This window comes from Cedecea sp. P7760 (genome assembly GCF_013386425.1).
Taxonomy (GTDB): Bacteria; Pseudomonadota; Gammaproteobacteria; order Enterobacterales; family Enterobacteriaceae; genus Cedecea; species Cedecea selenatireducens.
Window position 1 is genome coordinate 1 of record NZ_JACARU010000061.1, and the last position, 55,756, is coordinate 55,756.

General features: G+C 55.7%; 58 protein-coding genes and 4 tRNA genes (1 of these 62 cut by a window edge). 24 read left to right on the plus strand and 38 right to left on the minus strand.

Translation table 11 applies throughout. The features are described 5' to 3' along the window. Window positions 1-204: 204 nt before the first annotated feature. From nadR to serB, 3 genes are read right to left on the minus strand one after another with little or no spacing between them, the layout of a single operon-like run. The gene (gene nadR / locus HX778_RS19485) at window positions 205-1,437 is read right to left on the minus strand and encodes a multifunctional transcriptional regulator/nicotinamide-nucleotide adenylyltransferase/ribosylnicotinamide kinase NadR (RefSeq protein WP_038475755.1); all 1,233 of its coding nucleotides are present in this window, start codon (window positions 1,435-1,437) and stop codon (window positions 205-207) included. 46 nt (window positions 1,438-1,483) lie between these two features. Then, window positions 1,484-2,866 (minus strand): DNA repair protein RadA, encoded by a 1,383-nt coding sequence (radA, locus tag HX778_RS19490; RefSeq protein WP_176982815.1) that lies wholly within the window; start codon window positions 2,864-2,866, stop codon window positions 1,484-1,486. 14 nt (window positions 2,867-2,880) lie between these two features. Next, window positions 2,881-3,858 (minus strand): phosphoserine phosphatase, encoded by a 978-nt coding sequence (gene serB / locus HX778_RS19495; protein WP_038475761.1) that lies wholly within the window; start codon window positions 3,856-3,858, stop codon window positions 2,881-2,883. A 149-nt stretch (window positions 3,859-4,007) separates the two neighbouring features. Here serB and HX778_RS19500 point away from each other — a divergent pair, with 149 nt between their 5' ends. Together HX778_RS19500 and lplA are read left to right on the plus strand one after the other, a co-directional pair. Continuing rightward, window positions 4,008-4,643, plus strand: a complete 636-nt coding sequence (locus HX778_RS19500) for a YtjB family periplasmic protein (RefSeq protein ID WP_038475764.1) — start codon at window positions 4,008-4,010, stop codon at window positions 4,641-4,643. 74 nt (window positions 4,644-4,717) lie between these two features. Beyond that, window positions 4,718-5,734 (plus strand): lipoate--protein ligase LplA, encoded by a 1,017-nt coding sequence (lplA, locus tag HX778_RS19505; RefSeq protein ID WP_038475768.1) that lies wholly within the window; start codon window positions 4,718-4,720, stop codon window positions 5,732-5,734. On the opposite strand, the gene yjjJ is transcribed toward lplA, so the two are convergent. The 14 genes from yjjJ to HX778_RS19575 all read right to left on the minus strand — a co-directional run bounded on the left by yjjJ (window position 5,731) and on the right by HX778_RS19575 (window position 19,752). Then, window positions 5,731-7,059, minus strand: a complete 1,329-nt coding sequence (gene yjjJ, locus HX778_RS19510) for a type II toxin-antitoxin system HipA family toxin YjjJ (protein ID WP_176982816.1) — start codon at window positions 7,057-7,059, stop codon at window positions 5,731-5,733. The genes lplA and yjjJ overlap by 4 nt on opposite strands. Before the next feature lie 150 nt (window positions 7,060-7,209). Next, window positions 7,210-7,929 carry a purine-nucleoside phosphorylase gene (deoD, locus tag HX778_RS19515; protein WP_008460099.1) on the minus strand — a complete coding sequence of 240 codons (720 nt, stop codon included), beginning with the start codon at window positions 7,927-7,929 and terminating at the stop codon, window positions 7,210-7,212. Window positions 7,930-7,988: 59 nt separating this feature from the next. Beyond that, window positions 7,989-9,212, minus strand: coding sequence for a phosphopentomutase (deoB, locus tag HX778_RS19520; protein ID WP_176982817.1), 1,224 nt, complete (start codon window positions 9,210-9,212; stop codon window positions 7,989-7,991). Between the two features lie 52 nt (window positions 9,213-9,264). Beyond that, window positions 9,265-10,587 (minus strand): thymidine phosphorylase, encoded by a 1,323-nt coding sequence (gene deoA / locus HX778_RS19525; RefSeq protein WP_038475781.1) that lies wholly within the window; start codon window positions 10,585-10,587, stop codon window positions 9,265-9,267. Between the two features lie 182 nt (window positions 10,588-10,769). Further along, window positions 10,770-11,549 (minus strand): deoxyribose-phosphate aldolase, encoded by a 780-nt coding sequence (deoC, locus tag HX778_RS19530; protein ID WP_176982818.1) that lies wholly within the window; start codon window positions 11,547-11,549, stop codon window positions 10,770-10,772. A gap of 345 nt (window positions 11,550-11,894) precedes the next feature. Beyond that, window positions 11,895-13,172: a NupC/NupG family nucleoside CNT transporter gene (locus HX778_RS19535; protein WP_038475786.1), complete on the minus strand. Its 1,278-nt coding sequence runs from the start codon at window positions 13,170-13,172 to the stop codon at window positions 11,895-11,897. A gap of 170 nt (window positions 13,173-13,342) precedes the next feature. Next, a complete protein-coding gene (locus HX778_RS19540; RefSeq protein WP_176982819.1) occupies window positions 13,343-14,119 on the minus strand; it encodes a TatD family hydrolase in 777 nt (258 codons plus the stop codon). Further along, the gene (locus HX778_RS19545; protein ID WP_176982820.1) at window positions 14,116-15,189 is read right to left on the minus strand and encodes a patatin family protein; all 1,074 of its coding nucleotides are present in this window, start codon (window positions 15,187-15,189) and stop codon (window positions 14,116-14,118) included. Before HX778_RS19545 ends, HX778_RS19540 begins: the two co-directional genes overlap by 4 nt. A 123-nt stretch (window positions 15,190-15,312) precedes the next feature. Then, window positions 15,313-15,474: a DUF1328 domain-containing protein gene (locus tag HX778_RS19550; protein ID WP_032299797.1), complete on the minus strand. Its 162-nt coding sequence runs from the start codon at window positions 15,472-15,474 to the stop codon at window positions 15,313-15,315. Window positions 15,475-15,607: 133 nt separating this feature from the next. After that, window positions 15,608-16,219, minus strand: coding sequence for a molecular chaperone OsmY (gene osmY, locus HX778_RS19555; protein ID WP_176982821.1), 612 nt, complete (start codon window positions 16,217-16,219; stop codon window positions 15,608-15,610). Between the two features lie 315 nt (window positions 16,220-16,534). Further along, a complete protein-coding gene (gene prfC / locus HX778_RS19560; protein WP_038475798.1) occupies window positions 16,535-18,124 on the minus strand; it encodes a peptide chain release factor 3 in 1,590 nt (529 codons plus the stop codon). Between the two features lie 100 nt (window positions 18,125-18,224). Further along, window positions 18,225-18,902 carry a pyrimidine 5'-nucleotidase gene (gene yjjG / locus HX778_RS19565; protein WP_038475801.1) on the minus strand — a complete coding sequence of 226 codons (678 nt, stop codon included), beginning with the start codon at window positions 18,900-18,902 and terminating at the stop codon, window positions 18,225-18,227. An 18-nt stretch (window positions 18,903-18,920) separates the two neighbouring features. After that, entirely contained in the window at window positions 18,921-19,364 is a 444-nt protein-coding gene (gene rimI, locus HX778_RS19570) for a ribosomal protein S18-alanine N-acetyltransferase (protein ID WP_038475804.1), read from the minus strand. After that, window positions 19,333-19,752, minus strand: a complete 420-nt coding sequence (locus HX778_RS19575) for a DNA polymerase III subunit psi (RefSeq protein ID WP_176982822.1) — start codon at window positions 19,750-19,752, stop codon at window positions 19,333-19,335. The genes rimI and HX778_RS19575 overlap by 32 nt, the downstream gene beginning before the upstream one ends. A gap of 107 nt (window positions 19,753-19,859) precedes the next feature. Here HX778_RS19575 and rsmC point away from each other — a divergent pair, with 107 nt between their 5' ends. The 4 genes from rsmC to HX778_RS19595 all read left to right on the plus strand — a co-directional run bounded on the left by rsmC (window position 19,860) and on the right by HX778_RS19595 (window position 21,352). Then, entirely contained in the window at window positions 19,860-20,891 is a 1,032-nt protein-coding gene (gene rsmC, locus HX778_RS19580; RefSeq protein WP_038475810.1) for a 16S rRNA (guanine(1207)-N(2))-methyltransferase RsmC, read from the plus strand. 122 nt (window positions 20,892-21,013) lie between these two features. Next, window positions 21,014-21,100 (plus strand) — tRNA-Leu (locus HX778_RS19585). Between the two features lie 31 nt (window positions 21,101-21,131). Next, a tRNA-Leu gene (locus tag HX778_RS19590) sits at window positions 21,132-21,218 on the plus strand. Window positions 21,219-21,265: 47 nt separating this feature from the next. After that, window positions 21,266-21,352 (plus strand) — tRNA-Leu (locus HX778_RS19595). Between the two features lie 38 nt (window positions 21,353-21,390). Here HX778_RS19595 and HX778_RS19600 read toward each other — a convergent pair. Then, on the minus strand, window positions 21,391-21,630 hold the full coding sequence (locus HX778_RS19600; RefSeq protein ID WP_038475813.1) for a DUF1435 domain-containing protein: 240 nt from the start codon (window positions 21,628-21,630) through the stop codon (window positions 21,391-21,393). Window positions 21,631-21,898: 268 nt separating this feature from the next. On the opposite strand from HX778_RS19600, the gene HX778_RS19605 reads away from it, so the two are divergent. From HX778_RS19605 to fhuF, 3 genes are all read left to right on the plus strand, one after another. Continuing rightward, window positions 21,899-22,963, plus strand: a complete 1,065-nt coding sequence (locus tag HX778_RS19605) for a GGDEF domain-containing protein (RefSeq protein ID WP_038475816.1) — start codon at window positions 21,899-21,901, stop codon at window positions 22,961-22,963. A gap of 108 nt (window positions 22,964-23,071) precedes the next feature. Continuing rightward, complete coding sequence (locus tag HX778_RS19610; RefSeq protein ID WP_176982823.1) at window positions 23,072-23,437, plus strand: hypothetical protein; 366 nt, start codon at window positions 23,072-23,074, stop codon at window positions 23,435-23,437. Between the two features lie 132 nt (window positions 23,438-23,569). Beyond that, window positions 23,570-24,361, plus strand: coding sequence for a siderophore-iron reductase FhuF (gene fhuF, locus HX778_RS19615; RefSeq protein ID WP_176982824.1), 792 nt, complete (start codon window positions 23,570-23,572; stop codon window positions 24,359-24,361). Window positions 24,362-24,405: 44 nt separating this feature from the next. Here fhuF and HX778_RS19620 read toward each other — a convergent pair whose 3' ends face one another. Next, window positions 24,406-25,752: a PTS sugar transporter subunit IIC gene (locus HX778_RS19620; RefSeq protein WP_038475824.1), complete on the minus strand. Its 1,347-nt coding sequence runs from the start codon at window positions 25,750-25,752 to the stop codon at window positions 24,406-24,408. A 13-nt stretch (window positions 25,753-25,765) separates the two neighbouring features. Further along, on the minus strand, window positions 25,766-26,071 hold the full coding sequence (locus HX778_RS19625; RefSeq protein WP_038475827.1) for a PTS sugar transporter subunit IIB: 306 nt from the start codon (window positions 26,069-26,071) through the stop codon (window positions 25,766-25,768). 210 nt (window positions 26,072-26,281) lie between these two features. Here HX778_RS19625 and HX778_RS19630 point away from each other — a divergent pair, with 210 nt between their 5' ends. From HX778_RS19630 to HX778_RS19655, 6 genes are all read left to right on the plus strand, one after another. Further along, window positions 26,282-26,740 carry a YbaK/EbsC family protein gene (locus HX778_RS19630; protein ID WP_176982825.1) on the plus strand — a complete coding sequence of 153 codons (459 nt, stop codon included), beginning with the start codon at window positions 26,282-26,284 and terminating at the stop codon, window positions 26,738-26,740. A 109-nt stretch (window positions 26,741-26,849) separates the two neighbouring features. Then, window positions 26,850-27,626: a threonine/serine exporter ThrE family protein gene (locus tag HX778_RS19635; RefSeq protein WP_038475833.1), complete on the plus strand. Its 777-nt coding sequence runs from the start codon at window positions 26,850-26,852 to the stop codon at window positions 27,624-27,626. Beyond that, entirely contained in the window at window positions 27,617-28,090 is a 474-nt protein-coding gene (locus HX778_RS19640) for a threonine/serine exporter (RefSeq protein ID WP_038475836.1), read from the plus strand. Before HX778_RS19635 ends, HX778_RS19640 begins: the two co-directional genes overlap by 10 nt. 72 nt (window positions 28,091-28,162) lie before the next feature. After that, a complete protein-coding gene (locus HX778_RS19645) occupies window positions 28,163-28,609 on the plus strand; it encodes a MarR family winged helix-turn-helix transcriptional regulator (protein WP_176982826.1) in 447 nt (148 codons plus the stop codon). 95 nt (window positions 28,610-28,704) lie between these two features. Next, the gene (locus tag HX778_RS19650; RefSeq protein ID WP_176982827.1) at window positions 28,705-29,133 is read left to right on the plus strand and encodes an organic hydroperoxide resistance protein; all 429 of its coding nucleotides are present in this window, start codon (window positions 28,705-28,707) and stop codon (window positions 29,131-29,133) included. Window positions 29,134-29,283: 150 nt separating this feature from the next. Beyond that, on the plus strand, window positions 29,284-29,793 hold the full coding sequence (locus tag HX778_RS19655) for a DUF2501 domain-containing protein (RefSeq protein WP_038475845.1): 510 nt from the start codon (window positions 29,284-29,286) through the stop codon (window positions 29,791-29,793). Between the two features lie 40 nt (window positions 29,794-29,833). Here HX778_RS19655 and HX778_RS19660 read toward each other — a convergent pair whose 3' ends face one another. Both HX778_RS19660 and HX778_RS19665 read right to left on the minus strand, forming a co-directional pair. Continuing rightward, entirely contained in the window at window positions 29,834-30,574 is a 741-nt protein-coding gene (locus HX778_RS19660) for a CDP-diacylglycerol diphosphatase (RefSeq protein ID WP_176982828.1), read from the minus strand. 20 nt (window positions 30,575-30,594) lie between these two features. Next, entirely contained in the window at window positions 30,595-31,521 is a 927-nt protein-coding gene (locus tag HX778_RS19665) for a LysR family transcriptional regulator (RefSeq protein WP_038475852.1), read from the minus strand. Between the two features lie 135 nt (window positions 31,522-31,656). Here HX778_RS19665 and HX778_RS19670 point away from each other — a divergent pair, with 135 nt between their 5' ends. Together HX778_RS19670 and HX778_RS19675 are read left to right on the plus strand one after the other, a co-directional pair. After that, window positions 31,657-33,444 (plus strand): adenine deaminase, encoded by a 1,788-nt coding sequence (locus HX778_RS19670; protein ID WP_038475855.1) that lies wholly within the window; start codon window positions 31,657-31,659, stop codon window positions 33,442-33,444. Between the two features lie 16 nt (window positions 33,445-33,460). Continuing rightward, on the plus strand, window positions 33,461-34,804 hold the full coding sequence (locus HX778_RS19675; protein WP_176982829.1) for an NCS2 family permease: 1,344 nt from the start codon (window positions 33,461-33,463) through the stop codon (window positions 34,802-34,804). Between the two features lie 48 nt (window positions 34,805-34,852). Here the strand turns inward: HX778_RS19675 and hldE are convergent, their stop codons facing one another. From hldE to HX778_RS19690, 3 genes are read right to left on the minus strand one after another with little or no spacing between them, the layout of a single operon-like run. Next, entirely contained in the window at window positions 34,853-36,280 is a 1,428-nt protein-coding gene (hldE, locus tag HX778_RS19680) for a bifunctional D-glycero-beta-D-manno-heptose-7-phosphate kinase/D-glycero-beta-D-manno-heptose 1-phosphate adenylyltransferase HldE (protein WP_038475862.1), read from the minus strand. Between the two features lie 49 nt (window positions 36,281-36,329). After that, window positions 36,330-39,188 (minus strand): bifunctional [glutamate--ammonia ligase]-adenylyl-L-tyrosine phosphorylase/[glutamate--ammonia-ligase] adenylyltransferase, encoded by a 2,859-nt coding sequence (gene glnE / locus HX778_RS19685; RefSeq protein ID WP_176982830.1) that lies wholly within the window; start codon window positions 39,186-39,188, stop codon window positions 36,330-36,332. 23 nt (window positions 39,189-39,211) lie between these two features. Further along, a complete protein-coding gene (locus HX778_RS19690; RefSeq protein WP_176982841.1) occupies window positions 39,212-40,510 on the minus strand; it encodes an inorganic triphosphatase in 1,299 nt (432 codons plus the stop codon). 235 nt (window positions 40,511-40,745) lie between these two features. On the opposite strand from HX778_RS19690, the gene HX778_RS19695 reads away from it, so the two are divergent. Next, window positions 40,746-41,366: a TIGR04211 family SH3 domain-containing protein gene (locus HX778_RS19695; RefSeq protein ID WP_176982831.1), complete on the plus strand. Its 621-nt coding sequence runs from the start codon at window positions 40,746-40,748 to the stop codon at window positions 41,364-41,366. A gap of 81 nt (window positions 41,367-41,447) precedes the next feature. Further along, window positions 41,448-42,689 (plus strand): multifunctional CCA addition/repair protein, encoded by a 1,242-nt coding sequence (locus tag HX778_RS19700; protein WP_038475871.1) that lies wholly within the window; start codon window positions 41,448-41,450, stop codon window positions 42,687-42,689. A 12-nt stretch (window positions 42,690-42,701) separates the two neighbouring features. On the opposite strand, the gene bacA is transcribed toward HX778_RS19700, so the two are convergent. Continuing rightward, window positions 42,702-43,523, minus strand: coding sequence for an undecaprenyl-diphosphate phosphatase (bacA, locus tag HX778_RS19705; RefSeq protein ID WP_038475874.1), 822 nt, complete (start codon window positions 43,521-43,523; stop codon window positions 42,702-42,704). 116 nt (window positions 43,524-43,639) lie between these two features. Beyond that, window positions 43,640-44,008: a bifunctional dihydroneopterin aldolase/7,8-dihydroneopterin epimerase gene (gene folB, locus HX778_RS19710; RefSeq protein ID WP_038475877.1), complete on the minus strand. Its 369-nt coding sequence runs from the start codon at window positions 44,006-44,008 to the stop codon at window positions 43,640-43,642. 107 nt (window positions 44,009-44,115) lie between these two features. Between folB and plsY the strand changes: the two genes are divergently transcribed. Next, entirely contained in the window at window positions 44,116-44,736 is a 621-nt protein-coding gene (gene plsY / locus HX778_RS19715; RefSeq protein WP_038475880.1) for a glycerol-3-phosphate 1-O-acyltransferase PlsY, read from the plus strand. A 121-nt stretch (window positions 44,737-44,857) separates the two neighbouring features. Here the strand turns inward: plsY and trpC are convergent, their stop codons facing one another. Both trpC and tsaD read right to left on the minus strand, forming a co-directional pair. Further along, window positions 44,858-45,652, minus strand: a complete 795-nt coding sequence (trpC, locus tag HX778_RS19720) for an indole-3-glycerol phosphate synthase TrpC (RefSeq protein WP_176982832.1) — start codon at window positions 45,650-45,652, stop codon at window positions 44,858-44,860. 158 nt (window positions 45,653-45,810) lie between these two features. After that, complete coding sequence (gene tsaD, locus HX778_RS19725; RefSeq protein ID WP_038475886.1) at window positions 45,811-46,824, minus strand: tRNA (adenosine(37)-N6)-threonylcarbamoyltransferase complex transferase subunit TsaD; 1,014 nt, start codon at window positions 46,822-46,824, stop codon at window positions 45,811-45,813. Window positions 46,825-47,073: 249 nt separating this feature from the next. On the opposite strand from tsaD, the gene rpsU reads away from it, so the two are divergent. From rpsU to rpoD, 3 genes are all read left to right on the plus strand, one after another. Next, window positions 47,074-47,289 (plus strand): 30S ribosomal protein S21, encoded by a 216-nt coding sequence (gene rpsU / locus HX778_RS19730; protein WP_001144069.1) that lies wholly within the window; start codon window positions 47,074-47,076, stop codon window positions 47,287-47,289. A 153-nt stretch (window positions 47,290-47,442) separates the two neighbouring features. Continuing rightward, entirely contained in the window at window positions 47,443-49,188 is a 1,746-nt protein-coding gene (gene dnaG / locus HX778_RS19735) for a DNA primase (RefSeq protein WP_176982833.1), read from the plus strand. A 150-nt stretch (window positions 49,189-49,338) separates the two neighbouring features. Next, window positions 49,339-51,183, plus strand: coding sequence for an RNA polymerase sigma factor RpoD (gene rpoD, locus HX778_RS19740; protein ID WP_038475889.1), 1,845 nt, complete (start codon window positions 49,339-49,341; stop codon window positions 51,181-51,183). 241 nt (window positions 51,184-51,424) lie between these two features. On the opposite strand, the gene mug is transcribed toward rpoD, so the two are convergent. After that, window positions 51,425-51,931: a G/U mismatch-specific DNA glycosylase gene (gene mug / locus HX778_RS19745; protein WP_038475892.1), complete on the minus strand. Its 507-nt coding sequence runs from the start codon at window positions 51,929-51,931 to the stop codon at window positions 51,425-51,427. 126 nt (window positions 51,932-52,057) lie between these two features. On the opposite strand from mug, the gene HX778_RS19750 reads away from it, so the two are divergent. After that, window positions 52,058-52,133, plus strand: a tRNA-Ile gene (locus HX778_RS19750). Between the two features lie 102 nt (window positions 52,134-52,235). Here HX778_RS19750 and HX778_RS19755 read toward each other — a convergent pair. The 8 genes from HX778_RS19755 to HX778_RS19790 form a co-directional block, all read right to left on the minus strand. Then, window positions 52,236-53,069, minus strand: coding sequence for a DUF4942 domain-containing protein (locus HX778_RS19755; RefSeq protein WP_176982834.1), 834 nt, complete (start codon window positions 53,067-53,069; stop codon window positions 52,236-52,238). Between the two features lie 115 nt (window positions 53,070-53,184). Then, window positions 53,185-53,526, minus strand: a complete 342-nt coding sequence (locus tag HX778_RS19760) for a TA system toxin CbtA family protein (RefSeq protein WP_145538402.1) — start codon at window positions 53,524-53,526, stop codon at window positions 53,185-53,187. A 20-nt stretch (window positions 53,527-53,546) separates the two neighbouring features. Next, window positions 53,547-53,864: a type IV toxin-antitoxin system YeeU family antitoxin gene (locus HX778_RS19765; RefSeq protein ID WP_176982835.1), complete on the minus strand. Its 318-nt coding sequence runs from the start codon at window positions 53,862-53,864 to the stop codon at window positions 53,547-53,549. 18 nt (window positions 53,865-53,882) lie between these two features. Then, a complete protein-coding gene (locus HX778_RS19770) occupies window positions 53,883-54,104 on the minus strand; it encodes a DUF987 domain-containing protein (protein ID WP_079939379.1) in 222 nt (73 codons plus the stop codon). An 8-nt stretch (window positions 54,105-54,112) separates the two neighbouring features. Beyond that, entirely contained in the window at window positions 54,113-54,589 is a 477-nt protein-coding gene (gene radC / locus HX778_RS19775; protein WP_176982836.1) for a DNA repair protein RadC, read from the minus strand. Between the two features lie 15 nt (window positions 54,590-54,604). Beyond that, complete coding sequence (locus HX778_RS19780) at window positions 54,605-55,063, minus strand: antirestriction protein (protein WP_176982837.1); 459 nt, start codon at window positions 55,061-55,063, stop codon at window positions 54,605-54,607. Between the two features lie 96 nt (window positions 55,064-55,159). Continuing rightward, a complete protein-coding gene (locus HX778_RS19785) occupies window positions 55,160-55,399 on the minus strand; it encodes a DUF905 domain-containing protein (RefSeq protein ID WP_032751322.1) in 240 nt (79 codons plus the stop codon). A gap of 77 nt (window positions 55,400-55,476) precedes the next feature. Then, window positions 55,477-55,756, minus strand: partial view of a hypothetical protein gene (locus HX778_RS19790; protein ID WP_128451208.1) — the 3' portion only. The gene runs 194 nt beyond the window's last position; only the last 280 of its 474 coding nucleotides appear in the window; its start codon lies off the right edge, out of view; the stop codon is at window positions 55,477-55,479.

Here is a 55,756-nt window from a genome sequence, read left to right on the forward strand (position 1 = left end):
CAGGACTGGGAGATAAAACGGAGGTCTGCCGCTTTAGCGGTCGATTTATTTGGCCGGGAGTCCGGGGTCTCGGGGGAATGACGGTGATTCTCCCGAGACGTTCACCGGTTCGGTGGCTACATATAAAATAGGACTAGAAGTGAACGGAATATTCGTCGAACCTACATAACCACAGGGATTCGAGACCGATCGACAACCCATTCTTTATCGCTGCTCGCCCATCATCTCTTTCACCAGATCCACGCAGCGCAGGAAGCGTGAGTCATAGTCAGACTCCTCAACGTGAATAAAGTCGATGTTGTTCTCTTGGAGCATATCCACCAGCAGGTTCTGGAACGATTTTCTGTCTACGTCGCTGCCGAGGCTGCGTAAACCGTCCGCCACCCACGGCGTATTGTTTTCCAGCAGGATAACCAGATCGAAGCGGTATTCGTCGATCAGCGCCTGCACAAACGGGTGCTCGCGCCCCTCATACTTCTTGCAGAAGGCCTGAGTAGTCACAAAATCGGTGTCGATAAACGCCACTTTATTGGCGTATTTCACCGCAAAATCGACGTACTGCGCGTGGCCGATGGCAATTTTGTCATAGTCGGAATACTGCAGGGCCATTTCGTCCCCACCAAGGTGAGAGAAGACGTAGTCGCGGCCGTATTCCCAGGCGCTGGTGGTGTTGAAGATATTGGCGAGTTTATTCACCATCCATGACTTACCGCTCGACTCGCCGCCCAGTATCGCCACGGTGCGCACAAAGAACGGTTTTACCTCGGTAGGAATGTATTCCCAGTAGCGGAACGGGTTTTCGCGGATTTGCGTTCCGCTAATGTTCATAAAAGTGCGCTTGGGATCGACAACCACCGTTTCGATGCCGAGATGCTCGGTAAACTTTGCCGCATCCCCTTCTTCCGAGGTATAGATTCGATCAGGGGAAATCCCCTTGCTGTCCATAAACGCCTTGATACCTCGGCTCCAGACGTCCCATCCGTGTGGATAAGGCTCCATCCCCTCCTCGTTAAAGGAGTGAATGCGAATATTCTTCTGGTATTTAAACGTTTGCAGCAGCCAGCGCAGACGATCGCCGGTGGTTGGCTGCTGGGACATCGCGCTATCGTCAAACAGGGCGCGGTCGCGGGGCTCATCGTAGCCCATGATGATATGCAGCTCGTCCACCTGGCTACAGGCGCGCTGGATTAAGTAGATATGCCCGGTATGCAGGGGATAAAACTTGCCGAACACCACGCCGACTTTCTTTTCGCGGCGCGGGAATTCCAGCCCCAGGAAGCGGTGCAGCGCTTCCAGTTTCTGCGCGCTGGGGCTTTTGATTTTCGCGTTCAGTAACTGGCTCAGGTAGCCTTTAGTCATGCCGCTGGCATCCGCCACCTGCTGCAAGGTACACCCCTGCTGACGAATAGCCGTTTTAATATAGTCGAATGACGACACGCGCTGCCTCCTGCCGGAGCGGGAACGATTCCCGCAAGTTACTCAATTATAAGTCGTCGAATACAGAAAGCGCATCAGCAAGTTTTTTCACGCCGAAGACCTGCATCCCTTCAGGAATTTTTTTCGGTACGTTGGCCTGCGGCACAATCGCACGCTTGAAGCCGTGTTTTGCCGCTTCGGAAATGCGTTCCTGGCCGCTGGGTACCGGGCGGATTTCGCCGGCCAGCCCGACTTCGCCAAACACCACTAAATCCTGCGGCAAGGCTCTGTCCCGTAAGCTGGAAACCATCGCCAGCAGCAGCGCCAGATCGGCGCTGGTTTCGGTAACTTTCACGCCACCGACCACGTTCACGAACACGTCCTGGTCGGCCATTTGCAGGCCACCGTGACGGTGCAGCACGGCCAGCAAAATCGCCAGACGGTTTTGCTCCAGGCCCACGGCCACGCGGCGAGGGTTGGACATCATCGACTGATCCACCAGCGCCTGAATCTCTACCAGCAGCGGGCGAGTTCCTTCCCAGACCACCATCACCGAGCTGCCCGGCGTCACTTCATCGCCGCGGCTCAGGAAGATGGCTGACGGGTTGCTCACTTCACGCAGCCCCTGCTCGGTCATCGCGAACACGCCCAATTCATTCACCGCGCCAAAGCGGTTTTTATGACTACGCAGAGTACGGAAGCGAGAATCGGCATCGCCGTCGAGCATTACCGAGCAGTCGATACAGTGCTCGAGAACCTTTGGCCCCGCCAGGGAGCCATCTTTGGTCACGTGCCCGACCATCACGATAGCCACACCTTTCGTCTTCGCAAAGCGCGTCAGGTAGGCTGCGGTTTCACGCACCTGGGCCACGCTGCCCGGCGAAGACTGCACGTCCGCCATATGCATCACCTGGATCGAGTCGATCACCATCAGCTTCGGCTGTTCTTCATCGGCGATCGCACAGATCTGTTCGATGCTGGTTTCCGACAACATATTGAGGTTTTGCGTCGGCAGACCCAGGCGGTGCGCACGCATCGCCACCTGCTGGAGTGACTCCTCGCCGGTGACGTACAGGGTTTTCATTTGCTCGCTCAGCTTGCAAAGCGTCTGCAGCAGCAACGTCGATTTCCCCGCACCCGGGTTGCCGCCGATTAAGATAGCGCTTCCCGGCACCACGCCGCCGCCCAGCACGCGGTCAAACTCTTTAAAACCGGTGGAAAAACGCGGCAGCTCTTCAAGGCTGATATCTGAAAGCTTTTGAACACGGTTGACGCCCGCGCTCCCGGCGTAGCCGGAAAGACGCTCGTTGCGGGCAACCTGAGGAGAAGCGGCGATGCGCACTTCGGTAATGGTATTCCACGCGTGACAGGCGCTGCACTGCCCCTGCCAGCGCGGGTAATCCGCACCACACTCGTTACAAACAAATGCGCGTTTTGGAGCTTTCGCCACCTTTATACCTCTTGTTAGCGTTCTTCCTGAATCAGGCTGCCGGAAAGGATGCAGAACACGCCCATCAGATCCGCGTGGCGGATGCTGACTTCGCTCTTCTCATTCACCTTCGGCTTAGCGTGATAGGCAATGCCCAGGCCTGCGGCATGGATCATCGGTAAGTCATTGGCCCCGTCGCCAACCGCTACGGTCTGCGCGGCGGGAATTTCATATTTTTCGGCCAGCCGCTTCAGGGTTACCGCTTTAAATTTAGCGTCCACAATCTGCCCCAGCACTTCGCCGGTCAGCTTGCCGTCGCAAATTTCAAGTTCGTTGGCAACCACCGTCGTCAGGTTCAGCGTATCGCGCAGGTATTCCGCAAAGAAGGTGAACCCGCCGGAAGCAATCGCCACTTTCCAGCCCAGGATATCCAGGTTTTGCACCAGAGATTTCAGCCCCGGCATCAGCGGCAGTTCATCACGAACCTGGCGCAGAATATTGGCATCGGCACCTTTGAGGGTCGCCACGCGCTGGCGCAGGCTGGCGGTAAAGTCCAGCTCGCCGCGCATTGCGCGTTCGGTGACTTCGGCCACCATTTCACCCGTTCCCGCCAGTTTGGCAATCTCGTCGATGCACTCGATCTGAATGGCGGTAGAGTCCATGTCCATGACCAGCAGGCCAGGCGTTTTTAAATGCGGGATTTTGCCCAGTGGCGCAACGTCGAGCCCGGCCTCATGCGCAAGTTTGGTCGCGCGCGGCGTTAAAGAGCCAGCCAGGCGAATAACCTGGTAATCTTCCACGCACCAGGCGGTCACAATCACCATCGCCGCGCCCAGCTTACGCTGGTATTTGTTCAGGCACTGCTTGTCCAGATTACGTCCGTACAGGAGCCAGCCGCTGCGGCCGGCGCGGTAGTCCAGCGGCATCACTTCGTCACCGCTCAGGGAAAGCGGCAACCCAGGCCAAAGTGAAACATCGTTAGGCAAATCGCACCAGGTCAAACTGTTTGGCATTGCGGCTCCAGAATCAAGTAAACATACCCTTGCGCCGTCGGAATCCGGGAAAATGGCAGAAAGGTATCCGGGTAAAAACAACGCATGAGGCTACCTTGTCCGCCTTGCTTCTGGCAACATTAAAGTACGCAATTTTCCAAAGGTGCATCATGGTTCGGGTAAAATTTAAATTTCGGCTCCACCGCGCAGTGATTGTGCTGTCCTGCCTCGCACTTTTAGTCGCGCTGATGCAGGGTGCCTCCTGGTTTAGCCGGGGCAGCCAGCAGGCGCGAAACGTTCAGATGGAAGAGCTGGCCCGCACCCTCTCCCGCCAGGTAGCGTTTAATCTGGTGCCGGTCATGAAAACCGAAAACCCTGATGAAAAACGCATCTCGACCGTGCTCAACCTGCTGACCAGGGATAGCCGCGTGCTTGATGCCGCCGTGTATGACAGCGAAGGCGATCAAATTGCGCGTGCGGGGGAAAATATCGAGGTTCGCGACCGCCTGGCGCTGGATGGCCAAAAAGCCGGCAGCTACTTCAACCAGCAAATCGTCGAACCTATCGCGGATAAAAGCGGCCCCATCGGCTACCTGCGAATTACGCTGGATACGCATACTCTCGCCACCGAAGCCAAGCAGGTGGACAACACCACTAATATTCTGCGCCTGATGCTGCTGCTCGCGGTCGCGATCGGCATCGTTCTCACCCGCACGCTGCTGCACGGCAAGCGCACCCGCTGGCAGCAATCACCGTTCCTGCTGACCGCCAATAAGAAGGTAACGGAGGAAGACGAGTCTAAGTAAAGCTCCCACGGTAAATGCTCGGTGATGGCGTCATGCTAAGATGGCGCCATTCTTCTGGGAAAAGGATCTTTGCTATGTCGACTTTGCGTTTGCTTATATCTGACTCTTACGACCCGTGGTTTAACCTGGCCGTTGAAGAGACAATTTTTCGGCAGATGCCCGCCACTCAGCGGGTTCTGTTCCTGTGGCGTAATGCGGACACGGTGGTTATTGGCCGCGCCCAAAACCCCTGGAAAGAGTGTAATACCGGGCGAATGGAGCAGGACAACGTTCGGCTGGCAAGACGCAGCAGCGGCGGCGGTGCGGTGTTCCACGACCTCGGCAATACCTGCTTCACTTTTATGGCCGGCAAGCCGGAATACGACAAGAGTATTTCCACGTCTATCGTGTTGAGCGCGCTGGAAAGCCTTGGCCTGAATGCCACCGCTTCCGGGCGTAACGATCTTGAGGTCGAAACCACTGAGGGAACGCGTAAAATTTCCGGATCGGCCTACCGCGAAACCATGGATCGCGGCTTCCACCACGGTACCCTGCTGCTGAATGCCGACCTTAGCCGCCTGGCAAACTACCTCAATCCCGATCCGAAAAAACTGCAGGCTAAGGGCATTACCTCGGTGAGAGGCCGCGTCGCAAACCTCAGCGATATCAAGCCGGGACTGACCCACGAGCAGATAGCCGAGGCGATAACGGAGGCTTTCTTCGCCCACTATGGCGAACGCGTTGAAGCAGAGCATATCTCGCCCGAGGCGCTGCCTGACCTGCCGGGTTTTGCCGATACTTTTGCACGCCAGAGCAGCTGGGAATGGAACTTTGGCCAGGCGCCAGCCTTTACGCATCTGCTGGATAACCGCTTTAGCTGGGGCGGCGTCGAACTCCATTTTGACGTTGAGAAAGGGCATATCACCCGCGCCCAGGTGTTCACCGATAGCCTTAATCCTGCCCCGCTTGAAGCGCTGGCAGCCCGGCTAAAAGGCTGCCTGTATCGCAGTATTTTACTGCAGCAGGAGTGCGAAACGCTGATCTACAGCTTCCCGGAACAGGAAGCCGAACTGAAAGAGCTTTCGGCGTGGATTGCCCAGGCGGTTCGTTAAGCGAGACGTTTAAGCCGCTCGCTTAACTGGCCTACTTGCCCGGCCATTCCTGCCGCTATTTGCCGGAATGGCTCGCTTATTTTCAAATTAAGGCTTAGCTCACGCCAGTAACGCTGTGCCCACGGCTGCATCTCCAGCCATATTTCGCCGGGAACTTCGGCATCAATATTAATTTCAATGCCGCCCTCCCGCATATTGCCCGAACTGCCCGGCGCCCAGGCCATAGGCAGCATATCGTAGACCGGCGTTAGCTCGAGCGGACGGTCGGACAAAAAGAAGGAGAGATTCCCGGCATGCATATCGCTGTTACCTGTCAGCCGGCCAAAAGCCCAAATTCGCTGCACCTGCCGAAGCGTGGCGGCCTCAACCATACCCTCTTCTTTTAGACGTGCGACGGCCTTAGGCCAGCTAAGTACGCCCGCGGCATATTCACTTTGCACGCTTTCAAGAGACACGATGCTACGTCGTCCGAAAGTACCGGCACAGTCAAAGCGTTCAACCTCAAGGAAGACCTGCCCGCTTTCAGCCGAGAGCAGGTCACACCGGGCGGCAGGGATACCCATTTGATTTAATAGCGCTAAAGCACTGCACTCGGAGGTCAGTAAATCTACCCAGCGGCGCTGGTTATCGTTTCGTATGGGCGAGGTGAACTTGACGATGACATGCCGTGGCCCGCAAAGCGTTTCACTGTAGCAGGAGAATTTAGGCTGCTCTCCTCCGGCAGTTGAACCTACAATTTCGCCGTCTATTGCCCGGTGAGCAAGCTCAGCGTAAGCCTCAAGGCGCTCATCGAGAGCAATAGGCTTGAGACCGACTGTTTGTGTCCAGCGGCGGTAGCTCTCTTCGCCGACCAGCCATCCGCCCAGGTTTTCCAGCCGCTGCGCAGAGAGGGCAAAAAGCACGTCTTCTTCCCGCCACAGCCGGATATCCTCGGGCAGATCGCTATTTTTAGCCAGCTCGCGTCCCCAGGCTCGCCCCAAAAAACCCTGCGGGCGGAGATCGTTGAGATACCACGGCAAACCGTCAAACCATCGGCTATCCCCGTTGTTATGCACAACCAGGCAGCTTCCCCTCGGCCACACAGGATAAAGCACGCCAAAGTCCCACGCTTTACCGGCGTCATCAATCTGCCACAGCTGAAATTCCCGATGCTGCCTTACCGGATGCCTCAGTCCATAAAGCGTCGCTCGGGCCTGGCCAAACTTTATGACGTCCGGCTCAAGTAAAACCCGGCGAGAGAAGGTCGCCTGACTGATACCCAGCCGTTGGGCCAGCGCCCTGCCAGGAAGTGGACCGGTAAGAAGGAGGTCGGTTAGCTCGCTCATATGAATAGATTCATGAATAGATACTTGAATTGATTTATAGCCAAAATACCCTGTCTGGTAAAGGCTATTCGCTAAAGATGAGAAATAAAATGAATAGATACCAGACATAAAAAAGGCGCCCTCAGGCGCCTTTGAAACGAGAAGAAAAACTTACTCTTTGTCGCCCAGCAGGACGGATTCCAGAGCAATTTTGATCATGTCGTTGAAGGTGGTCTGACGCTCAGCGGCGGTGGTCTGCTCGTGAGTACGGATGTGGTCAGACACGGTACAGATGGTCAGCGCTTTAGCACCGAACTCTGCGGCAACGCCGTAAATACCGGCCGCTTCCATTTCCACGCCCAGGATACCGTATTTTTCCATCACGTCGAACATGGACGGATCTGGCGTGTAGAACAGGTCTGCAGAGAAGATGTTGCCCACGCGAGCGTCAACGCCCAGCGCTTTAGCCGCGTCAACCGCGTTACGAACCATATCGAAGTCCGCGATAGCCGCGAAGTCGTGATCCTTGAAGCGCAGACGGTTTACTTTGGAGTCAGTACACGCGCCCATGCCAATAACCACGTCGCGCAGCTTAACGTCTGCACGTACCGCGCCGCAGGAGCCTACGCGAATAATTTTCTTCACGCCGAAGTCGGTGATCAGCTCTTTAGCGTAGATAGAGCAGGATGGAATGCCCATGCCGTGGCCCATCACGGAGATCTTACGGCCTTTGTAAGTCCCGGTGAAACCGAGCATGCCGCGCACGTTGTTCACTTCACGCACGTCTTCCAGGAAGGTTTCCGCGATGTGCTTAGCGCGCAGCGGGTCACCCGGCATCAGTACTACGTCAGCGAAATCGCCCATTTCCGCATTAATGTGTGGCGTAGCCATTGTGTATTCCTTGATTTAAAAAGTTAGCAATCAGGCGGGCAAACGCCCGCCCAAAGGGATCACAGCATGTTTTTGCCGTAGTCCATGTCGGAAAGACCGAAGTACTTCGCTACCGTCTGGCCGATGTCCGCGAAGGTTTCGCGGTGCCCCAGAGAACCGGCTTTCACTTTCGGGCCGTAGATCAGCACCGGAATGTGTTCGCGAGTGTGGTCGGTACCTTGCCAGGTCGGGTCACAGCCGTGGTCCGCGGTGAGGATCAGAATATCGTCCTCTTTCAGCAGCGACATCAGCTCTGGCAAACGACGATCGAACAGCTCAAGGCCGTCCGCGTAGCCTGCCACATCGCGACGGTGGCCCCAGGAGGAGTCGAAGTCAACGAAGTTGGTGAAAACGATAGTCTCGTCACCGGCTTCTTTCATCTCTTTGATGGTCGCGTCAAACAGCGCGTCCAGGCCGGTTGCCTTCACTTTTTTGGTGATACCGCAGTTGGCGTAGATGTCCGCAATTTTACCCACGGAAACCACCTGGCCCTGCTTCTCATCAACCAATTTCTGCAGCACGGTTGCGGCAGGCGGCTCAACGGCTAAATCGTGACGGTTGCCGGTACGCTGGAAGTTGCCAGCTTTATCGCCAACAAACGGACGAGCGATAACGCGGCCAATGTTGTAGCCGCCTTCGGTCAGCTCTTCACGCGCGATTTCGCACAGCTCATAAAGCTTATCCAGGCCGTAGGTTTCTTCGTGGCAGGCAATCTGGAACACGGAGTCAGCGGAGGTGTAGAAAATCGGTTTCCCGGTTTTCATGTGCTCTTCGCCCAGTTCGTCCAGAATCACGGTCCCGGAAGAGTGGCAGTTACCGAGGTAGCCCGGCAGATTGGCACGCTTGACCAGTTTGTCCAGCAGCTCCTGCGGGAAGCTGTTTTCGTGGTCGCTGAAGTAGCCCCAGTCAAACAGCACCGGCACGCCGGCGATTTCCCAGTGGCCAGACGGGGTGTCTTTGCCGGAGGAAAGCTCATGTGCCCAGGCGTACGCACCGATAACTTCTGCGTCAGGGTCCATGCCTGCGGCAACTTTCCCGGTAGAGCCCTCGTGGGCTTTAACCAGGCCAAGACGAGTCAGGTTAGGCAGGGTCAGAGGCCCTTTACGGCCTTTGTCAGCTTCGCCTTTGGCGCAAGCTTCCGCGATGTGACCGAAAGTATCAGAGCCGACATCTCCGAAGCGCTCAGCGTCTTCGGTAGCACCGATGCCGAACGAGTCCAGCACCATAATAAACGCACGTTTCATATTATTCTCCGTACCTTGTGCTCTATAAAATAGGGATCAGATCAGTATACCGTTATTCGGTGATTCGACGATAGACCGTTGGTGTTTCCAGCGGTGCTTTTTCGTCAATCCTGATTGCCGCTTTCACCGCCTTCGCCGCTTCCTGCCAGCTGGCTTCGTCTTTCGCATGGATAACGGCCAGCGGGCGCTCAGCGTCGATAGATTCACCCAGACGGGCCATATCGGTAAAGCCGACGCTGTAATCGATAGTATCGGAAGCCTGACGACGACCGCCGCCCATCGACACCACCGCCATACCCAGCGCGCGGGTATCCATCGCCGAGACAAAACCGGACGCTTCGGCATATACCGCCTTGCTCAGCATCGCCGTTGGCAGGTACTTCGCATAGTTTTCAACGAAGTCGCTCGGGCCTTTCTGCGCGGCAACCATCCGGCCAAACACCTCAGCCGCTTTACCGTTATCCAGCACGGACTGAAGCTTCGCGCGAGCTTCCGTATCGTCTTTGGCAAGCTTGCCGGAAATTAGCATTTCCACGCACAGCGCCATCGTGACGTCGAACAGACGCGGGTTGCGGTATTCACCAGTCAGGAACTGCACCGCTTCACGGACTTCCACGGCGTTACCCGCGCTGGAAGCCAGCACCTGATTCATGTCCGTCAGCAAGGCGGTAGTCTTCACGCCAGCGCCGTTGGCAACGCCAACGATAGCTTCGGCCAGCTGCTCTGAAAGCTCGTAGGTCGGCATAAATGCGCCGCTGCCTACCTTCACATCCATCACCAGCGCATCCAACCCTTCGGCCAGTTTCTTCGCCAGGATTGAAGCGGTAATAAGAGGAATAGAGTCCACCGTCGCGGTAATGTCACGGGTAGCATAGAAACGTTTGTCCGCCGGTGCCAGAGAGCTGGTCTGGCCGATGATGGCCACGCCGACGTCCTTAATAATGTCGCGGAAGCGGTTATCGTCCGGGAAGATATCAAAACCCGGAATCGCCTCCAGCTTATCCAGCGTCCCGCCGGTGTGTCCCAGGCCGCGGCCTGAAATCATAGGTACATAACCGCCACAGGCTGCCACCATAGGGCCAAGCATCAGCGAGGTCACGTCACCCACGCCGCCGGTGGAGTGTTTATCCACAATCGGGCCGTTGAGATTAAGGCTTTTCCAGTCCAGCACGGTACCGGAATCCCGCATCGCCATCGTCAGCGAGACCCTTTCCGGCATGGTCATGTCGTGGAAGAAAATGGTCATCGCCAGAGCAGCAATTTGCCCTTCAGAGACGGTGTTGTCGCGAATGCCGTTGATAAAGAAACGAATCTCTTCGTCGCTCAGTACCAGGCCATCACGTTTTTTACGAATAATTTCTTGTGCGAGAAACACGGCAACCCCCTGGGAAATGCGGGTAAGGAGCGGCGGAAAACCCGCCGCAATTAAAGATTACTCTAGATAATTCGAGTCGCAGGAAGGCAGCAAAAGAGCTCATCCCCAGGAGCTTACTGAAGTAAGTGACTGGGGTGAGGGAGTGCAGCTTACGCACCTGCGGCTTGAAGTATGACGAGCAATTAGTAGCTGCTGGCGCTTTTACCGTCCCCGTGGCCCAGCGCTTTCAGCAGGCTGGCCAACAGGCTGGAAGCCCCGAAGCGGTAGTGGCGGGAGTCGGCCCAGTCGGCACCGAACAGATCGTCCGCGATAGCCAGGAACTGCGCGGCATCTTCAGCGGAGCGAACGCCACCGGCCGGTTTGAAGCCCACGTTTTTTTCCACGCCCATATCGCGGATCACTTCCATCATGATGCGGGCGCTTTCAGGGGTCGCGTTAACCGGCACTTTACCGGTAGAGGTTTTGATGAAGTCTGCGCCCGCTTTAATGGCGATAGCAGAAGCTTTGCGGATCAGTTCTTCGGTTTTCAGCTCGCCGGTTTCGATGATCACTTTCAGCAGCACGTTAGCGCTGGCACAGGCGTCTTTACACGCTTTCACCAGGTCAAAGCCAACCTGCTCATTACCGGCAATCAGCGCACGGTAAGGGAAAACTACGTCCACTTCGTCAGCACCGTAGGCGATAGCGGCGCGGGTTTCTGCCAGCGCGATGTCGATATCGTCGTTACCGTGCGGGAAGTTAGTCACGGTCGCAATGCGGATGTCCGGCGTGCCCTGCTCTTTGAGGGTCTTGCGGGCGATTGGGATAAAGCGCGGGTAGATACAAATCGCAGCTGTGTTACCGACTGGGGTTTTTGCCTGATGGCACAGAGCGATGACTTTCTCGTTAGTGTCATCGTCGTTCAGGGTAGTCAGATCCATCAGTTTCAGCGCACGCAGGCTGCTTTGGGTTAAATCGGTCATAACGCTCTCCAACAAAAGGTAAAAAAGTCTCCGGCCCGGAAACTCAACACGTTGGAGCGGACTTGGTTCCTTGAAGAAGAGTGGTCACCTCGGTCACCCTCACGTTGAGATCCTTCTCACCGCACATTGCCGGTTGCAATGTTAGAATTCTAACACCCACCACCGATGCAATTTTGTGTCTCGCCTCACAAAAGCCAAAGAGTGAATTGCAAGCTTTCAGAGAGTATATGTGATTAAAGAAACAAAATAACGCGCTAAATTGCGCCTGGTCGCAAGAAAATGGCCGGCAGGGCGCCAGCCATTGGTTACCGCGCAATGTTATTATTATAACATTTTTATTGCACCTTACAGCGCCAGGAAAAGCCCGGCGATGGTGGCGCTCATCAGGTTAGACAGCGTCCCCGCCGCCACGGCCTTCATGCCCAGCTGGGCCACATCATGCCGACGGGCTGGTGCCATGCTGCCCAGGCCGCCAATCAGGATGGCGATAGAAGAAAGGTTAGCAAATCCACATAGCGCGAAGGAGATAATCGCCTTGGTGTGACCAGAAAGTACCTGCAGGCCCGCCGCCGCAACCTCGGCGTCATCTTTCAGGTAAGCGCCAAAGTTCAGGTAGGCGACAAACTCGTTGATGATAAGCTTCTGACCGATAAACGATCCAGCCACGTTGGCTTCGCTCCACGGCACGCCAATCAGCCAGGCCACCGGAGAGAACACCCAGCCGAGCATCAGCTCCAGAGAAAGCTGTGGATAATTGAACCAGCCGCCAATCCCGGAAAGCATCCCGTTCAGCAGGGCAATCAGCGCAACAAACGCCAGCAGCATCGCCCCCACGTTCAGCGCCAGCTGCATCCCGGAGGCTGCGCCAGACGCCGCCGCGTCCAGCACGTTAGCCGGGCGATCCGGATCGTTTTTCATCGACTCCAGCTCCGGCGTGTCGTTCGGAGTTTCCGTCTCAGGCAGCATGATCTTGGCAAACAGCAGCCCGCCCGGCGCGGCCATAAAGGACGCGGCGATCAGGTATTCCAGCGGCACGCCCATTTGCGCATAACCCGCCAGCACGGAGCCTGCAACAGAGGCCAGGCCCCCGCACATCACGGCAAACAGTTCAGAGCGGGTCATGGTGGCGATATAAGGACGTACCACCAGCGGCGCTTCGGTTTGGCCGACGAAAATGTTCGCCGTCGCCGACAGCGATTCGGTCCGGGACGTTTTCAGTACCTTGCGCAGGCCGCCGCCAAGCACGCGGATCACCAGCTGCATTACGCCCAGGTAGTAAAGCACGGCGATAAGCGAGGAGAAGAAGACGATGATCGGCAGGACGCGCAGCGCGAAAATAAAGCCGCCGCCGCCGAAGACTTCAAACATTTTGTCAGAAACCAGCCCGCCAAACAGGAAGGAAATCCCTGAATTGCCGTAGGCGATGACGTTAGCCACCCCTTCTGACATCGCGAGCAGAACTTTACGTCCGACGGGTACGTAAAGGATCAGCGCCCCGATGCCGATTTGAATCAGCCACGCGCCAATGACGGTACGCAGGTTAATCGCTTTACGGTTGCTGGACAGTAAAACGGCGATCAGCATCAGCGAGGCCATGCCGACCAATCCCATGAGTATTTGCATACAGTATCCCTGTGTATCAACTGGAAGATTCGGGCTTTGCCAGCCCGCTTTTTAGCGCGCGGATTATAACCACAGGGGGGTGAAAAGTGCGGGAGCAATCACGTACAGGAGGAAATATATAGAAACATTTACACAGCAAGGTGACTAACATCACGCTTTCAGGCAGCTAATTAGAAAGCGAATAATTCGTCTGCGTTTTTTTTCAAGGCGTTAGCGATGATTTCAGGCGGCTCCGGTCGGAGTTCACACAAGGATTCGAAGACTTTTGCCACACGTTCGGGGCGGTTTGGCTGCCCCTGCCAGCCGTTAAGTGGCATATCAGGCGCGTCCGTTTCCAGCAGCAGCGATGAAAGCGGCAGGCGGGCCATCACATCCCGGGTTTTGCTGGCTCGCGGATAGGTGATAGTGCCGCCTACCCCGATGCGGTACCCCATCGCTATGAAGCGCTCAGCTTGCTGCAGACTACCGGCAAAACCGTGAACCACGCCGGTTCTCGGTAAATTGTGGCGTTTCAGGTGCAGCGCCAGCTTGTCATGGGTACGGCGAGAATGTAGCAGCACAGGGAGATCGTAGCGCTTCGCCAGCTTTAGCTGCTCGTCGAGGATAAATTCCTGTCTGTCGAACTGCGGATCCTCGCGATAAAGATCCAGCCCAATTTCGCCGATCGCGATCAGCTTCTCCGGTTTTTGCCGCAGACGATCCTCCAGCGCCGCCAGCCCGACTTCATCATGTTTTTCAATCACTATCGGATGCAGGCCGATAGCGGCATAAAGCGCCGGGTAGTTCTGCGCCAGCGCAAGTACGCGATCGAAACGCCCTGCTTCAACTGCGGGCACAATGATTTTACGAACCCCGGCCTCGGCGGCAAGCTCGAGGCTGTGGGCTTCATCACCGGTAAACGGGGGGAAATCAAAGTGGCAATGGGTGTCGTAGAACGTAAAACTCACGCAAGATCCTCATTATCAAACGCGGCATCATTTGCCTGCAGGCCTGAGCCAATCGGTTTGACCAGGGATTCGTTTGCCGCCGCCGCCGGAGGAATGACCAATGGCCCCGGCGTATTCACACGCGGCAAATGCCGCCTTAACGGTGGCTTCGCGACCAGCAGCTTGCCGATGGTTGCGAGGAAATAACGCCCGCACAGGCGGCCCGTTTGGTAATCTGCCGTCAGCGAGGACAGGCGGCTTCCGAGCGCGCTACTCAGCAGCGCCTTCGGCGGGTAAATCTCAAAAATTCGCAGCTTGCCGGGCGGTTTCTCAATAAAACTCTGGATATCACGATAGCTCTCTTCGTGATGCTGCACCAGATTCAAAAGCGGCTGCAGGCTGCTGTCACCGAGCCAGCGTTCCATGCGTTTGAACCACTGCGGCGTGTAGTACATCTGTGAAGGCACGGTGCGAATGACCACCAGCGTGTCAGCCCCGCGATTAGCGGCTTCCCGCACCGGCACCGCATCGCTTATGCCCCCGTCCTGATAGCTGACGCCGTCAATCTCGACGCCAGCGCGGTAGAAGCCCGGAATAGCGCTTGAGGCTTTCAGTAAATTTAGCCACGTATCCGCATTCGGTGAAAAGTAATTCGCCGCATAGTCATCGCTGCGGCAGGCGCACATAAAGAACTCTTTTCCTTGCTCAAAAAGCGGGTCCGCGCTGGACATCGAAAGCGGCAGCCTCGTGGAGGTGGACTCTATCAGCCAGTCGAGGTCGATCAGGTGCCCTCCACGCGCAAAGCGTAGCGGGTTAAAGAAATCCCTGGTCGTGGTAAAACGCGTAATCACGCGGCGCGCATACCCCGGCTGGTTACAGACATAGGCAGAAAGGTTCTGTGCACCGGCAGAGGTGCCAAAGAACAGATCAAAGGGGTTGAATTCCGCGCGCATAAATTCGTCCAGAACCCCGGCCGTAAAGATCCCGCGCTGCCCGCCCCCTTCACAAATCAGAGCGAGTTTTCCAGGACGAAAAGGTTTGATCGCCAGCGGCGCAATATTGCCGAGCGTAACGGGTATACGATGTCCCACCCTGCTTTCCTGAATTTCTGTTGTTGTGAGTTTCTACCCTATACCCATAGCGCGCTAAGTAAAACGGCGAAAGCCAGTCACGAGGACTGGCTTTTGTATCGGTATGTTACTTAATGAGCGTCGCTAAGGACGTTTGCGTCCCATAAACAGGCTGACCAGGAACAGAATGATACCGACTATAAAGACGATTTTTGCAGCACCTGCAGCGGTACCAGCCAGACCACCGAAGCCCAGGGCCGCAGCGATCAACGCAATAACCAGAAAAATAATGCCCCAACGAAACATAGACTCTCCTTAACCATAGTGAATCTTATCGCTTCTTCACGGGCGCCGGATGGCTAACCCGCAGGCGATAATGTGTAATGGTGGTACTTATCGTCTCCCGGGCTAACCGGGGAAGACGTTTCGGGTGCTGCCGTTACTTCACTTTCAGATCGTTTTTAACGCTTTTCACGCCTTCAACCGATTTGGCAATGCTTTCAGCCTTCTCGGACTGGGCGCTGGACTTCACTTCACCGGACAGCTGAACCACCCCATCGGTGGTTTCCACTTTTACGTGACGGGAAGGCACAATGCTGTCGGCCAGTAATTTCGCTTTGATCTCGCTGGTCGTTGCCGCATCACCGGCATAGCCTTTCACCGACTGCTCTTTAGCGTCACGGACATGAAGTTTGTCGCTAACCGAGGTCACACCTTCCACTTTTTTCGCCGTGGCAACGGCCTGCTCGGCCTGAGCCTGGCTCTCAACAAAACCGCTCAGGGTGACCACTTTGCTTTCGGTTTTCACCGAAATGTCGGTGCTTTTAATATTTTTGTCGTCTACAAGTGCTGCTTTAACTTTCGCTGTGATGCCGCTGTCGTCCATGAAATTACCGACTTTAGTCATAGAGCTATCGATTTTTTTCCCTGCGCTATCGGCGGTAGACTCCGTTTTATTGAGCATAGTGTCTTCGGCAAAGGCACTGGTGCTTGCCAGTACTGAGCCCAACACAACCGCCAGCAGAGTTTTTGAAATCTTAGTCGTAGTCATCGATTAATTCCTGTAGGTTTGCTCATCATTTGAGCTTTCTCGTTTCCCGTAAGCCGAAAAAAATCAGCTGTTAATATTGAGATGACCGGGGAAACGCTAACAAGACACCAGGAAATGATTAATTCCCGGAGCTTTCGTCCAATAAAATTGTCATCGCTTTGTTAAATATAGATCACAATCTTAAAACTGCATGGCGAACTGATGGAAAAAGCAGCGATAACGCAGGATTAGCGTGAAATTAAGAGGATTCCGCAAGGGATTCAAAAGACAGGGAAAGTGAAAAGAACGCGGCGAACGCCGCGTTCTGTCAGGCAATTAGTGCTCGCGGGTTTTACGGAAGGTAACGTCAGGATAACGTTCCTGAGTAATGTTCAGGTTCACCATCGTTGGCGCGATGTAGGTCAGGTTATCCCCGCCATCCAGCGCCAGCTGAATTTCGTTTTTACGTTTGAATTCTTCAAACTTCTTCACGTCATTCCCTTCAACCCAACGCGCCGTCGCCACGTTCACCGATTCGTAAATCGCTTCCACGTTATATTCGCTTTTCAGGCGAGCAACGACCACGTCGAACTGCAGAACCCCGACCGCACCAACGATAAGATCGTTGTTGGCAATAGGACGGAACACCTGCACCGCACCTTCTTCAGAAAGCTGAACCAGGCCTTTAAGCAGCTGCTTCTGCTTGAGCGGATCGCGCAGGCGAATGCGGCGGAACAGCTCTGGGGCGAAGTTCGGAATACCGGTGAACTTCATCATCTCACCCTGGGTGAAGGTGTCGCCTATCTGAATCGTGCCGTGGTTATGCAGGCCGATGATGTCGCCAGGGTAAGCCTCTTCCACGTGGGAACGGTCACCGGCCATAAAGGTCAGCGCGTCAGAAATAATGACGTCTTTACCAATACGTACCTGGCGCAGCTTCATGCCTTTTTCATATTTGCCGGAAACGACGCGCATAAAGGCCACGCGGTCACGGTGTTTCGGGTCCATGTTGGCCTGAATCTTAAAGACAAAGCCGGTGAACTTCTCGTCATCAGCTTCAACCAGACGCGTGTCGGTTTTACGCGGCATGGGCGCCGGAGCCCAGTCCACCAGGCCATCCAGCATATGGTCTACGCCGAAGTTACCCAGCGCAGTCCCGAAGAACACAGGCGTTATCTCACCGGCCAGGAACAGCTCGTGATCGAATTCGTTAGAAGCACCCAGCACCAGCTCCAGTTCGTCACGCAGCTGCAGAGCGAGATCTTCACCCACGGCAGCGTCGAGTTCCGGGTTATTCAACCCTTTCACGATGCGTACTTCCTGAATGGTGTGGCCTTTACCGGTTTGGTAGAGGTAGGTTTCATCTTTATAAAGATGATAAACCCCTTTGAACAGCTTGCCGCAGCCAATTGGCCAGGTGATTGGCGCACAGCCAATCTTCAGCTCGCGCTCAACCTCATCCAGCACTTCCATCGGGTCGCGGATGTCGCGGTCGAGCTTGTTCATAAAGGTGATGATCGGCGTATCGCGCAGGCGGGTCACTTCCATCAGCTTGCGGGTACGATCTTCTACACCTTTCGCGGCGTCGATAACCATCAGGCAGCAGTCAACGGCGGTCAGGGTACGGTAGGTATCTTCGGAGAAGTCCTCGTGCCCTGGGGTATCCAGCAGGTTAACCAGGCTGTCGCGGTACGGGAACTGCATCACCGAGGTGGTGATCGAGATCCCACGCTGTTTTTCCATCTCCATCCAGTCGGATTTAGCGTGCTGGCTTGAGCCACGGCCTTTTACCGTCCCGGCGGTCTGAATCGCCTGTCCGAACAGCAGAACCTTTTCGGTGATGGTCGTTTTACCGGCATCCGGGTGGGAGATAATGGCAAAAGTGCGGCGTTTCGCCACCTCTTGCAAATAAGGAGACAAAGTCATAATTACATCTTCTTTAAGTGCGCACGGCCTTGAGCCACGCGCCGAGTGAACGTTATTTGGCGGCTATTTTACCCATCATTGCGGGTTTAACAATCAACAATCATGGCTTACACAGCAGTTGCTCCAGTTCACTTAACGAGGTGACCTGCCAGGTCGGTTCTATCCCTTCCGGCGCGGTACGTCCGTGGGCGTTAAGCCAGCAGGTTGCTATCCCGGCGTTAATGCCGCCAAGAATGTCGGATTCCGCGGTGTCGCCCACCATTAATACGCGGTCACGCGAAGGCTGATTCATCTGCTCAAAGGTATAGTCGAAAATACGGCGATCGGGTTTTGCCACGCCCACCTGCTCGGAAATAACCAGCAGGTCGAAATAGTCTCGCAGGCCGGTACGCTCCAGGCGGATTTGCTGCAGCGCGGTGAAGCCGTTGGTGATAATGCCGAGTTTAGCCTTACCCTTCAGCGCATTAAGCAAAGAAACGGCCCCCGGCAGCGGGGAGCAAATTTCCGCCATCGCGGATAAAAAGGCGGTGTTAAGTTCAGCCGAAGGAACACTAAGCCGCTCGGCCCAGTCCTCAAAACGCCTGAGCTGAAGCTGAAGCGCGGTAATCGCGCCGTTCTGGTAATCCACCCACAGCGGCTTGTTCACCGCCTGGTATTCCTGGAAATCATCTGCGGTAAAGGTCACGCTATAGTCGAGAAACATCCGCTGTAAACCGCCAAACGCGTCAAAAGTAAACAGCGTTTCGTCCGCATCAAATAAAATCCAGTCCCAGTTCATCCACACACCTTTTCAATATTAACCGAGGGGAAGCGCCATCACGATTGCGTCTTCCCGACCTTCTTTTGCAGGATAATAGTTACGACGCACCGTCGCTTCGTTAAAGCCCAGACTTTCGTACAGCGTTCTTGCCGCAACGTTGGAGGCACGTACCTCCAGCCACAGCGTAAAGACATCCCGCTTCTCAAGCTCCTCGATAAGGTACTCAAGCAGCGCTTTTCCAAGCCCCTGCCGCTGGTATGCCGGATCGACCGCGATGTTAAACAACGTGGCTTCGTCGAGAATGACCTGCGTCACCGCAAAAGCGGCAAGCTTGCCGTCAACGTCCAGCCGTAAATTGAAGTAGCGTTCGCCCTGATTACTGGCAAACGTTTTTTCACTCCAGGGAAAAGCATGACTGCGTAGCTCGATGGCGTACGCCGCCGCTAAATCATTCGGCGTCAGGGAAGATATCGTGTTCATGTTCGCAAATTTGTTGCCACAGCGCCTGTCGCGCGTTGCCATTGTGATAAAGCTCATCCAGCACGGGGGAAGTCAGCTGCGCGCCGTCCAGCGTCAGCGGCTGCTCCACGCCCAGACGCCAGCTATTGCAGCGGCTGTCGGGCGGTATCATCGCAACGCGCTCTGGGGTCAGCTGCATCACTTGCTCAGGGCTTAACGCCATGCTGCGTAAAATGTCCTTCACCAGCGGATCGTTCAGCGCCGGCAGCGCCTCGGCGACCATCACCAAACGCACGCCAGCAGGCAAAGAAACCGCAATTTCACCCTGCAAAGCCGTCGGACGGCACAGCACCCACTGGGTAATACCCAGCTGCTGTAACTGCCAGTCGCGTCGGGAAGGGGAAGTCATAGCGAAACCTATCTGGAGCGTAATTAGGGCGGCAAATATAGCAAATTCATCGAATCCACGCCATTAAAGCTCTATAATCCACGCTCTGATTTTCCAGGAGCAATTTGATGAGTGCGTTTACCCCGGCGAGTGAAGTACTGCTGCGCCACAGCGATGATTTTACCGAGAGCCGTGTGTTGTTTGCCGGTGACATGCAAGACGACCTGCCGGCGCGTTTCGACACCGCCGCCAGCCGCGCCCACACCCAGCAATTCCACCACTGGCAGGTACTCAGCGCGCAGATGGGTGAGAACGCACAGTACGGCCTCGTGGCCGGTGCGGACATCGTTGCTGACAGCAATACGCTGATTTATTACTGGCCGAAGAACAAGCCAGAAGCCCAGTTCCAGCTGATGAACATTCTGTCGCTGATGCCGATTGGCACCGACGTTTTCGTCGTGGGCGAAAACCGTTCCGGCGTGCGCAGCGCCGAGCAGATGCTGGCTGACATTTGCCCGCTGACCAAAATCGACAGCGCTCGCCGCTGTGGCCTGTACCACGGCCGCCTTGAGCAGCAGCCAGCGTTTGATGAAAACGGCTGGTGGGACGAATATCCACATGACGAGATGACGGTGAAAACCCTGCCGGGTGTCTTCAGCCGTGACGGCCTGGATACCGGCAGCAAGCTGCTGCTTTCCACGCTGACGCCGCACACCAAAGGCAAAGTGCTGGACGTAGGTTGCGGCGCGGGCGTACTGGCCATCACCCTGGCCAGCCACTCGCCAAAAGTTCGCCTCACGCTGAGCGACGTCAGCGCGCCTGCAGTAGCTGCCAGCCGTGCAACCCTTGCGGCAAACGGCATTGAAGGCGAAGTCATCGCCAGTAACGTTTACTCGGAGATCAACGGTCGTTTCGACATGATTATCTCCAACCCGCCGTTCCACGACGGTATGCAAACCAGCCTTGATGCGGCTCACCAGCTTATTCGCGGTGCAGCACGCCATCTGAACATGGGCGGCGAGCTGCGCATCGTGGCGAACGCCTTCCTGGCCTACCCTAACGTGCTGGACGAAGTGTTTGGCAGCCATGAAGTTATTGCCCAAACCGGCCGCTTCAAGGTCTACCGTGCCGTTCTGACCCGCGCGGGTAAAAAACGCTAAACACGCTTCGTGTGCCGCTTTTTGCATCAGTCAGAAAAGCGGCACCAAATTAAGTGTTGACGAAGCTCAGAAAACATCTAGAATGCGCCTCCGTGGTTGTGATACTTCGGTATGACAGGTATGCGAAGGTGGCGGAATTGGTAGACGCGCTAGCTTCAGGTGTTAGTGTTCTTACGGACGTGAGGGTTCAAGTCCCTCTCTTCGCACCAACACAACCACGAAAGATATCGTTCGCACTGCGCGAAGGTGGCGGAATTGGTAGACGCGCTAGCTTCAGGTGTTAGTGTTCTTACGGACGTGAGGGTTCAAGTCCCTCTCTTCGCACCAATGCGAAGGCGATATCAAAACTCTTCAGGTGCAAACCTGAAAACTGTGCGAAGGTGGCGGAATTGGTAGACGCGCTAGCTTCAGGTGTTAGTGTCCTTACGGACGTGAGGGTTCAAGTCCCTCTCTTCGCACCACTTCTTACGAAGTGACCCTCTTTTTTATCCCCTATTGTTTATCTCATCGTTCCCAAATTCATCACAATCAGCAGCAATCCGCTGGCAAATGCTACGCATGATGGCAGTAAAACAAAGTGCCGTAACGTCTTGTGATATAGCATCAGCGCCGTTGCCAACAGCCCGACGACCACCAGCACTCGCCACTGGCTGAAAGACAGATCCATACAGGCAAGCAGCGCGACGGCAAGGCCCGCCACCATTACACTCCAGCCACCTTCGAGTCGTCGTTGCAGCATCTTCGCGCCTCAATCATGATAATGATAACCAATATCATATGATAAAATTTCTCAATTGTCAGCGTGAAAACGTGCGAGAGCTATCGCTGAAATAGCCAGGGTTGACGCGTCATTTAATGACAGATTTTCAGTAAGGTGATAGATTGACCGCCGGCTTTAGTTTGCCTCATAAAAATTCCAATAGTTGCCAGAAAAGCAAATAACCCGCTTTTCATTGATACGACACACACACAACACCTGACGCACTTACCCAAGACATAACCGTTCTATGACAGCCCAAACCTGGCGAGCCTTACTCAAAGCAAAGCACCAGCTTTCTTTACGTTTATTTTTGCTGCTCAACGCCCTGGCAGCCGCTTTTGCTATGCTCTTCCCGATCCATTCGGCCATGCGCGTAACGCTGCCCGCTATCACCATTCTGCTCGCCAGCCTGGCGCTGTTGGCCTGGCAGGTTATCAATAAAAAGCGATTGATTAACCTGAATATTGTCTCGTTATCTCTCGGATTATTATGGGCGCTGCACATTTTTATTAAGCACGAGGCTATCGGCTATCTGGATACTTCATTTCTGGTTATCAGCCTGATGTCGGTGCTCTTTATTGGCGCCATTTCGTTTATTAATAATATCGTGGCCTTCCTGCTACAAAGCCTGCCCGTCGCGCTGGTGGTGCTTTGGCTGGGGGATGTCGATCAGTGGTTACGGGTGCTCTACTCTATTGCGCTGCCCGCCATCGGCATCACCATTCAGCATATTATTCAAAAGCGTAACGAGCGTTTTACCCAGCGGCTGATGAATAAGCTTCTCGAAGAGAAAGAGACGCTGAACGACCTCAGCATGCTCGATCCTTTAACCGGACTGTATAACCGCCGTGGCTTTCAAAACCGCCTCGAACATATTCAGGCCTCCGGCAGCGGCAGCCATTACGTTTTGCTGCTGGATATCGACTACTTCAAGTCCTACAACGATCACTACGGCCATGCGATGGGCGATCAGGCGCTGATCCGCGTGTCGGCCGCCATCCGCGATGCCGTGCGTTCAAGAGATATCGTCACGCGCTACGGCGGCGAAGAGTTCATGGTGATGCTCACCAACATCGACGGCGAGCGCGCACTGCAGTCAGCCGAAAGGATCCGCCAGCGCGTTTTCGATCTGGAGATTCCCCATATGTTTAATAACCAGGTCGCGACCAACGTCACCGTCAGTATCGGCCTGGCGCCCTTTACCGGAGGCAGCATTGATGACGCTCTGAGCCAGGCGGACAAGGCGCTGTATCAGGCAAAAAATCGCGGACGAAACAGCATTCTGACCAACGAAATGGCCACCGCAGGTTAGCCTTTTCCTCAGAAATAATGTGGTTGCGTACCGGCAGCATATTGTTCATATTTCAGACAATAAAAACATGCCGCTTACGGCAATACTTTGTATCTCTGAGGAATAATAATGGCTAACGTTTTTCCTGCGCTCGTCGTACTTCCCGTACTTCTTCTCACCGCCTGTGCCAACAATAACGCCGGCAGACTGCAGGTCAAAGGCCAGCCGCTGACCAGCGATCCAGCCTATGTTTTGCAGCACCTTATCCCGATGCTGCCTATCACCAGCGGCTGCCGGGACAAACCAGAATCCGTCTCCGTAGCCCTGGTCAGTAAATCGGATGATATCCGCACTAATGCCGCCGGAACGGCGCTGATTTCAGGTTCAGCGAAAGAAGCCTGGAAGTTTGACGCCTGCGGCCGCACAATCCCAATGTACGTGACCTACGCATTCTTCCCTGACGGCAAAACGGCTTACAAATTCGCCTCAAAATAGCCTGCCGATAAGCCGCGCCAGATCGCAAAAGCCGCCTTCAATTTGCGATGGCGGCGAAATCATCTTGCCAGAGGAAGCACGCATAGTTAGGATTGCTAATCATTATCATTTAGATTACTTCTTGACGAGAGTATGGCGCTTCAATCCCTTCAGCTCAGCGACGACAGCGGGTGTTTTGTGCTCCCCTGGTCTCCGGCGGCGCGTCCGCTGGCCGATTCTCTGCGGGAACATTTCGCCACCCACCGGCCTTACTTCAACGACATCATCAAATTAAACGAGCCCGTGCCTGCCTCAGCGATGACGCTAAGCGAGTGGCGAAAACCTGCCGTGCTGACTTCACTGATGGCGGCCTACGGCGACCATATTTATCGTAACCAGCCTCAACTTTCCCGCGAGCACAAGCCGCTGAAGTCCCTGTGGGCGCAGTGGTACATTGGCCTGCTGGTGCCGCCGATGATGATGGCCTTGCTGACCCAACCTAAAGCGCTGAACATTGCTCCCCAACACATCCGCGTTGAGTTCCATGAAACGGGGCGAGCCAAATGCTTCTGGATTAACGTGGAAGAAGACAGCCAGGCAAACGAGCTACCGCTACGCCTGCGCCTGGAGCAGTTCATTACCCACGGCCTGATACCCGTTGTAGCGGCGTTGGAAGCCAGCGAAGACATCAACGCCCGGCTTATCTGGAGCAACACCGGCTACCTGGTGAACTGGTTCTTCGGCGAGCTGAAACCGCTGCTGGATGAGCAGAGCCTGGCAGCGCTGGTGAATGCCTGTTTCTTTGAAAAGCAGCTCTCATGCGGCAGGGAAAACCCGCTTTACCGCACCGTGATCCCACGTGATGGCGTTTTGGTTCGCCGCACCTGCTGCCAGCGCTACAAGCTGCCCGACGTCCAACGCTGCGGCGACTGTACTCTGAAATAGCAAACGGCGGGTTTCCCCGCCGTTCGTTCTCTCTATCTAAGCTATTAAGCCAGCTGTTGGTTTCCTTCCTCGCTCGCTCTTTGCGCCTCTTCTTTCTCCTGCTCCAGCAGCTGCTTCTCGTACACTTTGAAGAACGGGAAGTAGATAATCGACGAGACGCAGGCCAGCAGAATCACCAGAATCGCCGCACGGAAGTCCCAGCCCAGCGCCCAGGCAGCGCCAATTGGCGCAGGTGCCGTCCACGGCACAACGGAAATTACGCGGCCAATCAGATCCAGCTTCATCGCGCCCCAGGCCAGCACGGCGTTAACCATTGGCGCCAGCAGGAACGGAATGAAGAACACCGGGTTCATCACAATCGGTGTCCCGAAGATAACCGGCTCGTTAATGTTAAAGCAGGTTGGCACGATGCTAAGCCGGCCAATAGAACGCAGGTGAGCAGATTTACTGCGCAGATAGCAGACAACCAGGCCCATCGTCGCCCCGGAACCACCGACCACGATAAAGAAGGTCCAGAACGCTTCCATAAAGATATGCGGCAGCGGTGCACCGGCGGCCAGTGCGCCCTGGTTCAGGCCCAGGTTAGTCAGCCAGAACATCTGCAGCATCCCGGAGACAATCGCCGCCCCGTGGATTCCCGCGAACCACAGCAGGTGGGCAATCAGCACCGCCAGCAGAATCGCAGGCAGGGAATCCGCAGCCGACACCAGCGGTTTAAACAGCGCCATAATGGCCTGAGGGATCAGCATATCGAACTGGGACTGGATAAACAGGCTCAGCGGATACAGCGTCAGCACAACCACCAGCACCGGGATCAGCAGGTCAAAAGAGTTTTTGATCATCGGCGGCACCTGGTCCGGCAGCTTAATGCCGATGTTGTGTGCCTTCAGGAAACGCATCATCTCTACGCAGTAAATCGCCACCAGAATCGCGGTGAAGATCCCGGTACCGCCGAGGCTATCCACCGGCAGCGTCCCTTTGGTTTTCGGGGCTGCAACCACCAGGAAAGCCATCAGCGACAGCATCGCGCACATGAAGGGATCCAGCCCGTGCGATTTGACGTAATGTTTGCCCAGGTTGTAGGCAATCGCCGCACAAATGTAGATAGACATAATGCCCATCGTCATATCAAACGGCGTCAGGATTTGCCCCTCGAACTGCTTCGCCAAATCGAGCCAGGCGCGAGCAAAACCCCAGGTTGTGGTGGGCGAAAACGGCGGATAAGCAAAGACCAGCAGGAACGATCCGACAATCATGAACGGCATCGCGGAAATAAAGCCGTCGCGAATGGCCATGACGTGACGCTGTGAGGAAATACGCCCGGCAACAGGGCTGACGTAGTTTTCAACAAAGCGGAAAATTAAATTAAATGCAGCGTGGTTGGAAGACATATTGGCTCTCCTGTCAGGCTATCAACGCGAGTGCGTCGGCGAGAATTCTGTCGCCGCGCATCATTCCGTAATCCATAGAGTTAATGACCGTGACCGGGATCCGTTTGGGAGCGGCCTGAGCCTTAAAATCTTCCAGACGGTATTTGATCTGCGGACCGAGTAAACAGCAATCAAATTCAGGCAAAGCATCCGTGAACTCTTCGATACCCACCGCCTTAATCTCAACCTCAATCTGTTGATCCTGGGCGGCCTGTTTCATCCTGTTCACGACCATACTGGTAGACATACCAGCGGCACAGCATAAAAGGATACGTTTCATAGACGACTCTTATTATTAGGTACAGGGGTGGTTACGGGATTCAGTATTCCTCGCGGAATTTATTACTGCAACCGGTTACTGCAACCGGTTTCATTGATTGTGAAGGAGATCCAGAAATTTCTGACAAGGCGGGTATGAGATAAGTATAAGCGGTTTACAGAAAGCACAAGCTTATGCGAAATTATTTGCCACCTGGATCAGGAGAAAATCATGAGTTTGCAGTCCGTGCGGCAATTCTTCGCCGATCATGCCCCAGATATAGATATCATCGAGCTAAGCCAAAGCACCGCTACCGTCGCGCTTGCCGCTGCGGCCCACAATGTGGCCCCCGGGCAAATAGCCAAAACGCTCTCATTAAAAGTCAAAAACGACATTATTCTGATCGTCGCGAAAGGCGATGCTCGTCTTGATAATAAGAAACTTAAAGAAGCTTTTGGCGCTAAAGCGCGCATGCTCAGCAGCGATGAAGTAGTGAACTGGACCGGGCATCCGGTCGGCGGCGTTTGCCCGTTTGGGCTGGAAAACCCGCTGGCGGTATTCTGCGACATTTCGCTGCGCCAGTACGATGAAGTATTGCCCGCCGCAGGCGCTATCCACAGCGCCGTCCGCATCTCCCCTGAACGTATGGCCGAATTAACTCAGGCTAAATGGGTGGACGTCTGCCTGTAATTGCGGCTTAAGTGACTCAAAGCTTGATCTGACGCGACTAATGAAGCGATGCGCTCATGTTAAATGGATAAACGTTAAGCGCATTTCATTCTCTTTCGTCAGGATAAGCATGCAGCCAGATGTTGTTCCCCAACGGGACGTCACTCGTTTATGTATTCAGTGTGCGCTCTTTTTGCTGCAGCACGGGGCAGAAAGCGCGCTGGTAGAAGAGCTTTCAACCCGCCTCGGCAAAGCGCTGGGCATGGACAGCGTGGAAAGCTCAATCTCCGCTAACGCCATTGTGCTCAGCACCATCAAAGACAACCAATGCCTGACGACCACGCGTAAAAATGTCGATCGCGGGATCAATATGCATGTTGTGACCGAAGTGCAGCACATCGTGATCCTCGCCGAACACAAACTGCTCGATGCAGGGGACGTTCATAAGCGCTTCGAACACATCAAACCGCTGCGCTACCCGCGCTGGATGGTGATGCTGATGGTCGGTCTTTCCTGCGGCTGCTTCTGCAAACTGAATAACGGCGGCTGGGACGGCGCGCTGGTCACCTTTATTGCCAGCTCGCTGGCGATGTATGTACGCCAGCTGCTCACGCATCGCCAGCTTCACCCACAGATAAACTTCTGCATCACCGCGTTTGTCGCCACCAGCGTCTCCGGGCTGCTGATCGCCAAGGGCCCGTTTGCCGCTACCTCCAACATTGCGATGGCCGCAAGCGTACTGCTGCTGGTTCCCGGTTTCCCGCTGATTAACGCCGTAGCCGATATGTTCAAAGGCCACGTCAACACCGGCCTGGCCCGCTGGGCGATGGCCAGCCTGCTCACGCTTGCCACCTGCATCGGCGTGGTGATGGCGATGTCGGTATGGGGGCTGCGAGGATGGGCATAATCGAATTTATTCTGGCTTTGCTTCAGGATATGGCGCTGTCCGCCGTGCCGGCGGCAGGTTTTGCGCTGGTGTTTAACGTACCCCAGCGCGCCCTGCCCTACTGCGCCCTGCTCGGCGGCATCGGCCACGGTTCGCGTATGGCGATGATGAGCGCAGGCCTGAACATCGAATGGAGCACTTTTCTGGCTTCGATTCTGGTCGGCATCATTGGTATTCAGTGGTCACGCTGGTATCTTGCTCATCCAAAAGTTTTCACCGTTGCGGCCGTTATTCCCATGTTCCCAGGGATCTACGCCTACACCGCCATGATCTCGGCGGTAAAATTGACGCACTTCGGCTACAGCGATCCGCTGATGATCCAGCTGGTGACTAATTTTCTGAAGGCTTCGTTTATCGTAGGCGCGCTGTCGATTGGCCTCTCGCTGCCGGGGCTTTGGCTGTATCGCAAAAAACCTCGGGTCTGATGATGAGCGGGCAGAGAAGCCGCCGCAAAATAAAATTTGCTATTTAATAGCGCACTATCTATATTGAGAACCATGAAGAAGACATCGACCGAAACGAACGCCCTGCTGCTGGACAACCAGCTTTGCTTCGCGCTCTACTCCGCCAACCTGGCGGTGAACAAGCTCTACCGCCAGCTGCTCGCGCCGCTGCAGCTTACCTATCCGCAATATCTGGTGATGCTGGTGCTGTGGGAGCAGGACGATGTCACGGTGTCGCAAATTGGCGAGCGTCTGTTTTTAGACTCGGCCACCCTGACTCCGCTGCTGAAACGCCTGGAAAACGCGGGGCTGCTGTTACGTCAGCGTTCACGCGAAGATGAGCGCCAGGTAGCCGTGACGCTGACCCAGGAAGGGAAAGCGCTGCAGGAAAAAGCGCTGGGTATTCCAGATTCCGTCCGCTGTGCTTCGGCCTGCAGCGTGGACAGCATGCTGGCGCTCAAAACACAGCTGGAAACCTTGCGCAGTAATTTAAATACGTAATAATTAACCGTCGATATTGTCGGCGGTTTTTAAAACACCACATAAATCGCACGCTATTTTATAGCGTAAATGCAATGTAAGATGAGGAACCTGCCATGTCTTTAGAAAAAGTCGTTTATACCGCAAAAGCCAAAGCTACCGGTGGCCGTGAAGGCCGCGCAATCTCTTCCGACGGCGTGCTGGACGTCAAGCTGGGCCTGCCAAAAGAGATGGGCGGCGCGGGTGGCGAAGTCACTAACCCTGAGCAGTTGTTCGCCGCAGGCTATTCTGCCTGCTTCCTGGGCGCGATGAAGTTCGTCTCCGGCCGTGACAAAGTCTCCATGCCGTCTGAAGCTTTCATTGAAGGTGAAGTCGGCATCGGGCCACTGCCGACCGGTTTCGGCATCGAAGCTAAGCTGAACATCCACCTGCCTGGTATGGACGCTGCCGAAGCGAAAAAACTGGTCGACGCAGCACACATCGTTTGCCCTTACTCCAACGCGACCCGCGGCAACATCGACGTGACCCTGAACATCATCAACTGATGTGAACTGATGTAACGAGCCGGGGAAACCCGGCTTTTTCACCTGAATCCCCGGTTTAAGACAACTCTCAATCCCCCTGCTTGCGGCCAAAGCGCTATACTCTCGCCTGAAATCTCCTGCACTGCAGGCAAACAAAGCGAGTATCACAAGATGAAAGCAAGGAATAAAACTCTCTGCGCCATGGCTCTGGCAGCGGCCTTTTTCACCGGCGAGGCAACTGCTGCAAGCTGGCAGGATCAGCTTTCCAGCGCCGCAAGCGAGCTGAGCAAAAGCAACGGCACGACCGCCAGCAACGGCGCTCAAAGTGGCGGTCTTTCTCTCTCTTCATTGACCAGCCTGCTTAACGGCAACAGCAAGTCACTTAGCTCAAGCACGATGACCAATGCGGCCGGCGTAATGGAATACTGCGCGAAGAATAAACTGGCTTCCGTCACCAATACCGACAATATCAAAAACCAGCTGATGACTAAGCTGGGGCTGGAAAGCAGCACCAAGCCTGCCGACAAGCAGGACTACAACCAGGGTCTGATGGGCCTGCTGAATACGGCCAACGGTCAGAAGCTGGATCTGAACAGCATCGGCAACTCGCCGCTAGCCGAAAAAGTGAAAACTAAAGCCTGCGACCTGGTACTCAAACAGGGCATGAATTACCTGTCGTAACGGCAGCAAAGAAACGGCCTCTCGAAGAGGCCGTTTTTATTTAGTTTGCCAGCGAGCAGCTGTAGTCCAGCATCTCTTCCGCCGAGCCCTGATTCCCGCCCAGCAGCTGGCGAGGATTGGCTAACAGCACCACATCCCCTTTCGCTGTCACCACGCGCGCCAGGCCAAAGTTCTCCATTTCGTCATCCTGCGCCTTCACATACTCCGCCAGCACGGTAAACGGATTAGCATCTGCAGGGACTTTTATTGCCAGATATTTATGCCCGAGGATCTCCGCGCCAAACGGCTGCCACTGGGTATCCACTTTATCGGCAAGCTGGTTAATGGACTGGTACACCTCAGGACGCAGGCAGGAGAGATGAATATGTAGCTGGTTCTGGGAGCGCCCGTAACGGGAATTGATTGCCAGCACTAAATCGTCATCTCGCACCGCTTTTGTGGTTTCATCCAGCAGGAAATGGCGGTTATCCCACGCGTCCTGGAAATAGTTTGGCGCGCCGTTTTCGAGAATTTTCGGGCTTTCAATGCCGGTAATTTTGTCCGTCGGCATCAGCAGAGTATGCAGCGGGCCCTTCGCATCTTTGAACACCAGGTAGCGCTGCGCCAGGTCGACCTTCAGGCAAGGCGCCGGTGAGTTATTCTGCTGCTGGTTAGGAATGCACTGCTGGCTGATGATATTCCAGAGAGCATCACTGTGGCGATGCAGCAGCCACAGGCGGATTGCGACGGCGGCCAGCAGCAAAATCAGCAGCACAACCACCACGCGCAGGATCTTTTTCATGTCAGGTTTTCCTTGTGAAATCAGGGTGCTTTTCGTTGTTGTAATACGCGAACAATAAGCTGGAAGCAGGCTTCAATTTGCGGCGCAAACGGTTCGGTGCTTCGCATCAGCGCCACGGTGCGGCTGAGCGAAGGCTGCTGCAAATGAATCACTTTCAGCTCGGGGTCCTGCAAAAAGGTGGTGTAAAGCTGCGGCAAAATCGCCACCGCCAGCTGCGAGCGCACCAGCCCGTAAAGCGTTTCAATAAAATCGACCTGATAGCGTGCATTTAGCGTCAGACGCTGGCTTTCGGCCATTGCCGCCACCAGCCGGCTGATATTGCCTTTTGAAAATACGGCGATGTCCCGCTTCACCAGGCTCCGCCACGGCGCATGGCTGGATTCTGCCAGAGGATCGTGACAGTTGACTACCGCCACAAAGGGATCCTCCTGCAGCGGATGGATTTCCAGCGTTTTAGGCACCGAACTGTCCAGCGCGCCCAGGCCAAAGTCCAGCTGACCGCTTTCCAGTTGGGCTATCAGCGCATCGTTGGTGCGATCGTGAAACTCTACGCGCAGGCGAGGAAAAGCTTCGGCGATCAATTGGGGAATATCGGGGAACAGCAGGCTACCTACCGACGGTACCAGGCCTATGCGAAGCGTGCCGTCGCCTCCGTCCTGCACAATACGCTGCATATCGTCAAAGGAGCGCTGCGCAACGTTGAGCACGCGTTCGGCATGAGGCAGCAGCGCCGCGCCTAAGTCCGTTAACGTCACTGCGGCCGCGGTACGATTTACCAGCTTGCCGCCCAGTACGGACTCAATCTGCCGTAGCGCGCTGCTCAGCGCGGGTTGACTGATCGCCAGCCGGCTGGCGGTATCGGTGAAATGACGAAGTTTCGCCAGCGTCACAAAATACTGGATCTGTTTTAACGAGAGTGCGGGAAGGCGCTGCCAGGGTTCAGCCATTGGGGTATCAGGGTTGCCAGGTAAACGTTTGCCACAGGATAAACGTTTCTTATCGGCTGATAAATTAAATCATCTGGGCAAAGCGTATTCCCCTGCCTAGAGTAGCCGCCAGAGCCTCTTTTTTGGAACCCTGCCATGACCTCTGCTGATTTACGACGCCGGGCGGTAAAAGCCGCCCTCGGTGAAGCGCCTTTCGACCTGCTGCTCATTAATGGCAGAGTCGTTGATATGGCAACCGGAGAAACACGTGAAGCCGATGTCGGTATAGTTGGCACGCTTATCGCCAGCGTACATCCTCGCGGCAGCCGCGAAGATGCCGCCCAGACCCACGATCTTGCCGGCAATTACCTCAGCCCAGGGCTGATGGATACCCACGTTCACGTTGAAAGTTCCCACCTGCCGCCCGCCCGCTATGCCGAAATCGTCGTTGCCCAGGGCACCACAACTATTTTTTGGGATCCGCACGAGCTGGCGAACGTGCTCGGCATTGAAGGTGTGCGCTACGCCGTTGACGCCAGCCGCAACCTGCCGCTGCGCGTGATCTGCGCGGCGCCGTCCAGCGTGCCTTCAACGCCGGGGCTGGAGATGTCCGGCGCAGATTTTGCCGGGAAAGAGATGGAAACCCTGCTCTCCTGGCCTGAAGTGGCAGGCGTAGCCGAAGTGATGGATATGCACGGCGTGCTCAACGGCAGCGAGAGAATGCTGGAAATTCTTAACGCTGGCCTGGAGAGCGGCAAGCTGATTGAAGGGCATGCGCGCGGCCTCAGCGGCGCCGGACTGCAGGCCTACCTGGCGGCTGGCGTAACGTCCGACCATGAACTTACCTCCGCGGCAGATGCGCTGGAAAAACTGCGCGCCGGGCTGACTTTGGAAATTCGTGGTTCACACCCGTATCTGCTGCCGGAGATCGTCGCCGCGCTGAACGGCCTGCCGCATCTTTCCTCGCAGGTCACCGTCTGCACCGACGACGTGCCGCCGGACATGCTGCTGGCAAAAGGCGGTATCGTGGCGCTGCTTAACCTGCTGATTGAGCACGGCATGAAGGCCACGGATGCTTTGCGCCTGGCCACGCTTAACGCCTCGCTGCGTCTGCAGCGTCCGGATCTCGGCCTGATTGCCGCAGGGCGCACCGCCGATCTGGTGGTGTTTGATTCACTGGAAAAACTGAGCGCCAAAACCGTTTACGTTGCCGGGAAGCTTGTAGCCGAACAGGGGAAAATGCTGGAGCCCGTCGCGGCGCCGTCTATCGTTCCTCCGCGAGATACCGTTCAGCTGCAGCCGCTAAACCCAAACGATTTTGTACTCAAAGTGCCGGTCAACAATGGCCGCGCACGCCTGCGCCACATCAAGGGCGCTCGCTTCACCCAATGGAGCGAAGTCGAGGTAGAAGTCCGGCACGGTGAAGTCCAGCTGCCAGAAGGTTTCAGCCTGATTTGGGTTCAGCATCGTCACGGCCGCCACGAAGCAAAACCTCAGCTGGCGCTGCTCGAAGGCTGGGGAGAACTTCGCGGGGCCATTGCCACAACCTATTCGCACGACTCGCACAATCTGGTGGTGCTGGGCAGAGATCCGCACGATATGGCGCTGGCCGCCAACGAGCTTATCGCCTGCGGGGGCGGGATGGCGCTGAGCCAAAACGGGCAGATGCTGGCGAAGGTAGAAATGCCGATTGCCGGAATGCTCTCCGATCTTCCCACCGCCGAGCTGGCGCAGCAGTTTGCTCAATTACGCGAATTGAGCAATAAAGTCGCCGACTGGGAGCCGCCGTACCGCGTGTTCAAGGCTATCGAAGGCACCTGCCTCGCCTGTAACGCCGGACCACATTTGACCGATCTGGGCCTGACGGATGGCAGCACTCGCCAGATTGTCGACCCGCTTATTGAATGCCACGAACATCCGGCAGACGCACACACAACACATTAATCCGGAGAGCCAAATAATGGCCGAAAATTCAGTGTCTCAGGCCGCCAGTGAAAGCTGGCTGGAGCGGCGATTCCAGCTCCGCAGCCGCCAAAGCAAAGTGAAAACCGAATGCCTCGCGGGCGTGACCGGCTTTCTCGCTGCAGCTTATCTTTTAGTGGTTATCCCCGGCCTGCTTGCCGTAGGCGGCATGGATAAAGGCGCGGCAACTACCGGGACAATCATCGTCTTCGTCATCGGCACCCTGCTGATGGCGTTTTACGGCAACCTGCCGTTTATTGTCGGGCCAGGTATCGGCGGCTCGGTGCTGGTGGGCGTTACGCTCGCCGGGAGCGAGCATATTGGCTGGCAGATTGGCCTCGGCATTGCCTGCTGGTCAGGCATTCTGTTCTTTGCGCTTACCCGCCTCGGCCTGCGCGAGGTCGTTACGCGCTCGGTGCCGCAGTCGATAAAGCTCGGGCTTACGGCCTCCATCGGGCTGTTCGTCGCGGTGCTGGGCTTCCGCAACGCTGGCCTGGTGCTGGCAAACGCGAAAACCAACGCTCTGGCGCTCGGCGACTTTACCTCTGCTGGCGCGATGGTTGCGCTGTGTGGCCTGTTCCTGGCGATTGCCCTTCAGGCTCGCCGCATACCGGGCGCCATTTTGTGGGCTATCCTGTTTGCCACGCTGGTCGGCATTCCGCTGGGCGTCACCCATCTGCCGCAAAGCTTTATCGCTATGCCGCACTCGCTGGCACCGGTCTTGGGCCACGTTGATATGCTCGGCGCGCTGAACATCGCCTTCCTGCCGTTCCTGTTTGTGTTCTTTGCTTCAGAGTTTTTCTCCACCATGGGCACCACGCTGGCGGTGGGCGGCGAAGCCGGGCTGCTGGACGAACATGGCAACATGCAGCACATCAACCGTCCGTTTATGGTGGATTCCATTGCCGCAGCGCTGGGCCCGTGGGTCGGCATTCCGGCCGCCACCGCGCTGATTGAGTCTTCGGCGGCGGCAGAAGCTGGCGGTAAAACCGGCCTGACCGCGCTGGCGGCGGCGGTGATGTTCCTGCTGATGCTGCTGTTTACGCCGATCGCACTGATGATCCCTAAAGAAGCGACTGCACCCGCGCTGATCCTTATCGGCCTGAACATGTTCAGCGGCCTGCGAAAAGTGGATCTGGGGAACTTTACCGACGGCCTGCCGGTACTGATGATGGTGATGATCACGCTTATCGCCAACAGCTTCGGCACCGGGATCGCCGGCGGTCTGCTGTTCTACATCATCATTAAAGTGATTGCCGGTAAGTGGCGTGAAATTCCGGTGGGGCTGTACCTGCTGGCGATTCCGCTGGTCTATTACTTCGCCACGTTAGTGAAGCACTAGAAACAAAAATGCCCTCGGAAGAGGGCATTTTTCTTCAGGCGGCTGGATTTAGCCGTTGGTCTGGATCTTCTTGATGATATTGGTGGTAGAGCAGCCATCTTCGAAGTTCAGTACCATCACTTCCCCGCCGTTGGCCCAAACTTCTTTGCTGCCGGCAATCTGTTCTGGTTTGTAGTCGCCGCCCTTCACTAAACGATCCGGCAGAACCTCACCAATCAGGCGCTGCGGCGTGTCTTCTTCAAACAGCACAACCCAGTCCACGGCTTCCAGCGCCGCCAGCACGATCATGCGCTGATCCTGCGGGTTGACCGGGCGAGTTTCGCCTTTCAGGCGTTTGGTAGAAGCATCGCTGTTCACCGCCACAATCAAACGGTCACCCAGCTTGCGGGCGTTCGCCAGGTAAGATACGTGGCCCGCATGCAGAATATCGAACACGCCGTTGGTCATCACTACACGCTCACCGCGCTTGCGCGCAGCGGCGACGGCAACTTTCAGCTCGGCTTCGGTCATGACGCCAAAGCCCGTTTCTGCGCGACCACGTACCGCGTTTTCCAGCTCGACCGGAGAAACGGTTGACGTTCCCAGCTTGCCAACGACCACGCCCGCCGCAGCGTTGGCGAAGTAGCAAGCTTCTTCCAGAGAGTTTCCCGCCGCAAGCGTCGCCGCCAGCACGCCGATCACCGTATCACCGGCCCCGGTCACGTCGTAGACTTCCTGCGCCTGGGTTGGCAGATGGAATGGCTCAATGCCCGGCTGCAGCAGCGTCATGCCCTGCTCGGAACGTGTCACCAGCAGCGCCGACAGTTCATAGTCGGCAATCAGCTTCATGCCTCGTTCCACCAGCTCGGCTTCGGTTTTGCATTTGCCGACCACGGCCTCGAACTCGGAAAGGTTCGGGGTCAGCAGCGTGGCACCACGGTAACGCTCAAAGTCCGTACCTTTCGGGTCGATCAGCACCGGCACTTTGGCTTCACGCGCGAGGCGAATCATCTGTTGCACGGTTGCCAACGCGCCTTTGGCGTAGTCGGAAAGCACCAGCGCGCCAATCTGCGGCAGCGCCTGGCTGATACGCTCGTGCAAGGGTTCTGGATCTACGCCCTCAAACCCTTCTTCAAAGTCGAGGCGAATCAGCTGCTGGTTACGGGAAAGCACGCGCAGCTTGGTAATCGTTGGGTGAGTCGGGACGGACACGAAGTCGCACTTCACGTTGACGCCGGCCAGGCTTTGGCTGAGCGCACGAGCCGCATCGTCAATACCGGTCAGGCCGACCAGGCGAGAATTAGCGCCAAGCGAAGCAATGTTCATCGCCACGTTAGCCGCACCGCCAGGGCGTTCTTCAATGGTATCCACCTTCACCACCGGCACCGGGGCTTCCGGCGAGATACGGCTGGTTGGGCCGTACCAGTAGCGATCCAGCATCACATCACCAACCACCATGACGCCTGCACGGCTGTATTCGGGCAGCGTTACTTTCATTCCTGACTCTCCAGCGAGGGATAAAATTTTGCGCGGGATGATAACATAATTACGCCCCGGAGTGCGTTTGCGGCTCGCCAAGCCAGGTTTGCCAGCTGCGGCGCACCTGCTCACGTTCTTCAACGAAAGCGTCCAGCGCAACGTTCCCAGGCAATTCCTGTAACGCCAGATGGTGCAATTCATCGCGCAGCGTGACATAGGCGTGGGTCAGAGCTTTGGCCTCGCTTTCGTCCATAATGTCGTTCTGCGCCATCAGCTCCAGAATGCGGACATTATCAGACCAGCGGGTAAGCTTCGGCGCTTCGCTGGCATAGCGCAGCACCAGATATTGCGTAATAAATTCGATGTCAGTGATACCGCCTTCATCGGCTTTAATATCAAAACGATCGCGGTGTTTATTGCCCAGATGCGCGCGCATTTTTTCACGCATCTCGCGCACTTCAACCTGCAGCGCCTGCCCTTCTCGTGGCGTGCAAAGGATCTCGCGACGAATGGCATCAAACTGGCGGTTAAGCGCCGGGTCACCGTAAACAACGCGGGCCCGGACCAGCGCCTGATGCTCCCAGGTCCAGGCTTCATTTTTCTGATAATCGGCAAAGGATTCTGCCGTAGTCACCAGCATTCCTGCCGCACCGGATGGCCTGAGACGAGCATCGACTTCGTACAGAATACCGGTCGAGGTTCGCGTGCTGAACAGGTGCATAATGCGCTGGGCAAGGCGCAGGTAGAACTGGCGACCATCGATTTCCCGCTCGCCGTCCGTCATGACTTCCATCGGGCAATCGTGCAGGAAGACCAAATCCAGATCGGAACTGTAGCCCAGTTCCCAGCCGCCCAGTTTTCCGTATCCCAGCACGGCAAAGCCACGGCCTTCTCTGTCCTGCAGATGCCGGGGCTGACCGTAGCGCGCCACCATTTGCGTCCAGGCTCGCTGAACCACCGCATCCAGAATAGCCTCGGCAAGCCAGGTCAAATGGTCGCTAACCTTCATGACCGGCAAGGTTCCGGCGATATCGGCTGCCGCCACGCGCAGCATCTGGGCCTGTTTGAACTGGCGTAACGCTTCGAGCTGCTGCTCTTCGTCTTCGTCCGGCACTCGCAGCAGGTACTGACGGAGTTCGTCGCGATAAGCATCCATTGCCGTTGGCTGGTACAGCGTGTTGGGATCGAGCAATTCATCAAGCAGCAGCGGGTAGCTGGCAAGCTGCGCGGCAATCATCGGCGAGGCCGCACAGAGTGTGATCAGGTGCTTGAGCGCGCCGGGGAATTCGCTGAGCAGCTCCAGATAGGTCGTGCGGGTGAGAATGCCAAACAGCAACGGCGTTAAGCGGGAAAACGTCAACGGCGCGTCGGCCCGGGAACAGACTTCGCTCAGCAGGTGCGGCAGCAGCTGATCCAGCACCTGGCGGCCACGTGGGCCAATAGTGCGCTTGTCGATCTCCTGACGGAAATGGCTAACTTGCTTGAGTAATTCGGCCCGTGCCTCAGCAGTTAAATGACTTAGCACCGCCGTATTTTCATCGGCGTCCAGGGCGTCAATCCACAGTTCACGCCATGCCTCAGAGACTTTATCCTCCCCGGCTTCGGGCTCATCGTCGCCAATCAGGTCATTAAAGACCTGGCGCACGTCGTTCATATGCAGCAGCAGCGTCTGCTGAAGCGCATTCCAGTCTGCGGCCTGCATCGCCCAGGCCAGGCGAGCGCGATTAAGATCGTCCCCCGGCAAGGTTTGCGTCTGCTCGTCGTTGATACTTTGCAGCAGGTTTTCCAGCCGACGCAAATAGAGGTAGGCCGCGCGGAGTTTCTGTGCATCCTCTTCCGGGAGCAAATGAAGCTGCTGGATGGCGTCGAGGGTAGGCAGCAGAGAGCGGGACTGCAGCGAAGGCTCTCGCCCGCCGCGGATGAGCTGGAAGACCTGAACGATAAACTCGATTTCACGGATACCGCCCGCGCCGAGCTTAATATTGTCCGTCAGCCCCCGGCGGCGCACTTCGCGGGCAATCATGCCCTTCATGTTACGCAAGGACTGGATCACGCTAAAGTCGATGTAGCGGCGGAACACGAACGGGCGCAGCGTGTTGCGCAGCTCCTGGCTCCACACGTCGTCGTTGTCACCCATAATGCGCGCTTTCACCATCGCGTAGCGCTCCCAGTCGCGCCCCTGCTCCTGGTAATAATCTTCCAGCGCGGCAAAGCTGAGCACCAGCGGGCCGCTGTCGCCAAACGGACGCAGGCGCATATCCACGCGGTAAACAAAACCGTCCTGCGTCGGCTGGTCGAGGACTTTAATCAGGCGCTGCCCCATGCGGGTAAAGAACTGGGCGTTATCGAGCTCGCGCCTCCCGCCCTGGGTTGAACCGTTCTCCGGCCAGGCAAAAATCAGGTCGATATCGGAAGAGAAATTCAGTTCGCCACCGCCGAGCTTGCCCATGCCGAGGATCAGCAGCGGCTGAGGCTCTCCGGCTGCGTTACAGGGCGTGCCCCACTCGCGACAGCAGGCAGCATAGAGCCAGTCGCGGGCGGCCACGATAAGCGTTTCAGCCAGCACGCTGAGCTGTTGCAGCGTGCTTTGGGTATCCACCTGCTCCAGCGCCTGCACCCAGGCAATGCGCACCATAATGCGGCGACGGAAAAAACGCAGCGCTTTCATTAATGCCGCTTCGTCGTGTACATCCTGCAAGTCATGCTGCAGCCAGGCGGCATAATGTTGCCATTCGTCAGCCTTGGGCGCGTCCTGCTGCAACGTTTGCAGCCAGGCGGGATACGCCACTACGCTGTCACCAACAAAATCACTTATCGCCAGCACCGCGCGAGCTTCGTCGCTCAGTGTCAGGGAGTCAATCTCTTGCGGCAGGCGCGGCAAAAACGCCTGCAGGTGCTGCTGTAATAAAGGAGTCAGCGACATCATGGTGGGTATCCGTTGCCAGTCTATTATTTCCCGCTATGCAGCCAGAATGGCGCCTGCGAGATCGCTTCGTTTCGGTAATGCTCTATTTCGATGCGCTGGCGGGTAACGATGGCGTGGCGCAGTCCCTGCCAGTTTTCCAGCCATGGCTGAGTTTGCGCATCGCTGTATACCCCGGCCAGCAGGCGAATAGAATCCGTCTCACGCGCCAGGCGTGGCAGCTGGTCAGCATAGCTGTCTCCCAGCGGGCGCTGGAAGGTCTCTTTCAGCTCGGCCGCGTGGCGGGAAAGGTGAGTATCGGCAAAACGCTTGAAGGAGCCATCCAGCTTAGCGCGCGCTTTTTCATCAACAAACGCCTGCCACTGGCGCTCCACCAGCCAGCGGGTCAACGCCAGTTTGGCGCTGCTTGCCTGCGCGCTGTACACCATTGCCTCGGCTTTTTCATCGTCGGCAAAGCGGGTTTCAAGCGCAATCAGCTGCTCACGCAAGTGAGTGCTCGCTTTTCTTGGAATTATGCCGCCGAAAAGCGCCAGCGCATGACGCACCAGGCCCACGGCATCAATCACCTGCTGTCTGGCCGCTTTCACGCCGCTAAGCCACAGCTCTTCATGGTAGAGCCAGTGAGCGAGCGCCAGCTCCAGGGAACCTTCCAGACCTTGTTCAACGGTGGCTTTAGCTGGTGGGTAGAGCACGGCCAGCGGCTTCACTTCGCGCACCGCATTGCCTTGAGCCAGGTGATAACCGCGCGCCGCTTTGCTCAGGCTGCCCTGACGCAGGCCAGGCTCAGTGACCAGGCTTTCCGCCAGGGCCAGCAGGTCTGACGTTTCACCGGCTAACAGTTCAAGTTCGAGTTCGCAGATCGGCGTCTGGTGCTCCCCGGCTTTCACTTCACCGAGATCCAGCGCCAGCTCAATGCGGCTCGCACCGTGAGTAACCACCCACTTTTCACGCACAAAGTCGGTGCTGAACAGCGGCTTAACCCCGGCCTGCAGCGCCGCCACGTCCAGCCCTTCGGGCCACACTTCCGCCGGCAGCAAAGCGAGATCCAGCTCGGGCTTGCTTAGCTCTACGTTATATTCAGGGCGCTGATGCAGCCCGCCGGTCACGCGTCCGGCGATTTTCATCGTCATTTCATAGCGCCCGGCATCCCCACGAATGCGCAGCCCCATGTCGTGACGACGCAGCTGGTTATCCGCTGTTTCATAATAGATATTGAGCAACTGCCGTGGATCGCTGTGCTCGCCTGGCAGGGCATTCAACTTGTCGCGCAGCGCGTCGAGCGCAGCAGGGTTAACGATGAATTTGAGTTCGATTTCCTGAGCCATGTCTTCTTTACTTTTGTTTACGTCACACCAGGCAACATCCTGGCGAACTAAATAGCGTCGATTAGGTCTGTAATAGTACGACAAAATACCCCTTCGGGTAGCGAATTTGCGGTAGTGCAGGAACGCCTGGTGGTGAAATTGACATCAGGATGATTCTCATTCAGGTTTACGGATTGCACCGTCAGACTGTTGCCACTACTATCGTTCCACACTTTATGAAAATAACGACGAAATAATGCAGAAATTACGCCTGATTTGCCTCACTTTGCTGTCCCTTAGCGTTTCCGTCGTGGCTCATGCCGAAGAAAAACGTTATGTCTCTGATGAATTGAACACCTGGGTCCGCAGTGGCCCGGGCGATAACTACCGCCTGGTTGGCACCGTCAACGCAGGGGAACAAGTCACGCTGCTGCAAAGCAATGAAGAAACGAAATACGGCCAGGTACGCGACAGCAACGGGCGTACTTCCTGGATCCCGCTTGCTCAGCTGAGCACCAATCCAAGCCTGCGTACCCGCGTACCCGATCTGGAAAACCAGGTCAAAACGCTGACCGACAAGCTGAATAACATCGACACAACCTGGAACCAGCGTACCGCTGAAATGCAGCAGAAGGTTGCCCAGAGCGACACCGTGATTAACGGCCTGAAGGACGAGAATCAGCAGCTTAAAAACCAGCTAATCGTCGCCAGGAAAAAGGTGGATGCCGCCAACGTCCAGCTTGACGATAAACAGCGCGCCATCATCATGCAGTGGTTTATGTACGGCGGCGGTGTGGCTGGGTTTGGCCTGCTGATTGGCCTGCTGCTTCCGCACATGATCCCAAGCCGTAAGAAGAAAGACCGCTGGATGAACTAACGGCGACACATTAGCCGTTGCTTCCCCCTCGCATCTACACTTACCATTCGTGGTTCAATAACGGTGCCTGGGGTGTAAAGCGTGAAGATTTATCTGGTCGGTGGTGCAGTTCGTGATGGGTTATTAAAACTACCGGTTAAGGATAAAGACTGGGTTGTGGTTGGGATGACGCCTCAGCAAATGCTGGACGAAGGCTACGAGCAGGTCGGGAAAGACTTTCCTGTGTTCCTGCATCCGCAAACCCACGAAGAGTATGCGCTGGCCCGTACCGAAAGGAAATCAGGCCAGGGCTATACCGGCTTTACCTGCTATTCAGCCCCGGACGTCACGCTTGAACAGGATCTCCTGCGCCGCGACCTGACGATCAACGCCATTGCCCAGGATGAGAACGGCGAGATTATCGATCCGTATAACGGCCTCGCCGACATCGAGCGTCGCCTGCTGCGCCATGTTTCACCGGCTTTCAATGAAGACCCGCTGCGCGTCCTGCGCGTGGCGCGTTTTGCTGCACGCTACGCCCACCTGAATTTCCAGATAGCGCCAGAAACCCTCGCGCTGATGCGTGAAATGACCGACAACGGTGAAATCGCCCATCTCACCGCCGAACGCGTCTGGAAGGAGACGGAAAACGCCCTCACCAGCCGTAATCCGCAGGTCTTTTTTGCCGTGCTGCGCGAATGCGGCGCCCTGAAAGTCCTGTTCCCGGAAATCGACGCGCTATACGGCGTTCCGGCTCCGGCAAAATGGCACCCGGAAATAGACACCGGTATTCATACGCTGATGACCCTGTCTATTGCCGCGCAGCTTAGCCCGGAGGTAGACGTTCGCTTTGCCACGCTGTGTCACGACCTCGGCAAGGGGTTGACGCCAAAAGAAAAATGGCCAAGCCACCACGGCCACGGCCCGGCGGGCGTTAAGCTTGTGGAGCAACTTTGTGCCCGCCTGCGCATCCCGAATGACATTCGTGACCTGGCAAAACTGGTCGCCGAGTTCCACGATCTGATCCACACCTTCCCGATTTTGCAGCCAAAAACGGTGATAAAGCTGTTCGACGCCATCGACGCCTGGCGTAAGCCGCATCGCGTGGAGCAAATCGCCTTAACCAGCGAGGCCGATGCCCGAGGGCGCACCGGTTTTGAGGCCAGTGATTATCCGCAGGGCAGAATGCTGCGCGCGGCCTGGATTGCGGCGCAGAGCGTAACGAACAAAGAAGTGATTGAAGCTGGATTCAGCGGCCCGGCAATCAGGGAAGAGCTGACGAAGCGGAGAATTAAAGCGGTTGCGGTCTGGAAGGAGCAGCACTGCCCCCAGCCGCAAGGCTGAGGGCATCAGAAACTAGGTGAAGATAAAGAACACCACTGCGGCTACCACGAAGCGGTAGATAGCGAACGGAATAAACGAAATTCGCTTAATCAGATGCAGGAAGGTTTTGATGGCGATAAGCGCGACGATAAAGGCGGTAACAAAGCCCACGGCAAACATTGGCAGGTCGCCCATCGTCAGGAAGCCGATACTCTTATAGAGGTCAAGCGCCGTCGCCCCCATCATCATCGGCACCGCCAGCAGGAACGAGAACTCAGAGGCCGCATAGCGGCTAACGCCCATCAGCATCCCGCCGGAAATGGTTGCCCCGGAACGAGAGAAGCCCGGCCAAAGCGCCAGACACTGGAAGCAGCCAATCATAAATGCCTGACGGTAGGTGATGTCGTCCACGCCAACCGCACTCGGCACCTTCGGCTTCAGGCATTCCGCCGCAATAAGCAGCACGCCGCCGACCACCAGGGCATACATCACATTCACCGGGTTAAACAGCGATTTAATGGCATCGTGAAGAACAAGTCCCAGCACCACCGCCGGTATCATGCCGAGCAGAATATGAATCAGTGAAAGACGCCCCGTGCCTACCCCTTCATGCTCGGGAGGACGGCCAAAATGAATGCCAATCAGGCCAAACAGACGACGCCAGAACATCACGACCACGGCGAGAATAGAGCCAAGCTGGATAACCACTTCGAAGGTTTCAGCCGTCTGCCCCTCAAAGCCTAAAAGATGCCCCACAATAATCATGTGCCCGGTAGACGATACCGGTAAAAACTCGGTTAACCCTTCAACAACGCCAAGAATGGCGGCAATTGCCAAGGTTGGTAGATCGCTCATCACTTAACCCTCATCCCCAAAAACAGACACAAAAAAACGGCCTACGCAGGACGTTAGCCGCAAAAGATACGTTGATAAGACCCGCCGGTCACCGTTTGGTTTAACGATCCCGGTAATTATTTGCCTGGTTTCAGATTACTGCCACGCTCGATGATAACCCCAACGTTAGCGGCCTGAGCTACCGCCCCTGGCTTACTCACCTTCAGGCGAATCCACGGCGAGTTAAAGCGGGCCAGCAGCAGTTCCGCTATTTCTTCAGCCACGCGCTCCACCAGGGCAAAGCGTCCGCCGCTGACGTGCTTAATCACGGCTTCGCTCACATCCGCATAGCTGAGGCAATCCTTTACATCATCGCTGCCCGCAGCTTTGCGGTTATCCCAGGCCATTTCGATATCGAACACCAGCTTCTGTTCAATGGTCTGTTCCCAGTCGTAAACACCGATGGTGGTGATTACCGAAAGCTGCTCTATAAATACAATGTCCATCACGCCCTGCCCGGTTTTTAGTCATGCCGGATACCACTTCCGGCGAAATATGCGTATTATCCACAGATGCAAAGAAGACTTCGACACTTTCAACATGGAACAGCGTTATGAGTGCAATCGCGCCTGGTATGATCCTCCTCGCGTATCTTTGCGGCTCGATTTCTAGCGCCATTCTGGTTTGCCGCATTGCCGGTCTCCCCGATCCACGCGAGAGCGGCTCCGGTAACCCAGGAGCAACCAATGTATTACGCATTGGCGGTAAAGGTGCAGCCGCAGCGGTACTGATTTTTGACGTTCTGAAAGGCATGCTGCCCGTTTGGGCGGCGTGGGCGTTGGGTGTGACCCCCTTCTGGCTTGGCCTGATTGCCATCGCCGCCTGCCTCGGCCATATCTGGCCGGTGTTCTTTAAGTTTCGTGGCGGTAAAGGCGTGGCGACGGCATTTGGCGCCATCGCACCCATCGGCTGGGATTTAACCGGCGTGATGGCCGGAACCTGGCTGCTGAGCGTGCTGCTGAGCGGCTACTCTTCTCTCGGTGCGATTATCAGCGCGCTGATCGCCCCGTTTTATGTCTGGTGGTTCAAACCGCAGTTCACCTTCCCGGTCGCCATGCTTTCCTGCCTGATTCTGATGCGTCACCACGACAATATTCAGCGCCTGTGGCGTGGCCAGGAAACAAAGATCTGGGCGCGGTTTAAGAAGAAAAAGAAAAAAACCGAGCAGGAATAACCCGTCTCGCTTGAGACCAGCCAGAAACAACAAAGGAGTGATAAATCACTCCTTTTTTACGCCCGTAACAAGCCTGCTATCCCAGCGGACTTTAGGCGTGGTTTAACAATCGCTCTGCCGTTTACCGGCCAGGGAAAAACATCGCGGCAAGCTCCTGGCCCGGCTCATCTGCCCGCATAAAAGCTTCACCGACAAGGAAGTTATTCACGTTGGCTTCGCGCAGGCGAATCACATGTTCACGCGTGGCAATGCCGGACTCGGTCACCACCATTCGATCCGCCGGAAGCTGAGCTAACAGGCTAATCGTGGTTTCGATCGTTGTTTCGAAGGTGCGCAGATTACGGTTGTTGACGCCAATAAGCGGCGTGGTCAGCCGGAGCGAACGTTCCAGCTCATCGGCATCGTGAACCTCTACCAGCACCGCCATGCCCAGTTCGTGGGCCTGCGCCTCAAGCTCCTGCATCTGGCCGTCTTCAAGCGCGGAGACGATAAGCAGAATGCAATCTGCCCCCATCGCCCTGGCTTCCACAACCTGCCACGGATCGATGATAAAATCTTTGCGTAAAACCGGCAGCTCGCAGGCGGCACGAGCCTGCTGCAGATAAGCCGCGCTGCCCTGGAAGAACTGTTCATCAGTCAGCACCGACAGACAGGCGGCACCGCCCTGTTGATACGATGCCGCTATCTCAGCAGGATTGAAATTCTCACGAATCAACCCTTTCGACGGGCTGGCCTTTTTCACTTCGGCAATCACCCCAGCCAGACCTGCATCACGCTTGTGGCGCAGCGCGGCAACAAAATCACGGTGATTCTGTGCGGCGGCCTGTTCAGCAAGCTGGCTTAGGGAAATTGCTTTTTTAGCGGCGGCAATTTCTTCATGCTTAACGGCGATAATTTTGCTGAGGATATCGGACACAATGTTCTCCAGGTTCAGTCGGGTATCGCGATAGATTGCCGGATTGTGCGCCGAAAGTACCGGGCAAATTCCGCTTTCGTTTGTTGCAGAGTATTACCAGGCAGGATGGGCTGCGGGGACAAAAAAGGAGCGGTTAAACGCTCCTTTTAGTTTGCTTATCAGGCGGCGGGTAACTCTGCCAGCGGCCAACGTGGACGCACGCTAACGCTCAGCTCGCCGGAGGTGCCGGCTTTCAGGCGAATCATCCCGGCATAGGCAATCATTGCGCCATTGTCGGTGCAAAACTCCGGCCGAGCGTAAAACACTTCGCCGCGGCGTTTAGTCATCATCTCGGCCAGTTTTGCGCGCAGGGTACGGTTTGCGCTCACGCCGCCCGCCATCACCAGCCGCTTAAAGCCGGTATGATCGAGCGCGCGTTTACATTTGATTGCCAGCGTGTCCACAACCGCATCTTCGAAAGCGCGGGCGATATCAGCGCGAGTCCGATCGTCAGCGTCGTTATCGCGAATGGTGTTTGCGGCAAAGGTTTTCAGGCCAGAGAAGCTAAAGTCCATCCCCGGACGGTCGGTCATCGGGCGTGGGAAGGTAAAGCGCCCCGCCGTGCCCTGCGCCGCCATTTTGGACAGCAGCGGCCCACCTGGATAGTCGAGCCCCAGCAGCTTGGCGGTTTTATCAAATGCCTCACCGGCCGCATCGTCGATAGACTCGCCCAGCAGTTCATATTTACCAATGCCGGTCACGCTGATGAGCTGGGTATGGCCGCCGGAAACCAGCAGCGCGACAAACGGAAACTCGGGCGGATTGTCTTCCAGCATCGGGGCCAGCAGGTGACCTTCCATATGGTGTACCGGCACGGCTGGCACATCCCAGGCAAACGCCAGCGAGCGGCCAATCGTGGCGCCAACCAGCAGCGCGCCCACCAGACCCGGCCCGGCGGTATAGGCTACGCCGTCGATATCTTTTGCGGTTAATCCGGCTTCTTTCAGCGCGGCCTGGATAAGCGGCACGGTCTTGCGAACGTGATCGCGGGAGGCCAGCTCCGGCACCACGCCGCCGTAGTCAGCGTGCAGTTTCACCTGACTATACAATTGGTTGGCTAATAACCCTTTCTCATCGTCATAAATGGCGATGCCGGTTTCATCACAGGATGTTTCGATTCCCAGTACACGCATGGCTTGTTTTACCTCTTTGGCCCGGCGCGAAGTTTAATCCCGGTGGCTTCCTTTGTAAAACTTTGCTGCCCTATACCCCGCCTGATGGTGTATAATCTGCGGTCCTGGAAGATACCGGCCCTAAAAGCCAGGTTTCTCGTCGTTCGGTGCTTTACAAAGCAGCAAGAGTTGCAGTAAAATTCCGCACCATTTTGAATTAAGCTGGCCTGTATGCCAGCGGCAAACCGAATTATTAAAGGTGAGAGTTACATGCCGGTAATTAAAGTACGTGAAAACGAGCCGTTCGACGTAGCACTGCGTCGCTTCAAGCGTTCATGCGAAAAAGCAGGCGTTCTGGCTGAAGTCCGTCGTCGTGAGTTCTATGAAAAACCAACGACCGAACGTAAGCGCGCTAAAGCTTCTGCTGTGAAACGCCACGCGAAGAAACTGGCTCGCGAAAACGCACGCCGCACTCGTCTGTACTAATCTTCTGAGGATTCACTCCTCAACTTCAGACTGAGTAGTAGTTATAAGGCCGTGCTTCCGAAAGGAATGCGCGGCTTATTCTCGTTTATAAACTGACATATCCCTGAGCTTTTAGGCCCCGGCCTGAGAGATGACGGATATAGCATGGGGCCTATGGCTGGACGAATCCCGCGTGTTTTTATCAATGACCTGATCGCTCGCACCGACATCGTCGACCTGATCGATGCTCGCGTGAAGCTGAAAAAACAGGGCAAGAACTACCACGCATGTTGTCCATTCCATAACGAGAAAACCCCCTCTTTCACCGTGAACGGTGATAAACAGTTTTACCACTGCTTTGGCTGTGGCGCACACGGTAACGCCCTCGACTTCCTGATGAACTACGACAAGCTTGAGTTTGTCGAAAGCGTTGAAGAGCTGGCGACCATGCACAACCTTGAAGTGCCGTACGAGGCTGGCAACGGCCCAAGCCAGATCGAACGACACCAGCGCCAAAGCCTGTACCAACTGATGGACGGTCTGAACGCCTTTTATCAGCAGGCGCTGAAGCAGCCCGCCGCAGAACCGGCGCGCCAGTATCTGGGCAAGCGTGGCCTGAGCGACGAGGTGATTAGCCACTTCGCCATCGGCTATGCGCCACCGGGCTGGGACAATGCGCTTAAACGCTTTGGCGGCAACAGTGAAAATCGCCAGGCTCTGACGGACGCCGGCATGCTGGTCACCAACGACCAAGGCCGCAGCTATGACCGCTTTCGCGAGCGCGTCATGTTCCCGATTCGCGATAAACGCGGCCGGGTCATCGGATTTGGTGGACGCGTGCTGGGCGATGCCCTGCCGAAGTACCTGAACTCCCCGGAAACCGACATTTTTCACAAAGGCCGCCAGCTGTATGGCCTGTATGAAGCCCAGCAGAGCCAGCCGGAACCGGCGCGTCTTCTGGTAGTCGAAGGATATATGGATGTGGTGGCGCTGGCGCAGTACGGCATTTCTTACGCCGTAGCGTCCCTTGGCACCTCCACAACCGCCGATCATATTCAGTTGCTGTTCCGGGTAACGGACACCGTGGTCTGCTGCTATGACGGCGATCGTGCAGGACGAGACGCGGCATGGCGAGCGCTGGAAACTGCGCTACCTTATATGACGGACGGCCGTCAGCTGCGCTTTATGTTCCTGCCCGACGGCGAAGACCCGGATACGCTGGTGCGTCAAGAAGGAAAGGACGCGTTTGAAGCGCGGATGGAGCAGGCTCAGCCGCTCTCCACTTTCCTGTTTAACAGCCTGATGCCTCAGGTTGATTTGAGTACGCCAGACGGAAGAGCGCGGTTAAGCACCCTGGCTCTGCCGCTGATTAGCCAGGTCCCCGGCGAAACGCTGCGTATCTATCTGCGCCAGGAGTTGGGCAACAAGCTCGGTATCCTGGACGACAGCCAGCTTGAAAAGCTGATGCCCAAACAGGCTGAAGGTGCTACACCTCGCCCGGCGCCTCAGCTAAAACGCACAACCATGCGTATACTGATAGGGTTACTGGTACAGAACCCGGAACTGGCCCCGCTGGTCCCGCCACTTAGCGGACTGGATGCCACAAAGCTGCCGGGTTTAACGCTGTTCAGCAGCCTGGTTGACGCCTGTATGGCGCAGCCGGGGCTGACCACCGGGCAGTTGCTGGAGCAATATCGTGGCACAAATGAGGCCACGACCCTTGAAAAACTCTCGGCGTGGGACGATATAGCAGATAGAGACATTGCTGAAAAAACGTTCACCGACTCGCTGGACCATCTTTTCGAGTCGGCGCTAGAGTTAAGGTTTGAAGAATTAATGGCACGTTCCAGAACGACGGGGCTGACCCCGGCGGAGCGTGAAGAAGTTCGCGTGATAACGCAATCGCGCGCCAAAAAATAGATTCGCGGCTTAACTGCCGAACATTGATCGGGTCACCCCCGAACGCCGCACGGACGGGCTGCGGCATAAAAATAAATCAGCCCTCGTACGTTATTGTTGGCGGCAACGCCTACCGACACAACCCTAATACTGAAGTGTGGATACCGTCTTATGGAGCAAAACCCGCAGTCACAGCTCAAGCTTCTTGTCCAACGTGGTAAAGAGCAAGGCTATCTGACCTATGCCGAGGTCAATGACCATCTGCCGGAAGATATCGTCGACTCCGATCAGATCGAAGACATCATCCAAATGATCAACGACATGGGCATTCAGGTGATGGAAGAAGCCCCTGATGCCGATGATCTTTTGCTTGCTGAAAACTCTAACAATACCGATGAAGACGCGGAAGAAGCGGCCGCACAGGTACTGTCCAGCGTGGAGTCCGAGATTGGACGTACCACCGACCCAGTGCGCATGTACATGCGCGAAATGGGCACCGTTGAACTGTTAACCCGTGAGGGTGAGATCGATATCGCGAAGCGTATCGAAGACGGTATCAACCAGGTACAGTGCTCTGTCGCCGAGTATCCGGAAGCGATCACCTATCTGCTGGAGCAGTACGATCGCGTTGAAGCCGAAGAAGCGCGTCTGTCCGACCTCATCACCGGCTTTGTTGACCCGAACGCTGAAGAAGACCTCGCACCAACCGCGACGCACGTCGGTTCCGAACTCTCTCAGGAAGAGAGGGACGACGATGAAGACGAAGACGAAGAGTCTGACGACGACAGCTCCGACGATGACAACAGCATCGACCCGGAACTGGCGCGTGAGAAATTCGGTGAACTGCGTAAACAGTATGAACTGGCTCGCGACACCATCAAAGCGAAGGGCCGCAGCCACCCGGATGCCGCAGCCGAAATCCTGCAGCTGTCTGAAGTGTTCAAACAGTTCCGCCTGGTGCCGAAGCAGTTCGACTACCTGGTTAACAGCATGCGCGTCATGATGGACCGCGTTCGTACTCAAGAACGTATCATCATGAAGCTGTGCGTTGAGCAGTGCAAAATGCCGAAGAAAAACTTCATCACGCTGTTCACCGGCAACGAAACCAGCGAAACCTGGTTCAACGCGGCCATTGCGATGAACAAGCCGTGGTCTGAAAAGCTGCACGACGTTGCCGATGACGTTCACCGCGGCCTGCAGAAGCTGCAGCAGATTGAAGAAGAAACCGGCCTGACCATCGAACAGGTAAAAGACATCAACCGTCGTATGTCCATCGGTGAAGCGAAAGCGCGCCGTGCGAAGAAAGAGATGGTTGAAGCCAACTTACGTCTGGTTATTTCTATCGCCAAGAAATACACCAACCGTGGTCTGCAGTTCCTCGACCTGATTCAGGAAGGCAACATCGGCCTGATGAAAGCCGTTGATAAGTTTGAATACCGCCGTGGCTATAAGTTCTCGACTTATGCGACCTGGTGGATCCGTCAGGCTATCACCCGCTCCATCGCCGACCAGGCGCGTACCATCCGTATTCCGGTGCACATGATTGAGACTATCAACAAGCTCAACCGTATTTCGCGCCAGATGCTGCAGGAGATGGGCCGTGAGCCAACGCCGGAAGAGTTAGCCGAGCGTATGCTGATGCCGGAAGACAAAATCCGTAAAGTGCTGAAAATTGCCAAAGAGCCTATCTCCATGGAAACGCCAATCGGCGACGATGAAGATTCGCATCTGGGCGACTTCATCGAGGATACAACCCTCGAGCTGCCGCTGGATTCTGCCACCTCCGAAAGCCTGCGTTCCGCAACGCACGACGTTCTGGCTGGCCTGACGGCGCGTGAAGCGAAAGTCCTGCGTATGCGCTTCGGTATCGACATGAATACCGACCACACGCTGGAAGAAGTGGGTAAACAGTTCGACGTGACCCGCGAACGTATCCGTCAGATCGAAGCGAAGGCGCTGCGCAAACTGCGCCACCCAAGCCGCTCTGAAGTGCTGCGTAGCTTCCTGGACGATTAATCGGTTCAGAAAACTGAAAAGCTCCCCGCCCGGGAGCTTTTTTTTGCCCTGAATTTGCGGTTTCTCCCCGCTCTCTCTGGGGGCCTCTTTCAATTCCCCCTCTCCCTCTGGGCGCCTCTTTCAATTCCCCCGCTCCCTCTGGGCGCCTCTTTCAATTCCCCCGCTCCCTCTGGGCGCCTCTTTCAATTCCCCCTCTCCCTCTGGGAGAGGGTCGGGGTGAGGGCATACAGCAACACTATGCTTACCGCCCCCGAGCCGCCAGAGATTCATCCAGCTCTTTATAGGCTTCCGTCAGTTTATCCAACGTCACGCGGCTTAAGCCGCTCGGGTTAGGCAAAATCCACACCTCGGTATCACCGATGGTAATCTCCTGCTTGCCCCATTTCGCACCACGCTGGCTGAAAGCCTGCTCAAAGGCCTGCTTGCCCAGAATAGCCAGCGTTCTCGGCTGGTAGTCCTGCATCTTTGTAATCAGCTCTCGGCCACCGGCACGCAGCTCCTGCAACGCCACTTCGCTTGCCTGAACCGTAGGCCGCTCAACCAGCTTCGTCACGCCACAGCCGTAGGACAGCAGCAGCTGCGCCTCCTCAGGCTTGAGCTGTCGGTCGGTAAAACCCGCCAGGTGAAGAACCTTCCAGAAACGATTAGCAGGATGAGCAAAAGGTAACCCGAGATGAGCGGATGATTTTCCCGGATTTATGCCGCAGAACACGACCCGGAGGTTCGGCTGAAGGATATCGCTGACCATTGCATTTCCCATCTGAATGAATCGAGTGGAAAGTATAAGGGATTGATTAGCAATTGTTTATAAAATCAGCACATGCTATTTAAGCGCTGGATTGCCATCGACAGTTACATTATAATCCAGCGCCAAGGCCCCTTAGCTCAGTGGTTAGAGCAGGCGACTCATAATCGCTTGGTCGCTGGTTCAAGTCCAGCAGGGGCCACCAGATAAAACAAGGAGTTAGATGAAAAATCATCTGACTCCTTTTTCGTTTTATACGAATCGGGTCAGGTAATGGGTCAGGTAAGGAATTGCTTCCCTACCCTGTTCATCTCGCTGCCAGCATCCTTGGATAGTGCTTCGCCACGATATCATTCATCTTTTCTGTCAGATCGTAGCGCTTAAAAGTGATGTGCGCGGTTCCTTTCTGAAAGTAACGGATACTGAAGAAATCATCTTCGTAAACATCCTTCGAAAGGTTGTCCCGAATATGTTCCATCAACCGAGTAGTAACATCACCATGGTTGTCGGGTATCGGTTTACCATCAAGCAGAAATAACATTCGTTCCAGGTCCGCTAGTTGATCCCTACGCCAACCCCAGTTCAGACTAAATCCCCAGCGGTTATACGTCACCAGATTGTTAACGATGATCTTTTTACCAAAGCTGCTGGGACTATTGGTTTTGTAATCCCACGACAGCCCTTTAAATACATTGATAATGCCACGCTCAAATACATCCATTTTGTTCAGATGTAACAGCTCAAAAGTACTGAGGATATTCTCCTCGCTGATGGCAGGTAGCGCCCCCTCCTCAAGGTTCTTATGCCACTGGTCGCGAGCCTGCGCATCCATCAAAGCCATCATGCCGGATCGCAGCATCAGGTCTCGCCAGATACTGCGATCTATTGTACGGGTGACGGCAGGCATCGCTTTATCAGCCTTCTCAGTCAGCCAGCTATCGTAACGATGCCCGGATTTCATCGCCCAGTCTTGCGCTGTACCCCCGCCAATTTCTGAGGTTTGCCGTGAAATGGCATCAAGCTGCTCAATGAGTTGTTCAATCTGTTTAAGTGCTGCATTACGGCCTGTCACTATGCGTTCAATACTGGTCGAGCAAATCAGCACGCTATGATCGGTTAATACTTCAGCTTCAGTTTGCATGATATTTGGTCCGTAAAAAGCAAATGCGCCCGCCAGGTAATGGAAGGCGCATTATGCAATATGTAAACAAGGGGGAAAGATCAGCAATGTAAATCAGGAAGGTTCTACGCAATATTCAGCGTACTGCATTGTTACGGTTTTGCCGCAACAAGCCAGTTGCCTGCCGTGCTCGCAGAATATCTACAGCCCGAAGATACGGGGATTGTTCCTGCCAGCTAAATCCTTTGCGATCTATTCGAACCAGCTCGTATTTTTCCACCAGAAAGTTAACGGCATCGGCCAGCGTGATACCTGCATCGATATGTTCCTGTATAACGGATTCATCACTGAACGGCGTGTCGTTCAGGGTCAGGCCGTAGTGTTGTTCCAGCAGGCGTGTCAGTAGAATTTGCCAGATAGCCACGGGTGTCAGGCAGGGTTTTACCGCCCGCGAAGTTGCTGCAGATTGAGGTTTCATGTTTGCTCTCGTGAAAGTAATTAGCGCTTAGTGGGGTAAATGGCGATGTATACGTAGCCGCAACTGCCGAGGGTGTCGGCTTCGCAGGTAAAACCGGTGTGGTACAGGGTGACGCAATGAACGTGTAGGGGATTCAGTTCACCGGTGGTCAGCATCGATTCCATCTGGCTGATAAAATGCGGAAATGTGGCATCCAACCTCAGGCATTCGTCGTCACTGAACTTACCGGTGATACTGGCCCGGTCAGCCAGATAGTGCAGCCGGTTCCCCTCCTGCACCAGACGGGCTCCCAGGCGTGGCGTGATATCCCGCTGCAGGCCCCATGTGATGTTGCTCATTGATAACCTTCTTTATTGTCAGTTCAGGGTGATACTCATCAGGCAGGCATACGGTCCGTTGCGGTCCTGGCGGCGTTCGGCGTATACCGCCAGGACTCCTGTGATATCCGGAACTTCCCTGCCGCTGTAATGGCAGACGCTACCGTGCCACTGATATTTTCCGGTGCAGTAGCGAAAGATTCGGGACTCAGGATGCTGGCGGTATATCGTCATTGCCCGGCGCTTACTGATAATTTTCATGTAATTCCTCACAGCAGACCGTGTTCTGCGAACGAATAGATTTGCCGACCGCCGACAATCAGATGGTCAGGGACGCGGATATCCACCAGTTGAAGTGTCTGTACCAGCCGCTGCGTGAGAGCTTTGTCAGCCTGGCTGGGCGTCGTCTCGCCGGAGGGATGGTTATGCGCCAGTATCACCGCTGCGGCATTGAAATACAGGGCGCGCTTAACCACTTCCCGGGGATGGACCTCGATGCGGTTAATCGTGCCGCTAAAGAGCGTCTCATGGGCAATAAGCTGGTTCTGGTTATCCAGATACATCACCCGGAACTCTTCCCGCTCAAGCTCGGCCATATGCAGTCGCAGCCATTCACGGACAGCATGTGTGGAGGTGAAGGCCACCCCGGGCTCATGCAGGTGCCGGTCCAGAGCCCTGAGAGCACGCTGGATGAGACGCCGGTCCTGTGGCGCTATCTCGCCGGGTAAAAAGGAAAGCTGTTTCATTCGTTGTTTCTCCGGTCAGTCGATGATGCGCAGAATGGCGTGAGCTTCAGGATGCTGCAGGGCATAGCCCCGCAGGCGGTAATAGTGCTCCGTCATGGCATCGCATTCGGTGCGACAGGCGTGATGGCTGTATTCAATCAGGCTGACAGCGATACCTGCGGCTTCCACGCTCATTTCCGCATCATTGCCGTTCATGCTGTTAAACAGGTGCCATTTATCGTCACTGTCAACATCAGGGGCCATAAACGCGCCACCATTGCTGAGCGTGTAAAAGGACCAGATACCACCGTTGTACTCATCACAGAAGCGGTCCATCCAGGCGAAAATGCGGGGTTCCAGCGTTATCCATTGTGGGATAGAGCCAAAGTGCTGCGGCCAGAAATCGAGACGTTGTTCGTTGGGAACCTGCGTTACTGTGAGTTTGAAATCGGATTCGTTAGCGGGTACAAGGTCGTACTGTGTCGCTGTTGTCATGTAAATGTCTCCGTCAATAAAAGGTGCCAGCGGCGATGGCTGGCGTGTGGGGTAATAAAGGATGGTCCGGGAGATGGATGTCGGGAATGGGGTTTGTCAGTCGGTGAGTAATGACCTGCGGATGCCATAGCGCCGGATATATGGGGTAAGTCCTGCACCGGCATCGGGCTCAAAGTTCCATGCGCGCCAGACCATGCCGCCATCATCGTCGCGCACAACCAGACGAAAATGCGTGTGATGGTCATCTTCGATGGTGACATTGTGATACCGACTGATAATGGCTTCGGCCTGCTGCCGGGTGAAAGAACCGGGCGGTAGTAACGGGGATTCAGGCATGATGATGACCTCAAAAAGCAAAAAGCCCTGTTGCACACGTGCAACAGGGCTGGTCGAATGACTTATGTGAAAAGCCGTCAGGGTTGATCGAGGCAATCCTGCCAGGTGATATCTTTCAGCGCGTCGTGAAGACCACGGGCACTGAACGGTTTCGATTCCCCTGACTGTAAAGCGGTGAAGGCCAGTTTGTCTTTTGCTCCTGTGTGCTTCAGCGCTTCAAAAGCCACCTGAGCCGGAACGGCCTCGCCAGGAAGCAAAGTTTCATTCTCAAGCGAGTATTTTTCATTGTTTATCAGAAGATACACCTCGTTCATTCCTTCATCAGAGGTGGCGCGGTAATCCTCCTTCGGAAGCTGC

Excerpts from the sequence above, each read along its gene's own strand:
- serB (WP_038475761.1), bottom strand. The coding sequence starts at position 3,858 with ATGCCAAACAGTTTGACCTGGTGCGATTTGCCTAACGATGTTTCACTT.
- HX778_RS19500 (WP_038475764.1), top strand. The coding sequence starts at position 4,008 with ATGGTTCGGGTAAAATTTAAATTTCGGCTCCACCGCGCAGTGATTGTG.
- lplA (WP_038475768.1), top strand. The coding sequence starts at position 4,718 with ATGTCGACTTTGCGTTTGCTTATATCTGACTCTTACGACCCGTGGTTT.
- yjjJ (WP_176982816.1), bottom strand. The coding sequence starts at position 7,059 with ATGAGCGAGCTAACCGACCTCCTTCTTACCGGTCCACTTCCTGGCAGG.
- deoD (WP_008460099.1), bottom strand. The coding sequence starts at position 7,929 with ATGGCTACGCCACACATTAATGCGGAAATGGGCGATTTCGCTGACGTA.
- deoB (WP_176982817.1), bottom strand. The coding sequence starts at position 9,212 with ATGAAACGTGCGTTTATTATGGTGCTGGACTCGTTCGGCATCGGTGCT.
- deoC (WP_176982818.1), bottom strand. The coding sequence starts at position 11,549 with ATGACCGATTTAACCCAAAGCAGCCTGCGTGCGCTGAAACTGATGGAT.
- HX778_RS19535 (WP_038475786.1), bottom strand. The coding sequence starts at position 13,172 with ATGCAAATACTCATGGGATTGGTCGGCATGGCCTCGCTGATGCTGATC.
- HX778_RS19550 (WP_032299797.1), bottom strand. The coding sequence starts at position 15,474 with ATGTTTCGTTGGGGCATTATTTTTCTGGTTATTGCGTTGATCGCTGCG.
- osmY (WP_176982821.1), bottom strand. The coding sequence starts at position 16,219 with ATGACTACGACTAAGATTTCAAAAACTCTGCTGGCGGTTGTGTTGGGC.
- prfC (WP_038475798.1), bottom strand. The coding sequence starts at position 18,124 with ATGACTTTGTCTCCTTATTTGCAAGAGGTGGCGAAACGCCGCACTTTT.
- yjjG (WP_038475801.1), bottom strand. The coding sequence starts at position 18,902 with ATGAACTGGGACTGGATTTTATTTGATGCGGACGAAACGCTGTTTACT.
- rimI (WP_038475804.1), bottom strand. The coding sequence starts at position 19,364 with ATGAACACGATATCTTCCCTGACGCCGAATGATTTAGCGGCGGCGTAC.
- HX778_RS19575 (WP_176982822.1), bottom strand. The coding sequence starts at position 19,752 with ATGACTTCCCCTTCCCGACGCGACTGGCAGTTACAGCAGCTGGGTATT.
- rsmC (WP_038475810.1), top strand. The coding sequence starts at position 19,860 with ATGAGTGCGTTTACCCCGGCGAGTGAAGTACTGCTGCGCCACAGCGAT.
- HX778_RS19600 (WP_038475813.1), bottom strand. The coding sequence starts at position 21,630 with ATGCTGCAACGACGACTCGAAGGTGGCTGGAGTGTAATGGTGGCGGGC.
- HX778_RS19605 (WP_038475816.1), top strand. The coding sequence starts at position 21,899 with ATGACAGCCCAAACCTGGCGAGCCTTACTCAAAGCAAAGCACCAGCTT.
- HX778_RS19610 (WP_176982823.1), top strand. The coding sequence starts at position 23,072 with ATGGCTAACGTTTTTCCTGCGCTCGTCGTACTTCCCGTACTTCTTCTC.
- fhuF (WP_176982824.1), top strand. The coding sequence starts at position 23,570 with ATGGCGCTTCAATCCCTTCAGCTCAGCGACGACAGCGGGTGTTTTGTG.
- HX778_RS19620 (WP_038475824.1), bottom strand. The coding sequence starts at position 25,752 with ATGTCTTCCAACCACGCTGCATTTAATTTAATTTTCCGCTTTGTTGAA.
- HX778_RS19625 (WP_038475827.1), bottom strand. The coding sequence starts at position 26,071 with ATGAAACGTATCCTTTTATGCTGTGCCGCTGGTATGTCTACCAGTATG.
- HX778_RS19630 (WP_176982825.1), top strand. The coding sequence starts at position 26,282 with ATGAGTTTGCAGTCCGTGCGGCAATTCTTCGCCGATCATGCCCCAGAT.
- HX778_RS19635 (WP_038475833.1), top strand. The coding sequence starts at position 26,850 with ATGCAGCCAGATGTTGTTCCCCAACGGGACGTCACTCGTTTATGTATT.
- HX778_RS19640 (WP_038475836.1), top strand. The coding sequence starts at position 27,617 with ATGGGCATAATCGAATTTATTCTGGCTTTGCTTCAGGATATGGCGCTG.
- HX778_RS19645 (WP_176982826.1), top strand. The coding sequence starts at position 28,163 with ATGAAGAAGACATCGACCGAAACGAACGCCCTGCTGCTGGACAACCAG.
- HX778_RS19650 (WP_176982827.1), top strand. The coding sequence starts at position 28,705 with ATGTCTTTAGAAAAAGTCGTTTATACCGCAAAAGCCAAAGCTACCGGT.
- HX778_RS19655 (WP_038475845.1), top strand. The coding sequence starts at position 29,284 with ATGAAAGCAAGGAATAAAACTCTCTGCGCCATGGCTCTGGCAGCGGCC.
- HX778_RS19660 (WP_176982828.1), bottom strand. The coding sequence starts at position 30,574 with ATGAAAAAGATCCTGCGCGTGGTGGTTGTGCTGCTGATTTTGCTGCTG.
- HX778_RS19665 (WP_038475852.1), bottom strand. The coding sequence starts at position 31,521 with ATGGCTGAACCCTGGCAGCGCCTTCCCGCACTCTCGTTAAAACAGATC.
- HX778_RS19670 (WP_038475855.1), top strand. The coding sequence starts at position 31,657 with ATGACCTCTGCTGATTTACGACGCCGGGCGGTAAAAGCCGCCCTCGGT.
- HX778_RS19675 (WP_176982829.1), top strand. The coding sequence starts at position 33,461 with ATGGCCGAAAATTCAGTGTCTCAGGCCGCCAGTGAAAGCTGGCTGGAG.
- hldE (WP_038475862.1), bottom strand. The coding sequence starts at position 36,280 with ATGAAAGTAACGCTGCCCGAATACAGCCGTGCAGGCGTCATGGTGGTT.
- glnE (WP_176982830.1), bottom strand. The coding sequence starts at position 39,188 with ATGATGTCGCTGACTCCTTTATTACAGCAGCACCTGCAGGCGTTTTTG.
- HX778_RS19690 (WP_176982841.1), bottom strand. The coding sequence starts at position 40,510 with ATGGCTCAGGAAATCGAACTCAAATTCATCGTTAACCCTGCTGCGCTC.
- HX778_RS19695 (WP_176982831.1), top strand. The coding sequence starts at position 40,746 with ATGCAGAAATTACGCCTGATTTGCCTCACTTTGCTGTCCCTTAGCGTT.
- bacA (WP_038475874.1), bottom strand. The coding sequence starts at position 43,523 with ATGAGCGATCTACCAACCTTGGCAATTGCCGCCATTCTTGGCGTTGTT.
- folB (WP_038475877.1), bottom strand. The coding sequence starts at position 44,008 with ATGGACATTGTATTTATAGAGCAGCTTTCGGTAATCACCACCATCGGT.
- plsY (WP_038475880.1), top strand. The coding sequence starts at position 44,116 with ATGAGTGCAATCGCGCCTGGTATGATCCTCCTCGCGTATCTTTGCGGC.
- tsaD (WP_038475886.1), bottom strand. The coding sequence starts at position 46,824 with ATGCGTGTACTGGGAATCGAAACATCCTGTGATGAAACCGGCATCGCC.
- rpsU (WP_001144069.1), top strand. The coding sequence starts at position 47,074 with ATGCCGGTAATTAAAGTACGTGAAAACGAGCCGTTCGACGTAGCACTG.
- dnaG (WP_176982833.1), top strand. The coding sequence starts at position 47,443 with ATGGCTGGACGAATCCCGCGTGTTTTTATCAATGACCTGATCGCTCGC.
- rpoD (WP_038475889.1), top strand. The coding sequence starts at position 49,339 with ATGGAGCAAAACCCGCAGTCACAGCTCAAGCTTCTTGTCCAACGTGGT.
- mug (WP_038475892.1), bottom strand. The coding sequence starts at position 51,931 with ATGGTCAGCGATATCCTTCAGCCGAACCTCCGGGTCGTGTTCTGCGGC.
- HX778_RS19755 (WP_176982834.1), bottom strand. The coding sequence starts at position 53,069 with ATGCAAACTGAAGCTGAAGTATTAACCGATCATAGCGTGCTGATTTGC.
- HX778_RS19760 (WP_145538402.1), bottom strand. The coding sequence starts at position 53,526 with ATGAAACCTCAATCTGCAGCAACTTCGCGGGCGGTAAAACCCTGCCTG.
- HX778_RS19765 (WP_176982835.1), bottom strand. The coding sequence starts at position 53,864 with ATGAGCAACATCACATGGGGCCTGCAGCGGGATATCACGCCACGCCTG.
- HX778_RS19770 (WP_079939379.1), bottom strand. The coding sequence starts at position 54,104 with ATGAAAATTATCAGTAAGCGCCGGGCAATGACGATATACCGCCAGCAT.
- radC (WP_176982836.1), bottom strand. The coding sequence starts at position 54,589 with ATGAAACAGCTTTCCTTTTTACCCGGCGAGATAGCGCCACAGGACCGG.
- HX778_RS19780 (WP_176982837.1), bottom strand. The coding sequence starts at position 55,063 with ATGACAACAGCGACACAGTACGACCTTGTACCCGCTAACGAATCCGAT.
- HX778_RS19785 (WP_032751322.1), bottom strand. The coding sequence starts at position 55,399 with ATGCCTGAATCCCCGTTACTACCGCCCGGTTCTTTCACCCGGCAGCAG.